The organism is Staphylococcus sp. HMSC071G07 (assembly GCF_001811435.1).
In the GTDB taxonomy this organism is placed as follows: domain Bacteria; phylum Bacillota; class Bacilli; order Staphylococcales; family Staphylococcaceae; genus Staphylococcus; species Staphylococcus pettenkoferi.
Genome location: NZ_KV804768.1, coordinates 319,423 through 375,917 on the forward strand (window position 1 = coordinate 319,423; position 56,495 = coordinate 375,917).

Here is a 56,495-nt window from a genome sequence, read left to right on the forward strand (position 1 = left end):
AAATCAACTAATAAGTTGGTAAAGCGAGGTGCTATATATGTCAAAAAGAAAAATTATCCTTTACATATCACTAGTTGTTATCGTCGCCCTTTTAATCACTGGCTACGTTATGCATAAACACAAAAAAGATAAATATATTGAAACTCAAAAAGCGAGAATAGATCTGTATTTTAAGCATAATCTTAAAAATTACAAATCCTTACAAATAACTAAGGTATATAAAAGTCCTATGGGAGGGTATTTTATATCTGGTTACATTAATAATGATAAACAATATTATTTTGATGCTCATATTTCATCAATCGAATCATATCAATTTAATGGCAATTTAGGTTTTAATCCAAAAACTTTAGAAAAGTTATTTTATCATCCCGATCCATCCAAGCAATTAAACCCAAACGAAATTATTAAACGTGAACACATGAACAAACAAGATTATGAAGCTGATCCCCCTATCATTTGGGGTTTTTAATTATTTAAAGCAAATAAGCATAAATAATCAGTGAATCTGTTTTAACTAAACCAATACTTTTAACAACTGAGTTAAATGAAAGTCATAAAGTGAGACTAGAAAATAAATGTTTATTTACTTCCTAGTCTACTTTATTAAGACACCTAATATCCTTGTAAAGCGAGGTACTACACATGTCAAAAAGAAAACTTTTCCTTTACATATCATTAGTTGTTATCGTCGCCCTTTTAATCACAGGCTACGTTATGCATAAACATAAAAAAGATAAATATATTGAGACACAAAAGGCTAGAATAGATCTGTATTTTAAGCATAATCTTAAAAATTATAAGTCCATACAAATAACTAAAGTAGATAAAGACCCTATGGGAGGGTATTTTATATATGGTCACATCAATAATGATAAGCGATATTATTTTAATGCTAACATCTCATCAGTCGGATCATATCAATATAAGGGTAATTTAAGCTACAGTCCTAAGACTTTAGGAAAATTATTTTATCACTCTAATCCTAAAGACAAAATAAAACCAAATGAAATTATTAAACGTGAACACTTGAATAAAGAAGATTATGAAGCTGATCCGCCTATCATATGGGGATATCAATCGGTGAAATAATTAGCTAATTGAACCTTTGATAAGTTGGATGAACGCCGTTCCTGTCTCACGCAATCATTCAAAACGCTCCACACCTGCGATAGATGTGGAGCGCTAGTACGAAATTTATCATTTATCAGTTGGAATTACTGCACCGTCATATTTTTTGTTAATAAAGTCTTTAACTTCTTTAGATTGTAGAGCTTTAACGAGTTCTTGCACTTTTTTATCGTCTTTGTGTCCTTTTTGTACAGCAACTAAGTTAGCATATGGATTATCTTCAGCTTTTTCTAAAGCAATAGAATCTTTTTTCGGACTTATTTTTTGATCAATTGCATAGTTTGAATTAATGATGACTGCATCTGCATCTTGATTTTGATAAATTTTTGGAAGATACTCTGCTGATTGTTGGTAGTTAAATTTTAAATTCTTTTTGTTCTCAGTGATATCTTTGAAAGTTGCATCTTGAATTTTAACGCCATCTTTCAATTTAATTAGTCCTTCGTCAACAAAAAATTTTAAGAATCGACCTTGTTCTGCTGGGTTGTTTGAAACGTAGATAGTGGCACCTTTAGGTAATTCTTTTAAGCTTTTATACTTTTTAGAGTACACAGCCATTGGTTCTAAAAGAACGTTACCTGCTGATTCGATTTTATAACCTTTATCTTTACTTTCTTTTTTCAAATATGGTGTGTGTTGGAAGAAGTTCGCATCAATTTCGCCCTTATCCAATAGCTTATTCGGCGTTGTATAGTCATTAATTTCTTTAACTTTAAGTTTGTAGCCCTTTTTCTCTAAAATGGGTTGTGCTTTTTTAAGTACTTCAGCATGTGGCGCAGGAGATGCTCCTACTGAAATTGTCTTATCATCTGACTTCCCACACGCAGCAAGCGCAAGTGTTAATACTGCGATCAATGTAAATGTTAATAATTTTTTCATGTTGATTTCCCCTTTTTATATTATCTTTTATCAATTCTGTTAGTGAAAAAGTCACCGATGTATTGAATGATAAATACTATGATTAAAATAAATACTGTTGAAACGAGAATGACATCGTTCTGATTTCGCGTGAAGCCTGTGAGATAGGCTAAGTTACCTAAACCACCAGCACCGATTACACCAGCAATCGCTGTCGAACCGACGAGTGCAATCGCCGTCACCGTGATACCAGATACCAATGCTGGCATCGCTTCAGGTAAGAGCACTTTACGTATCACTGTCGTCGTGCTCGCACCCATGGACCAAGCCGCTTCGATAACCCCTTTATCAATCTCTTTAAAAGCAATCTCGACAAGTCGTGCATAGAATGGCGCTGCTCCAATAATTAGCGCAGGCAATGCACCTGTTGGACCACTAATTGTGCCTAATACCAAACTTGTAAATGGTATCAAGATCAGAATGAGTATGATAAACGGTATCGCTCGGAACAAGTTAACAATAAACGAGATCACACTATAAAATACACGCGCGAATGGTGATTTACTTCTAGCTGAAATAAAGAGCAACACCCCAAGTACCAAGCCGAAAATAAAGGCAAAGATTGTTGAAACGATTGTCATATAAAGCGTTTCATAGGTTGCAACCCAAACTTCAGACCAGTCGACATTCGGCATCGTAATCATCTCGTGGAGAATTTCATTCAGTGACTTACCCATGTCGAATCACCTCCACTGCTACATGTTGTCGACTCAAGCCGTCTTTAAATTGTTCAAACTGAGCGTCTGAAACTTCTGTTAGGTGTAAGACGAGATAACCAAGCGCCCCTGATTTCGTTTGTTTCACATTACCTTCAAGAATATTGATATCAATGTCCAATGTGCGTGTAATATATGACACGATAGGCTCTGTCGTATTATCACCTGTAAAGTTTAAGCGAACGACGTAATCATCCGGAGCAATATGTATATATCGATCCACGGATTCATCGATTTCATCACTTAAGTCGTCTTTTACAAATCTGCGTGTGACTGCATGTTGCGGATTCTCAAAGACTTCAGTGACTTTACCTTGTTCGATGACTTTACCATTTTCCATTACAGCCACCTCATCACAAACACGACGAATGACCTGCATCTCGTGTGTAATAATCACGATAGTCAAATTTCTCTTCTTCTTGATTTCCAACAGTAAATCAAGAATTTCATCTGTCGTTTGCGGATCGAGCGCACTCGTCGCTTCGTCACACAACAGTACTGACGGTTCATTAGCTAACGCACGAGCAATCCCTACACGCTGTTTCTGTCCCCCTGATAGCTCTGATGGATAAGCGTTACCTCGGCCTTCCAATCCCACAAGTTCGACGAGCTCACGTGCATGATGACGTGCTTGTACTTTGCCCATTCCTGCTATCTCGAGAGGAAACATAATATTCTCTATTACCGTACGTGACCATAATAAATTGAAATGTTGGAAGACCATGCTGACATCTTGACGTTTACGTCGTAACATTGTCTTTGAAAGCTGCCCCATATTATCTCCATCGATAATCACGTCGCCCGATGTAGGTGTCTCTAAGTAATTGAGTAAGCGCACGAGCGTACTTTTACCTGCACCTGAGAAACCAATGACGCCAAAGATCGTGCCGGATGGAATCGTCAAATCAACGTGATCGACTGCCGTAACATCGTGTTTCTTAGTCTTATACCGCTTCACGAGCTGTTTAATTTCAATCACTGTAGTCCCTCCTCTAATATTCTTAATGATGTAGATTAATGTTGCGTTGCTAGTTATCATCGTTGTTTCAATGGACTACTTCTTTCAGTTAGTAAAATGAGTTCGTTCAAGCCTACCACTTATAAATAAGTTAGATATTTCAAATTATTAAAAATATTGTGTTATTTATTAAGCATATTATCTGATATCTCAAATTCTGCTCATCTTATACAACTCAAAGGAGTGTAGAATGTTAACCAATAAAAAAACTTTCTCTTATTAAGAAAAAAAAGAAAGCATCCTACCTTCTCTCATCTTCAAAAGCCGTTAAGCTTTATGTGAATTGGCACCATTTCTGTAACAGACGGTTGCCGAGTTTCGTAGGGCACATCCCTCCACCACTCTTGATAAGAGCAATCGCAATATTAAGTTGTATTAATCCTACCACTATTCACAATCCCCGTCAACTACTATTTTAAATTTTCTAACAAGTAGGGAACAGACTGGAATGCGTATATGCGCTTAAGTTCTTGATCTTTTGACATAATCAATAATACAGGAACAGATTGAATTTCAAATTCTTGAGCGAAATCTGGATGTAAATTCAAATCAATCTTCGTTATCGGTAGTTGTACCATCTCATTCGCCACATCTAGCATTCGTTCTGATACTTTACACGTACCACATGTAGGTGTGTAGCCGAATATGAGATGTTTATCTTGATGAACATTTTGTTTCGGATCGATAATTTCTTCTTTCTTCTGTATCATGTTAATAAACTTACCCTTTCAAACATTTGATCTATTTCTTCTTGAATCGTTTCATCTTCGTCTTTCACCTCAAAACCGTGACGTTCCAACACACGCGCTAAATAATCTTTCGGACAACGCGCAACTTCGCGATATTGGCGGTCAATGTATATATGGTGACTTTCACTTAAATAATGTTTAAACCAACTTCTAATCTTACGTCCTTCGTCATCTGCATCTGCTAAGACGTAAATCGTTTGCCCTTCGTAGTCGTCAATAATTTGGTCGACTTTATCTACACTCATCGTTCCATGTGTACAAATAATATGCAGAGGTTCATCGATGACTTCCTGCACACGCCGCTTATCCGTCTTACCTTCTACAATCATTACTTTGTTTACTACAGCCACATCGGTCACCTTCTTTAACAATGTTTGGGAAACGCTACTTAGTTTTTAACATATCTTGCGCAAAGTAAACATTATTACAGCTCATGACACTTACGAGTGAGACAGTTATAGAAAAAGAGTAGAACGTCATCCACCATTCTCTCAAGAATTTGAATCGACATTCTACTCTCACATCTACTCATTGAGTTGTTGTCCCCACTAAATCGTTGAACATCAGCAAAGATACAATATGATATGCGTAAAACATAATGCTATATCCACGTTCAACTCAGGACGCAACAACTTAACATAGTTACTTTATAAGTAATTATGTACGTAACTCAACTTTCGTCGTATTATTCACCAATCATTTCTGAATAGTCGTCAGCTGACATTAAGTCGTCTAATTGGCTTTCATCGCTGATTTCAACTTTAACCATCCAAGCTTTTTCGTATGGAGATTCATTAACGAATTCTGGGCTGTCTTCTAACTCGTCATTTGTTTCTGTTACTTTACCAGCAACTGGAGCGTATAATTCTGAAACTGTCTTAACAGATTCAACACTACCAAATGTGTCGCCTACTTCGATTTCGTCATCGACTTCTGGTAACTCAACAAAGACGATATCTCCTAATTCGTTCTGTGCATATTCAGTAATACCAATAGTAACTGTGTTTCCTTCAACCTTTACCCATTCATGGTCTTTAGAATACTTTAATTCACTCGGTACTGCCACGAGATCCCCTCCTATAAACTTTATTGTACATATTTATGATGCCATATAGATGCTTCACAAGCAAGATTTTCTATTAATCTTGTGAATATTTCCAAGGCCATGACATCGCATGAAATAAGTAATGAGACGCATGGTTATCGTCTCAGAAAGCGATTTCAAATCATCGTTTAATTATCTCTATTTGATTAACGATTAGTTAACCCATACATCTTGATATTGTTGTTCGTTAAATCCAACTGTGACTTTATCATCCATGACTGCGAGCGGACGTTTAATCAACATGCCGTCTGATGCTAATAGTTCGAGTTTCTCGTCATAGGACAAGTCTTGTAATTTGTCTTTCAAATTAAGTTCACGGTATTTCGCACCGTGCGTGTTAAAGAATTTATTGACATCTAGATCTGATGATTCCACAATTTCTTTAAGTTCAGAATATGTAGGTGTATGTTGTACAATATCAATAGGTTCGAAACTTACGCCATAATCCTGTAAGAACTTTGCAGCTTTTTTACAAGTTGTACAGTTTGAGTATTGGTAAAATCTAATCATGTATGAACCTCCTATTTTTATAATCTTTATTCCAATATATCAAATTTAAATGAGAAATGCTTTAATTTATAAGCCTAATTTTTTCTTTATAACCTCGATTCAGTTATAATATAATCACGATTTCAAGTAAAAGGAGAGCATAGACATGAAAGCAATTCATTCTACAGATGCATTTAACCAAGCGATTAATAGTGACAATCCTGTCATCGTGAAATTCGAGGCAGGTTGGTGCCCAGATTGTAAAGCAATGGATATGTGGATTGACCCTATCGTTGAGAAATACAACGATTACGAATGGTACGTCGTTAACCGTGACGAACTTGAAGATGTAGTTACTGCTAACGATGTCATGGGTATTCCTAGTATTCTCGTATTCAAGAACGGCGAGAAGTTGAGTCACTTACATTCAGCGAATGCGAAATCTCCAGAACAAGTTGAAGATTTCTTAGCTGACACATTCAAATAAAATGTGTATCACATATATCTTTACCTAAAGTGACACTATATAAACAATGGCGAGTGAAAAGATGGGGTAACACCCACTTTCACTCGCCATTTTATGATATCGTTTAATATTCAGTGATTAAGTTCTTCATATGACGTTTACGGTGTGACACTCTGTCTTCCATATCAGTAAGATAAAGGAAACCTACTAAGTCTTCGCTATCTTTCACGCCTAATGTGTCTCTCACTTCAGGCATAAAGATGTACTGTGGAGACTTCCAGCAAGTACCAATACCCGCTTCATGAAGCAATAACATTAAGTTTTGAGCGAAAGCACCAAACGCCATATAGTTCTCTAAATTCTGTTTCTGACGTGGATCTTTCTGAACGATTAATGCGAGCATACCACCTAAGTTAGTCACATTATCATAGTGGTCTTTCTTCTTATCATCGTCGCCTTTAAATGCATATTGACCAATATCTTGACTCATTTGACCGAGTCGATCTTTCGAAATATGCACAACTCTCCAAGGCTCTCTCATCTTATGGTTAGGTGCGTCTGTCGCACGCTCAATCGCTTGATATAAAGCATCGTCATCTATATGCATGTCACGTTTAAATTTCTTTCTACTTCTTCTATTTGCAATAGCTTCTTGTAGTTCCATAATTGATCGCCCTTCCGTAAGTGATAATCTTTTTCAATTATAGTGCAAGATATTTTTATTTTCAACTTATCGATAATCTCTCAGTGCACGTCGTAAATCTTTGACCTGAACTTGACCAGGGGCTTGTGGCTCTTCTAAACAACCGTAAGAAATACTTCCGCCAAATACACCCGTAGCTAATCGTGAAACTTTACCTAACTCGCCCATCGCGATACCTATCACTTGTTCAGGAGTAGTCACACTCGTTTGATGCATCGCGGACATAAGCGTTAACACATCTTCTGGAGTTCGAGGCATCACTGCCACTTTAAGCATATCTCCGCCACATTGATGCATTTTATAATACAGGAAGCGTAGCGTCTCAAGATTCGGTGTTTCAGTAAAGTTGTGATGTGAAATAATGACCTTCACTTGATCCTTATGCGCCTCATTCACCAATGCCCGCACGTCTGTTGGAGAAGCATGCTCGTCAAACTCAATATCAATATAGATTGGTTGTTCCTTAGCAATTGCACGGATAATCTGACCGTATTCTGCCTCTGATGCGTTGCCCTTTCCGCCTTGTTGAGTTGTGCGATATGTCACGAGCACTTCCTTCTCCGGCACTGCCTCACGCAACGTCTCTAACGTTTGTTGATAGGCTTCTTCATTGAATTCTGGCCACTGATCAACGCGTAACTCAACAATATCAAAGTTTGCCTGTTCGTGTTGTAATCGTTGAGTCAACTTTCGGTCTAGTTGATAGTCAGGTGCTATCGTTACGGCAATTTGAACCTCTTGCATAACGCCACGTCCTTATCATTTGAATTACGCTTATTATAACGCATCTACGTTTGTACACCAACGCGTAAACTTGTCAGCTCCACTATGGCTAGGCGTTTGCTTATTTTAAAAAAGTTGAGCGAACAGAAGCGTTTACCATACTTAGGCGTTTGCTTATTTTAAAAAACTGAGCGAAAAGAGGACTTCTCAAACGATTATGTGAATCGATCAATGATTAACGATTGAACATTCAGGGTAGAAGATAACTATAATCAATTGAGGAGGTTATACAACATGGCAGTTAAATATGAAACAAAAGCAACAAACACTGGTGGACGTAATGGACACGTTCAAACAGATGATAAAGCAATAGATGTAGCGGTAATTCCTCCAGATCAAGCAGATGCTGAAAAAGGTACAAATCCTGAACAATTATTCGCAGCAGGTTATGCTTCATGCTTTAATGGTGCATTCGATTTAATCTTGAAACAAAACAAAGTAAGAGATGCGAAACCAGAAGTAACATTAACAGTACGTTTAGAAGATGACCCAGATGCTGAAAGTCCTAAATTAGGCGTAGACATTGATGCTAAAGTTAAGAATGTCTTATCACAAGAAGACGCTGAAAAATATTTACAAGAAGCACATGACTTCTGTCCATATTCTAAAGCAACACATGGTAATATCGACGTGAACTTAAACGTGACAGTAGAAGACTAATCTCATAGAACGTTAATACCCTGTTCTTCACCTTTCGAAGGGAAGAACAGGGCTTTTTTCATTTCCTCATCTTATGCTGGTTGTCTTGATGCACAATCTTACCGTTTATTCGTCTTCATCTTTCCGAGAAAGAATACTTAAACTCACACATAAGATTGTAAACGCAATAAGGACAAGCAGTATAAGCGAAACAATAATCAACATTAGTGCTTCCACTATACGCGCACCCCTCTTTAATATGTGAGCAACCTTTCTCATTATAGCACACTTTAATTGCGTTTTAATCCGCCCATTCAGAGTCTTTTACCACTACAGGAAGTGTTAATAGTCGACGTTGCTTTGTCATATAAGTTAATCTTGAAGTAAGTGGATTCTTATTTTAAAAGTACATTTTTTCGATTATGTTACAAATTAACATTGCTACGCTAAATAAGTTGAATTATTATTAAACGTAGATACAATAGAGTTTAACACTAGATTTATTTCTTGTGAGGCGAGAACAATGAGTACGATTCATGAACTAAACCTTAATGATTTGGCTGACTATCAGCGCTTAGTTACTGAAGCAATACATAATGAACATTTCGTATATGCGTGGGGATTGTACGACGAGTCACACATCCCTCCCGAGTATCTTGACCATCTGCTTTCTCAAGATAGCCCAGTAGAAAAGGTCATTGGCCTGCACGTGGACGATGAGCTTGTAGGTGTAGCAACACTTATCAATTCTCATGTCTATGGTTTAAGACATAAAGCTATCTTGCAGAATATGTGTGTAAAAATGATTGATCACTACGCATCCCAAGAACTTGCAGATGACTTAATGAAGTACATCATTCAATACTGCCAAGAGAGAGACATTGAAATTCTGATGACTTCGATTGCCTCAAATAATATCAGCGCTAAAATTTTCTATAGAAATTATAATTTTGAAACGTTAGGCGTCGAAAAACATGCGCGTAAACTTGGTACACGTTATATTGATGAACACTGGCTAGTGAGTGATATTAAAAAATAATGTTATATAATTTAGCCTCACTTAAATTATAAAGTATAACGTTCCTTGCAATTAAGCGAGCGAAACCTTATGATTTGAGTATATTTAAACGTGCAGATTATGAGAAATACGAGCACAGAGAGGACAACATTATGACGAACAAGACCACAATCTTTTCTTTATTTCTATCCTTATTAGCCCTTGTTTTTCCATTTTTAATCTTTGATGAAATCGTGACGACGCCGTTTCAAATTATCATGGCTATATTGATATTAATTGCGATTTTTGCCATTAACTTTTATAGCGCACTGCGCGGAGACAGAGCGATTAATGTCTTTGCAGCTATCGTCACATTAATCGCTCTATTCTTATTTACTATTCCTTTGTGGCGTTACATTTTCTAGTTTTTTACAAAGAGAAATTACCTATCGCAATAGGCACTTTCTCGATATTAAAATGTCGGAAAATTATTAATACTCACAACATAAATGTCCGTCACTGTTTAATACATTTATCAATGGGTATAACTAATTGACTAAGTCACAATTCCGAGGAGTGTAAATTAAGAATGAGAGAAGAAAAATGTTGTTACGTCAACCCTGAGAAAGTATCTCTCGATTGGGAATGCTTAGTCGTTAGCAGACGTGACATGATCTTAGATGGTTTACCTATCGAGCTCATTAATGCTTGGATGAACCGTCATTTACTTGAACCTTTTTCAATCCGTAATAATGAAATTAACTTTAAAACGCAAGATATCCGACATGCACTCGAAGTACAGAATTGGTATTACGAGTAATTGTTAAGCACAATTAATATCATCATAAATACTAATCGCACGTTTGGCATATTCTAACATATCATGCTCTACATACTTCGCACTAAAGTAGTTAAATAGAGAATGTGCACAAGTTTCTTCAATAGGAAACTCGCTATCAGTGTGGACGTGATGTGCGATATAACCTAATGGGGTATCATCTTCCAGAAATCTATAAATAAATTCATAAAATGTCATAGTCATGCCCCTTTCTTGTACAAAGAATCAACTAGTGTATATTTATCTTATCATCTATCATATCAGAGTTTCTGAAATTGTCTATACGAGAATCAGCGGGCTGAAAGTACAGGAATGCTATACCCCTATTCATGATGCGATTAGTTAAGACTTTAAAATTTTGTGAATATTTCATTAAATTTAGTTTTACTTTAGTTATTTAGTTAAAATGAATGGAGAATTTTATTATTCAACTTAAAAAAACACGTCTTCCCTAACTATGCATTAGCATAATTAAGGAAGACGTGTATTTGTATTACTTCATATTTTATAAGCGGTCTAAACTAAAACATTACCGTGTTCATCTGCAGGTTTAAGTAACGTAATAATAGCGCCAATAATCGCTAAGATGTGTGGCACTCCTGTCCAGAAGAATGCTGCGAAAAGTAAGCCAACTACAGGTTTACCTGCGTAGAATTTATGAATTCCAAACGAACCTAATAACACAGCAAGTAAAATATAAAGCCATTTGTTTACTTCGTTCATCTTTCGCACCTCTTTTATATCTTTATTATACTTTTAGTATACACACCTATCACCTTTACGGCCACGGACTTAAGACCTATATATGCGACCTACTTTCTGAGGATAGATCATCAGTTAGTATGGACACTCATCTTTTACAAAAGCTCAAAAATATTCATGAAACTGCCACATCTCATATAAGTGTCGACTCTATTGTGAAGAACGATTAAGTGGTACAATGTATTAATGTATTTCAAGTTACGTTACGTAGAATGAGTTGGAGGTGGAAGTATGTCCATTCACTATATATTTTTACTCACTGTATCAATTATCTTCCTTATTGCAGGAATTATCACTTTATCATTATATAAAGCTAAACACAGTCAAGAATCGAAAGAATCTCTATTAGGCATCACTGTTATGTTATTCATCTTCGGTGTTGTCGGCACACTGTTCGCATTAATCTTCGGCTGGCTCATTTAACAAGCCTCCTAATGATTAATCATTAGGAGGCACGCACTATGAAATTACGTTTCTATCCTAATTGGGAAGTGGATAATCTAAGTAAAAAAGAGATTGCTATTCAAGAAGACGATACTTCAGTATCTGTTATCAGTCCGATTAATAATTACGCTTTTGGTATCTTAGCTGAAGCACATTTCGTCGTGCAGAATCAGCAAATTATCGATGTCAATATCGAACATCATAGTGAAGAAATTGAAATGACAGCAAATCAAGAAAGTCATATTATTATGATCAGAGATATAACATAACTCTAGCGTATAAAAATTTTAACAGTTAAGATTCCTAACTGTTAGTCCACTTTCTTGTAAAGCGCACTTAAGCACTCTAACTGCCGATGTAAGAAATATTCACCTACGCCAGGTTATCTCGCGTTACACTTTAGTTAAGATAAAACAAAGGAGGTAATTCAAATGGCAGTAGCAAACATCATCGGTGGTATCATCAAATTAATCAAAACTTTAGTTGACACTTTCGCTAAAAAATAATTTGATACCTTAATACTTAGCACCCCTTCAATTCAAAGGGGTGTTTTTTACTGCTAACAGAGTGGAAAGCTTTGTTAGCAGTTTTTCGCATATAAAAAGACCCCTAATTAAAGGGGCCTTATACTATAACGGGAGTAATGAATCTTCTACATGCTCCGGGGCATGTAGAAAATTCATCTCCGTTATTTTCACATGCCCAAGAGCATGCAAAGCAATTATAAAATTTGCTTTCTTAAATTGCAAATACTTTTAAAAATACAAAGAATTTATTCACAATCCGAATTGTAAACCGAATCGATTTACAGTTACGCAAAAAAATCAAACAGCTTGGAAAAGATTTTTAAGAAATTGGAGCACCCTGACTATTGAAATATTTGCCCTAATTTAAATATAATCCATGAAAAACGGGTAAAATAGTATTAAGGTATCTATTTCAAATTTCAAAGGTGCACGTAAACATCATCAATTTAAATAGAGAACTTCCTTACATCATCACGTAAAGGAGGATGTTTATGATTTATGTAGCTATTATTATTACTATTCTAGGTATTATCTTTCTCAGTATGAGTAAGACGAAACCGAAATCACGTCAGTCCTTTCTTAGTTTAGGTGTCGTGTGCCTCATCATCGGCATCGTATCTTTAATCGGTCTACTCATTAATAAGATCGTCACAGGCGCATAAAGACTTATCTAGCAGTCCCTTACATGAAAGAGGATAAGTCTACGGATTGAGATTTATAGCATTCTCTTTGCATATTAATCTCAATCCTTTTTTATTAACTCATCTGGATATGATTTGGTTTTACAAATATTTAACTTTCATTTAACATATATAACTACTTAATCTGATGTTAATACATTTAAGTTAAAATAATTATCAATATATTAGGAGACGTTATGAAAGAAAGATCATTTTCAAAACCTTTATATATTTTTTTAACCTGTGTGGTATTATTTGGTTTATTACTCACAGTCGTCTTTATTTACGCTTCACAACACAAGGCGAATTCCAGTTCTGATAAATATAAAAACTTTAAAGAACTGAAGAAAGATACGCGTGAGGGTAAAGATTGGAAGATTTCTTCTAAAAATACTTCTAGCGATACAATTGTTACCGCAATTCACGGTGGTGGCATTGAACCTGGCACGTCTGAAGTTGCGAAACAGATTTCTAAAAAAGGCGATTATAAATTATACGCTTTCGAAGCATTAATGAAATCAGGAAATCAAGACTTACACATTACTTCCACACACTTCGACGAACCTACCCTACTGAAATTAATGAAGAAAAGTGATCACGCGGTCTCTATTCACGGAATGGGTGAAAGTAAATCCGTCGTCTATATCGGAGGTAAAGATTTAAAATTACGTAATGCGATTAGAGATAATTTGAAAGATGCAGGCTTTAAAGTTGAAGAAAGTCCTGATTATTTAGAAGGCGATTCAAGTCAGAATGTCACTAATAAGAATGATGGGAATGCAGGCGTTCAGCTCGAACTTTCTTATGGCTTACGTAAAACGTTCTTCAAACACGGTGACTTTGACCGTAATTCCCGTGAACAAACTTCTAACTATCGTGATAATCTATATCGATTCTCAGAAGCTGTAAGTAATGGTATTAAAGATGCGAAACAGAAGTAGAATAAATCAATAACTGCTATCCAACCCGTAGATGACTAATGAAAGCATCTGCGGGTTAACTTTTCGCCTATGAAGATAATCATTCAAACATCCTCATAGCTAGCGCTCATTTTACCTAAAATGCAGTAAGAATCCATACACCAATGCGTACCAGCCTCACTTTCACCAGCAAAAAAGCTGAGCTACCCACACCAAAGTGAGCACTCAGCCTTAAATAACAGTTCAGAAGTGATTTCAACGTAACAGTTCAGAAGTTTAATGAAGTAGAAACTGAAATTAGATCGATTAATCCGTAACAGGATCGCCAATTAGAACATTAACCACATGTCCGTCTTCAACGTTAAACTGAATTGGATATTGACCTTTATCGTAGTAGTATAAGCCATCATCTGGTGTGCTACCACTGTGATAAAGTTGACCTAAATCTTGGCCGTACGCAGCTTTCAATTGTTCAACTGTTACTGATGTGTCCGTCACATTAAAGCTCACACTGCGCGCAGACTTACCTTCCCCTACAGTTTGGATCACTTGATCATGTACTTTATGTTGGTGGTAATCCGGCGTGCTCACATGCGTTGTCATATAGTAACCATTGAACATCATGCCGCCCCCATTTAAACCTTCAATAAATTGAGGGCTTGTAAGAAAGCTTGCATCGTCACCTGCATTTCCTTCAAGCACGAATTTGGCTTGCGTTGCAGATGGTGTCGTCTCTGCGTGTGCGTCTGTTGCGTTAACTGCTACTGTTCCTAAACTTAGTGTCGCAATCGTAGATGCAGCTACCATTGCTTTCGTTAATTTCTTCATAAAATCACTCCTTTAATTTTGAAATAACATTATCAAATGTCATTACACTTTTATTATATAATCATTCAAATTTTTAATAAATATTTTTAACAAAATTTTACTATTTCTTATTATACTCTTAACATTTCTAAATATTCTCGCTCATTTTATCTCAGTCTATAAAAGTAGAAAATTGTGTATTGCTAATGTTGTAAAATTCAGATAATATAGACTCAATTATGATTATAGAAAGGAGAACACAGTTGAGATGACACATTCACCTATTATGAGAACAGCGTTTATACATACGACTCCGATACTCGCTGGATTCAGTTTCCTAGGTATCGCTTACGGAATTTATATGCATTCCCTTGGCTTCGCACCTATCTTCGCTATTGTGATGAGTGCGACTATCTTTGCTGGGTCTATGGAGTTTGTCGCAGGAAGTTTGCTCGTTGCTTCATTTAGCCCACTCAGCGCGTTAATCTTAACTTTGATGATCAACGCACGTCATCTGTTCTACGGCATTTCTATGCTTGAAGAATTTAAAAATATGGGTAAAAAGAAATATTATCTCATCTTTGGTATGTGTGACGAGACGTTCGTCATAAATAAAACAGCGCAAGTTCCTAGTCATATTGATAAAGGTTGGTTTATGTTCTACGTCACATTATTTAATCACTGTTACTGGGTATTTGGCGCTACGATTGGTAGTATCGCTGCGGATTACATACACTTTAATACGCATGGACTCGATTTCGTGATGACGGCACTCTTCGTTGTAATCTTCCTAGATAATTGGCTAAAGGAATCCAGTCATCTTACTTCTATTATTGGCATCGGAGTATCATTATTATGCCTCATCATCTTTGGACCTAAAGCCTTTATCTTACCAGACATGATTGCGATGCTTGTCATCTTTATCTTTATGAGAAAGCCAATTGAAAGAAAGGTAGGGACTACGTCATGACTTTATTTCAACAAATTATCACGATTGCTTTAGTTGTCCTAGGCACGATGATTACACGTTTCCTGCCCTTTTATATCTTTTCACCAAACAAGCCCACACCCTCTTTCGTGAGGTATTTAGGCAAAGCTTTGCCCGCTGCTGTCTTTGGACTGCTCGTCGTTTATTCGTTCAAGGACGTCAATGTCTTGAAGTACAGCTTTGGCTTGCCTGAGCTCATCGCAACAGTTGTGATTATAGGTTTGCATTTGGTTAAAAAAAGTATGTTACTCTCCATCGCTGGCGGTACAATTGTTTACATGCTGCTCGTTCAATTTGTCTTTTAGTTGAGGTGAAATGCGCGGAGTAATTTTACCTAGTCTAAAATGTGAAAAATTACTTGGCCAAAATAAATTTTAGAAAAATCTGCAATCTATCTATACAACAGATTCATTTTATTATAATATATATCATTATAGCCTGAGATATAGACAAGAACGGCAAATGACTATCAAAGAGGAGACTTGATTATGAAGAAAACAGCAGGAATCTTATTAGCAAGCGCCCTACTACTCGGAGCTTGTGGTACAAGCGAGAAAGAACAACATGAAAAATATCAAAAGGCGTTACGTACATTCGTAGATAAGGATATGGATAACTTCCAAAAATTCCAAAAAGACACAAGAACGCTAAAAAATTCAGAATTAGTTGAAGAACTATCTAAAACACGTAAATCTTTTGAAAAAGATCGAGATGAATTCGATAAATCTACAAAAAATATAGAAGGTACCAAAGACCAAGAGAAATTAGCTAAAAACTTTAGACACCTCAATAAAGAAACTGATAAAATGCTAAAAAGCATGAAGAATAAAACACAGGAATTATCTGATGGTGACTTAACAGAACCAGAATACAGTAGAGAGATTATTGATATAACTAAAGATTACCAAGAGAAAGCTAAGCCTAAAGACGAAAATAAAATCGATAGTAAGAGTGTTAAGAAAATTCTAGGTGATGACGTTTATAAAAAAGCGGAAGATCTCGTTGATGAGTCTGAAAAATAAGCGACTCCGAAGTTAAATATAATTCGTACAGTAAGCTCATATTATGATAACAATAAAGTTATTGTAATGTGAGCTTATTTTTATTTTATCTTGCTCTAACTTTCTTCATAATTTCATTTCTTTTCCAAATATTTTTTCACAAATTCATCTAAAACTCTTCTTAACTTTATGTTATTCTACTAATTGTTGTGCGAGTAAAATAAATACATAGTTTTTCAGTTATTTTTTCTAATTCCTAAAAATAAGTTTCAACTCTTACATTTTATTCTTACAACATATTACAAACATCTTTAGGGGGAATTTCCATTGAGAAAATCAATTTCTGTCGTGTTAGCAAGTGCCCTACTACTTGGTGCTTGTGGTAACGATACGCATGATAAACAGACTGATAACAAGGAGCATAGTAAGACTACTGCGTCGGACAAAAAGAAAGATAAAAAGCAGGATAAGAAAGAAGATCATAAAGAATATCTTGATGATTTAAGATATTTCGTTTCAAGCTATGCCGAATCAGCACGTAGTTTCAGTAAGCACGTGTCACGGGTAGATGAAGATACTGATTTAGACTCATTTGCAGAACATTTCGATACGCTATCTGATCAACTCGATGAGAACTTAGATGACTTCAAGGAAGAGAAACATGATTACAAGCCTAATGATAAAGAGAAAAAGGTGGAAAATCACTTCACTGACGTGAGTAAAACATTAAGTAAAGAATCAAAAGATTTATCGCAAACATTGAAAGATTATAATGAAGATAAAGTTTCAGACGACAAAGTGGATGAACAATACGAGACCTTTACCGATAAAGTAAATAAATTGGCAGACAAAGAAGTGGATGAAGATGACTTTAGAGAAGTGCTGGGTGATAAAGTTTACGACTTAGCAGTAGATGAGTAGATATTTAAAATCGTTTATGACACTAGTGTATAAACACTCAATCTCGCCTTTTCAACAACACGGATGATATATCATTCATAAAAAATTGGTTTACTATAGAAAAAATTACCCGTACAATCACCGGCTATATTCCCTATTTACATACGGTAGATTAACTAGTATCATGAATAAGCTGAATACTAATTAGGTGGTTATATATTTGAAAATTTTTGACTATGAAGATATCCAATTAATTCCAAATAAATGTATTGTACAAAGTCGTTCTGAATGTGACACTTCTATTCAATTTGGACCTCGTCGTTTCAAATTGCCAGTAGTGCCTGCGAATATGCAGACGGTTATGAACGAAGAACTCGCGCAATGGTTCGCGGAGAATGATTACTTCTACATCATGCATCGTTTCGACGAAGCTGCGCGTATTCCTTTTATCAAAAAAATGCAAGAAGCGAATCTCTTCGCCTCAATTTCTGTAGGTGTGAAAGATCGTGAATTCGATTTTATCAACACACTCGCTGAACAGAATTTAGTTCCTGAATATATCACGATCGATATCGCGCATGGCCACTCTGACTCAGTGATTAACATGATTCAACACATCAAACGTCACCTACCAGATGCTTTCGTTATCGCTGGTAACGTGGGTACGCCTGAGGGTGTGAGAGAGCTTGAGAATGCTGGCGCTGACGCAACGAAAGTCGGCATTGGTCCAGGTCGTGTATGTATTACGAAGATCAAGACTGGCTTCGGTACTGGCGGTTGGCAACTCGCTGCACTCAATCTTTGTAGTAAAGCTGCGCGTAAACCGTTGATTGCAGACGGTGGTATCCGTACACATGGTGACATCGCCAAGTCAATCCGTTTCGGTGCCTCTATGGTCATGATTGGTTCACTCTTCGCGGCGCATGAAGAATCACCTGGTGAAACTGTTGAAGAGAATGGTAAAATGTACAAAGAATACTTCGGCAGTGCTTCAGAATTCCAAAAAGGTGAGCACAAAAACGTCGAAGGTAAGAAAATGTTTGTTGAACACAAAGGTTCACTGAAAGACACGTTAAACGAAATGCAACAAGATTTACAAAGTTCTATCTCCTATGCTGGAGGCAAAGACTTGAAGTCACTCACAACAGTTGATTACGTTATCGTGCGAAACTCCATCTTTAACGGAGATCAAGATAGATAAATCGAAAAGAACTGCACCTCTCTGTGGGGTGCAGTTCTTTGCATTACTGTGATTAAATTAATCTTTGTGGTGCTATTTTTTCTCTTCCTCCTTTTTCATCTGCGCTTGTCGCATTTTAGCTTTTTTCATTTGTGCTTGTTTTTGTTTCATTTTCTGTTGTTGTGCTTTAAGCTGTTCAGGTGTCATAACTTCCCATTTAGATTCAGGGATGGAAACTACTAATTTCTCAGATTTTAGTTCTTTATTCTTACCATTAAAGCTAAATAATATACGGTACATATCATTTTTCCATGTCCAATACACTTTTTCTGTTTTTGCTACGGCTTTTCCTTTCTCTTTACGATAATATTTTCCTGATTGCTTTATGCTATCTGAAATATGCTTTTTACTCATATCTGGCTTATTATGTGCTTCTGCTTTCTTGTCCGCTTTACGATCTTTATAAATCATGACATAATTCCCACTATTGTTACCAATTTCTTTGATTATGAGAATCGACTTAGGCGAAGTTGAAGGGCCAGCAGAGTATATTTCATGTTGACCTCGTGTTACAGTTTCTTGTTTCATACCCCAGTGATATTTCATATTTCCAATTAAACCAATCACATATGTGAGTAGTAGTAAGATACTAATTGTTCCTAGTAGAATACGCGTCCATTTATGCGGAATAAATAACCATGTTGCAAAGATGAGTAACGCTAGTATGATTGCTATAATCATGATTCATCTTCTCCTTTCTCACCAGTTCTTTTTAAGAATGGAATAATCAGTAAACCGACCACTGCGAACGCTATCCCTATCGCAAACGACATGTTAAAGCCATCGATAGACGCTTGTTGAAGATGCTCGACATATTTCAATGGGTTCGCATCTTTCAGTCCTTGAGAAGGCTCATGATTATTTATCATGTTTTGTGTAATAGACGTTAAGAGTGCCACAGCTATTGCAGACGCTACTTGTCGTGCAGTATTATTGACGGCTGTGCCGTGCGTACCCTCCTCAGTAGGCAAGGCATCCATCGCATTGGTAGTTAACGGCATCATAATGATAGCTACACCAAACATGCGAATAGCGTATAATACTAATATTAATTTAGGAGAAGTAGTGTCTGTTAAAAATGCAAAAGGCATGGTCGCTAAAGCTAATATTGAAAAACCAACGATACATAGACGTTTTATTCCAATTTTATTATATAAACCACCTGAAACTGGTGAGATAATTCCTAACATCAACGCTCCTGCTAATAAGGTTAATCCAGATTCAAATGGTGAAAAGTTATGGATGTTCTGTAAATAAGTTGGTAACATCATCTCTACCCCATACATGGCCATCGTTACAACGATGAGGCCAATTGTCGCCATTGTAAAACCTCTAGATTTAAACACACGAATATCTAGGAACGGATCGTCTGATTTCAACTGTTTCATTCCAAAAATAACTAGGATAAGAACGCTGATAACGAGTGGAATGATTACGTAAACAACGTCTCCCCATCCTTTCGTTGAAACGTTCGTAAAGCCCCAAAGGAAGAGGCCAAAACCGATACACGATAAGATGAGCGAACTTACATCAAAATTAATTTTTCTATTAGGAATAACATCTTTCATAAGAAATAGACTTAAGATGAGCGCTATAGCCGCTATGATGATTGGAAGAACAAATATATTTCTCCATGAATCTGTGATTGTAATTCCTAGTACCACGTGATTTTTATCCAATATCCAACCTGCAAATGTGGGACCCATAGCAGGTGCAAGTCCTACAGCTAAACCGCTTAGCCCCATTGCCACACCTCGCTTGTTAGGCTCAAACATATTGATGATGAGCATTTGCATGAGTGGCATCATTAATCCTACCGCTATTGCCGTCACGATTCTACCTAGTAAAAATACTATCCAGTATTCACTTTCATTCGGTGCAATTATAGTTAACACTAATCCTGCTAAAAGTGTGATATATGAGACAACATGCAACCATTTCGTTGAAAATCGTGTCGCTAGAAAGGCAGAAATGGGCACCATAATCCCGTTAGCAAGTAAGAACCATGTTGTCGCTTCTTGGGCTGTACTTAAATCTATGTCGAAATCCTTCATTAAAGTAGGTAATGCAGTCCCTAACGATGTTTGCATGAGTGCTCCGGCAAAGGTCGCAAGCAACACTATCGCCATGATAATGACTTTATTATAAGGTCTGCCATAATTATCTAAATCAAATTCTTTATTCATGTTTTCACTTCCTCCTTACTTTGATTATGGTAAAACTATAGCAAGGTCAAGAAAGTAAAGACAGAACAAAATAACACATATTGTTCGATTTCGAACTCTTGATATGATATTATTCCATTAATAATTTGAGGAGGAGTTGAATTTCTATGGCTAGCTACCAGCGTAAGACTAATTCCACTCGTCGCCACATTAAAGAAGCAATAGTACGATTACTTAAGAACTACCGCTTTGATGCTTTAACAATTAATCAAATTATTGAAGATGCCGAAATAACACGGAGCACATTTTACAGATATTATGAAGATAAGTATGATTTACTAGAAGAAATTGAAAATGAAGTAATCGAGAAAATTAATGAACAACGGGAGAACCTTCTAACGTCCGTTGAAGATATAGGGTCAATAGACGAACAAAGCATCTTGTCATTATTTAATTCATTACAAGATTATGCTGAAATTATCCAAATACTGTTAAGCGAGCATGGTGATAGTAGTTTCGAAATGAAATTAAGAAACGAAATAGGTAAACGAGTAAAGATGATGGAATCTCACTTATCCATTAGTCCAGTGAGGAAAGCCTTTATGTTGGATATTCAACTTTCGATCCTCATTCGCACATTTCAATTCTGGACGGATAATCAAACAGAGAATGAAGAAATTGCTAAGATTGTCAGAGATATTCTATTACATGGTATGCGTCATACGTTGCTGAGTGAAGAGTAAAGAAGAATAATTGATGGTCTAGACTTAACGCATCAATTATTCTCCTTTTTAATACCATTACATATCATGTCAGTTTGCAACTCAGTAGCTAATTCACCCAAGCTTGGTATATAGTTTGTCGCAAATCCAATGATAATTTTGTTTTTCATAAAATCACTGATTTCGTGATTACTTTCATTATATTTATCTATAAGTACTTTTAAATCTTCAGCATTCATATCATCACTATGCCGTTCACTCGTATAACGTAAAAACGCTGTAAAAATTTTATCAAATGACTCCAAGCCATATTCCATCTCTAGAAATAATAAACTAACTGAGTATGTTTCTAATTGATTGTTACCCATCTTCGCAGCTAATTCAGTGATAGATTGTTTCAGTAATCTAAATTCTTCCTCACTAACCACGCTTGAAATCCCCTTTCAATATTTCTTTCTTATTCATTTCATACCTGATAAAAAGCTACTCTCATTATTAGGGTGATGTTACTCTAATAACAATAAGTATTTCAGCTTATCCTTACAAAAGTGTAAGCGCACTCGTCTTTCAAATACGTTATAATTAACCCTGAGGTGATAATTATGGATAAACAAACTGAAAAGATTCTCGCATCGCTAAGTTATTTCAGTGTATTCTTTGCACCGTTTTTATTTCCATTAATTATTTGGATCGGGTTAGATAGACCTGTCTCTACTCATGGTAAACGTGCAATCCTATATCACATCGCACCTTATTTATTTTTAATATTAGTTGTTATAGCAGTAGCACTTATGGGACTATATGCGAAAGTCTCTCTAATCATTGCAATTATACTTCTCATCATCGGTATTATTGGAATGGTATATTTCTTCATATATAACTTATATTGTGGCATCAAAGTACTACTAATGGATCAATTAAGAGAATAAAAGAGTATCCTTCATCATAATCGTAGAAAAGGTACAAACGCACTAAGTAACTTTATTCGTTGCTTGGTGCGTTTTTCATACATTTAATGGGCTAACTTAATAATAAAATCTATCGAATATTTTTTGTCTTAAATTCTTCTAAACTAAATTTATCTTAAAAAAGAGCTTAAACGAAATTATATCGTTCAAGCTCTTATATAGGTTTACCAGTCCAGTTTGATAAATGTCCAAAATCATTTCAATTAATATACTATATATAAATGTCTTAGTTTCTATTTTACTTTATTTGTTTTATAGCTAGTTTGAGTTTATTTGGAGAAACAAAATCAGGAATTTCAACAAATCCATACTCTTTATATAAGCTTCTTAATTTTTCATTATTTTCATATTCCACCCAAACAAATGAACCGCCGACTATTCTTTTAGCATTTAGAACTATATTTAATGCTGCATCTAAGGTATCTGCACCATTTATATTACAAGCTCTTAATGCTTCAGTAGTATAATTTTTACCTAATTGGCCTATTAAAAAAGCACTTATTTTATAAACAGAGGTTTCTTCGACAAATATTGCTCGTTGTTTAACTTTTTTCTGTAAAGTTTTCGATAGTCTTTGTAAGCTCTTTTTTGGAATACATAACTCTTTATTCGCAATCGTAAAATATGCAACAAGTATTGGCTTTTTCTTATAACTACTAAATATTAAATGTGTACTAGCAATACCTGTCCTGTTAAATAAAATAGCGTTCTTCTTAATAAAACTTTCTATATCATGAGCTTCATCACTACCAGTAACACGAATTGATTGAAAAGAATCTAAGATTTTTTGAACCAATAAATTATTGGTATTTTCGCTTTCAAGAAGATCTGTTAATGCAATAATTTCTAAAGTCATTATTTATAGCTTTCTAATATTGCATCTATTCTCTTTTTGTTAGTAGTAACAATAAATTTATTGTTACTCTTTCTTTTAATTGAGGACATCGGATTTTCTTGCTTCTCTATTGCCTTGAGTAGTTTAGGCACAGATTTAGATGTAAATTTATACTCTGTTGTAAAACTTTTAGTTGCCATTCTTATCACATCTTTTCTTATAGTTTAAAAGTATAACTAAGTTTACTAGTTCTCCATCTTTCATAGTACTCTAATTATAAGTCTCTCCTTCCGTATACTCAAGCATTTTTTTATATAAATTAAATCGCCCTTTATTAAAGATTATCTTATACCTACTTCAAATGACGTTGAATGAGCCGTGCTAGCGTTTCGGTTAGTTTTGAAGGACGACCACAACGCCTCTTATTCACTTTATATTGGGTTTGTGCTATAGGTGCAGAATAAACTTCTTCCGTCATATTCAAAACTTCCCTCCTCCCATCTCCATCTACTCTCCCAAAACAAAAAACGACGTCGTAACGGCATTCTCAATCATAAGCGGTTAGCCAATTTTACATTAAAAAAGCAAGGTCATCGTGTCAGAGAATTATTCTCTTGACACTTTTTTGACACTTGCTATCTTAAAACCGCATAAAAATAGGCTTTATGTATGGAGGCGGCGGGATTTGAACCCGCGTCCAGAGGTCCTGATACAAATCTTTCTACGTGTGTAGTCTATTCGAGAATTTCACATCATGCTAGGGAACAGACAACCAACATGATGCTAGTTTGATTGAATCTCTTCTAGGCAGACTTCAAACGGCAGTGCCCAGCGTATCCTATTAGGGTTGAATCGCGTTAACAGCACATAGGAAATGCTGTTAGGCGATGCAGTGGCTATTATGCAGCTACTGCTAAATTATCGTTTGATTTGCCAGTTATTATTAACTGAATGTGTTGATGACGGAGACAGCCCTCCGACACGCTTAATAAGCTCGGGGGACCCCTGTCGAATCCAAGAACGCCCCCGTAATATTAAATTGGAAGACATGTACTTTCTGTTATTTCAGAGATATATGGTCATCACGCCGCTTCTCCGCGCCTCTATTCAACGCTACTATGCAACATTTCACCTACTCCCCTAAACAGAAAGCACATATTATCATATCAAACCACAATCGGTTTGGCAACAACTCTGATTGTGGTTCGTGCGCTTAGTAACGCGCTTTCAGTGCTCTATCAACGTCACGTTTCATCGCTTTCTCTTTCAACGCTTGACGCTTATCATATTTCTTCTTACCTCGGGCGATACCGAGCAGCACTTTACAGTTACCGCGCTTCAAATAGAGCTTTAACGGAACGATAGAGTAGCCGACTTCGCGCGTTTGTTCACCGATCTTATTAATTTCACGTTGGTGCAACAAGAGCTTACGCGAACGACGTGGATCATGGTTAAATTGGTTTCCTTCCTCATAAGGAGCGATATGCATGTTCTGTAACCACATTTCACCTTTCTTCACTTGCGCATAACTATCTTTCAAGTTTGCACTTCCACGTCGAATCGATTTAATTTCAGTACCTTTTAATACAATGCCCGCTTCAATCGTACTTTCGATATTGAAATCGTGACGCGCTTTACGATTGACCGCTAGCGTACCGGGAGATGTTTTCTTCTTTTTCGCCATACTGTTTCACCTCTTCATTGCATTACTTTTTCTTCTTACGTGCTTTTTTCTTCACTTTCTTCGCTTTGTAAAAGGGTTTGTGGTTTGTGTTGCCCTTACCTTGTTTCTCTCTTCGACGTGCATTCTTACCTTTGCGTTGCTTATGCTTTTTCTTTTTACCCTTATTATCTTTACCTTGATCTAATGACTTGCCTCTCGTCTTGGCTTGAATCGTCTTACCTCTCGCAGGTCTCTGAGTCGTTTGAGACTTCGGCAACGGCATACCGATGATTTGGAAATCAATCATGCGCTCATCGACATCGACGTTAATCACTTTCACTTTGACTGGATCACCAATTCTGAAGACTTTCGCTTGGCGTTCACCAATCAGTGCCATTTGACGTTCGTCAAAGTTATAGTAATCGTCCGTCATGTTCGCGATGTGTACCATACCTTCAACTGTGTTTGGCAATTCGACAAACATACCAAAGTTGGCCACAGAGCTAATGATACCTTCGAATTCTTCGCCAATGTGTTGCACCATAAATTCGGCTTTCTTCAACTCATCAGTATCGCGTTCAGCTTCAATTGCGCGGCGTTCACGATCTGACGTATGCTCAGCAATTTCTGGCAAACGCTCTTTCCAATCGCGTAACTCCTCATCATCCATAGACTGCTCAATCAAATATTTGCGTATTAAGCGATGGACAATCAAGTCTGGGTAACGACGGATTGGAGATGTGAAATGCGTATAGTATTCGGCTGATAAACCGAAGTGTCCAAGGTTCGCATCATCATAACGTGCTTGTTGCATAGAACGTAACATCATCGTTGAAATGACCATTTGTTCTGGCTTACCTTCCACTTCTTCTTGAATATCTTGAAGTGTTGAAGGATGGATATCTTCGCCAGTACCTCGAATCATAATACCGAAATTAGTGATAAAATCAAAGAATTGACGTAAACGATCTGATTTCGGTTGTTCGTGAACACGGTAAATAAATGGTAGATTCTGACGATCAAAGTGTTCTGCAATCGTTTCGTTCGCCGCTAACATGAATGATTCAATCAGACGTTCACCATCGCCACGATGACGCACTTGAATATCTTTAGGAACACCATCTTCATCTACGAAGACTTTCGCTTCATCGATATCGAAGTCGATTTCACCACGGCGTTTTCTCATCGCAATTAGTCGTTGAGACAAGTCTTTTGCCAAGTCTAACATTGGAACGAGTTCACGATATTGTTCACGTGTTTCTGGGTCATGGTCTGTAATGATTTTATTCACATCGTCATAAGTCATACGGTAATCAGAATGGATGACACTATCAAAGATCTCATGTTTCACAACATCGCCACGCTCATCGATTTCCATACGACAACTTAACGTCAGACGGTCGACATTAGGATTCAACGAACAAATGCCGTTACTCAAACGGTGTGGAATCATCGGAATTACGCGGTCTACGAGATACACACTCGTCGCGCGATCATATGCCTCAGCGTCGAGCTCAGAGCCTTCTGTCACGTAATAACTTACGTCGGCAATGCTGACTGTGAGCTGCGTATGACCGTTATCCAATTTCTTCACGGCAATCGCGTCGTCCAAGTCTTTCGCATCTGCGCCGTCAATCGTAATCGTGAGTTCATCACGTAAATCACGACGGCCTTTCATCTCATCGGCATCAATCTCTTCCGGAACATGTTTCGCTTCCTCAAGCACTTCGTCAGGGAAGTCGATTTCGATTCCGTGTTGATAGATAATGGATAAGATATCTACGCCAGGGTCGTTCTTATGCCCTAGAATCGCCGAAATTTGACCTTCTGGATTATCCGTACTATCCGCATATTTCGTGATTTGTACGAGCACTTTATGACCATCTACGGCGCCTAGATGTGCACCTTTCGGGATAAAAATGTCTTGAGTGATACGTTTATCATCAGGAATGACGAACCCGAAATGACGCGCTTCGCTAAACGTACCAACGACTTGAGTCACATTGTGTTTCTCGATAGATTTCACTTCACCTTCGAGTTTGCCACGATGCTCCCCTTTCGAATTGTGCAGTTCTACAAGCACAGTATCGCCGTCCAACGCGTAATTTATCTTAGTCGGTGGAATAAAGATATCGTCCATATCCTTATCCTCAGGGCGCAGGAATGCAAACCCTCGTCTATTCTGACTTAACTTCCCTCTAATCAATTCGCCTTGTTTCGGCGTAGAGGCTTCTTTACGTTTATAGCGGTCAGTTCGTGTTCTTTCAACTAAACCTGATTGTTCTAATTCGACTAGAATCTTGATTAAATCTCTGAAAGATTCAGCTGTATCTAGTCCGAGTTCGTCTTGAAAGTCTGACACGGACATCGGTTCATAGTCCGGTCGTTGAATAATATCTTCAATGGATTGCTTTAAATTCATCATGCCCCTCCTTTCTTATATTGTTATAAAATTAAATTCTCGTTATTCAGTCCAATCTAAAGATTCTAAGAAACGATAGACTTCTTCAAAGACCGCTTCTTTCTCTTTATCGATTGTAATGACATGACCTGAATTCGCATACCATTTTATATCTTTTTCATCTTCATCTGTATCTGTTTCGTTGTATATAATGTTTGCGGAATCCGGATTGATCATCTCGTCTTGTTCAGCCTGAATGACAAGTAACGGGTCTAATACTTCATCTACGTGCTCACGTATATCTTGAATTTGACCTTGAAGTTCTTTCAACGTAGAAGTTGGTTTGAAAGACTGCATCTCTTGGTCAATTGTCTGCTCGTCTTTACCTTCGTATTGTTTAAATTGGCGTGCGTATTTTAACACACCATCAAACATAGATCCTTCTGTCTTAATATACATAGGAGAACACATGGTTACAATACCCTTTACATCTCTATTTAAGCTTAATTTAAGCGCATAGCAACCTCCGAGTGACAATCCAGCGACTGCGATTTCATCGTAGCCTTTATCAACGAGTTCGTCATAAGCGTCTAGGACATCTTTAAACCATACATGTGGACTTGATTTCAGAATTTCTTCAGGTGGCGCACCATGGCCTTCGTATTGCGGTGCATAGCACGTATAGCCTTTCTTCTGAAGCATACGTCCAAGTTGTCTGACGTCTGCAGAACTTCCCGTGAAACCGTGAAGTAAGAGTACAGCTCTCTTTCCTTCCTCAAAGAAGAAAGGTTGCGGTAATTTAATATTCATGATTGATCTTTCCCTTCGTTTAAAAACGTCGTAAGCAAGCGTTATCTCTGCCCGGTGCGATATGTGCAACACGCTAACACTTACTCTCTATTGTAAAATAAAAAAGCCCGACTTTCACATCGTCGGACTCGGCCTCTCTATAAGGCTATACTCCTATAAGTACGCAATCCATCTGTCGTATTACTTATAGGCCAAAGTAACTAATTGCAATCATAATCAAGAAGAATATGACTGATAGTATAATCGTTAATCTATGCAAGAATAAATCGACACCGCGTTGCTTTTGTTTACCAAATAACTGCTCAGCACCACCACTAATCGCGCCTGAAAGTCCATTACTTTTACCTTCTTGGAGTAACACAACAGTTACTAATGCAATACAATCTACAATTAATAGAACTATCATTAATGTATGCATACAAATTGTCCTCCGATCATTATATACGCAATGCATTATAGCACATGCGCTCTGATAATATCAATCCTCTAGCGATTAAAAGTACTTTTACGCTTAATAGATACGACAAGCATATAAATCGCCAGCACAAGTGAAACAATCATCACAATTGTGAGTGGCACAGTGGCAATCCATGACTTCGTTTCGTTAATCGCGTGATAGACTGCCCCGATATTGACTAACGTGTATAAAATGTTTGAGATATAAACTGCGAACATAAACCACCACAGATAAGGATGACGGTACCAAATCGCTACGACACCTGCCAAGTAAGCAAGCACGTACATCACGCCAGTGAAACGAAAGCTATTTAAGATAGTTCCGATACCGTTGTCGCCTGGCTTATGACCTTGGTCTAACCACATTTGTTTCACGACACTCTCATCTAAGACGACAAATAGATGGATGGCGTATAAGATAGCCAGAATGACTGAGCTATAAGCTATTAACTTACCGGTCTTTATTTCCTTTAGACTAGGGTTATCATTCATTTGGGTATCTATCCTCTCTATTATTATCATCGCTTATTATAACATTTTTGTGGACTGGGCGGTATCGTTACCTGGGTTATTGTTAGTGCTAGGGATTAGCCTAAATAAAATTACTTAATTTTCAATGTTTTGACTTTCGCTTGCATATAAAAAGCCGGGGTTGATAACAACCCCGGCTAAACTAAGCGCGTGAACTCATAACATGTGAGTTAAATTATTTTTCTAAGTTATAGAATGATTTAATACCATCAAATTTAGCAGTTTCGTAAAGTTCATCTTCGATACGTAATAATTGATTGTATTTTGCAATACGATCTGTTCTTGAAAGAGAACCTGTCTTGATTTGGCCAGCGTTTGTAGCAACTGCAATGTCAGCAATTGTAGTATCTTCAGTTTCACCAGAACGGTGAGATACAACTGCAGTGTAGCCTGCTTTTTGAGCCATTTCAATCGCATCAAATGTTTCAGTTAACGTACCGATTTGGTTTACTTTGATTAAGATTGAGTTACCGATACCTTTTTCGATACCTTCAGCCAATTTCACTGTGTTAGTAACGAATAAGTCGTCACCTACTAATTGAACACGGTCACCGATGCGGTCAGTCAATACTTTCCAACCGTCCCAGTCATTTTCATCCATACCATCTTCAATAGAGATGATTGGATATTTGTTGATTAATTCTTCAAGATAATCTACTTGTTCTTCTGCAGAACGTTTCGCACCATTTTCTCCTTCGAATTTAGTGTAGTCATATACACCGTTTTCGTAGAATTCAGATGATGCACAGTCAAAGCCTAAGTACACATCTTTACCTGGTTCTAAGTTAACAGCTTTGATTGCTTCCATGATTGTTTCAACTGCATCTTCAGTTCCTTTGAATTTCGGAGCGAAACCACCTTCGTCACCTACTGCAGTTTCTAAACCGCGGTCTTTAAGAATCGCTTTAAGTTGGTGGAAGATTTCAGCACCCCAACGTAAAGATTCTTTAAATGATTCAGCACCTACAGGTAAAATCATAAATTCTTGGAAAGCAACCGGTGCGTCTGAGTGAGAACCACCGTTAACAATGTTCATCATAGGTACTGGTAATTGTTTACCGTTAAATCCACCTAAGTATTTGTAAAGTGGTTGATCAGTGTATTCCGCTGCTGCACGTGCAACTGCGATAGATACACCAAGAATTGCGTTCGCACCGAGTTTACCTTTGTTATCAGTGCCGTCTAATTGAATCATCATTTTATCGATAGATACTTGATCGATAACTGAGAATTCACCTTCAACAATTTCAGGTGCGATGACTTCGTTCACGTTCTCTACTGCTTTTTGAACACCTTTACCTGAGTAACGATTTTTGTCGCCATCACGTAATTCAACTGCTTCGTGTTCACCTGTAGAAGCACCTGAAGGTACGAGTGCACGACCAAATGCGCCACTCTCAGTAAGAACTTCGACTTCAACAGTTGGGTTGCCGCGTGAGTCTAAGACTTCGCGAGCATATACATCAGTAATAATTGGCATGTGTATAATCTCCTTTGTCAGTGGTTTTCTAATTGTTCACTTACATTATAATCTCTATCTGCAGATTTATAAAATGTTTTAATCATTGCATAAGCACGGGCAAAAGGCACGTAAGGCTAAGATAAAAACGCACCTTTTACCACCTTGCAAATTTAATGATTAATCAGTGATTCACCCGTCATTTCTTCTGGCTGTTTCACATTGAGTAAATCTAATAAAGTAGGTGCCAAGTCACCAAGACGACCTGTCTCTCTTAAAGTGACACCTTCTTTAGTAACAATGACTGGTACTGGGTTCGTCGTATGTGTTGTCATCGGTTCATCATCGTCGGTTAAGACCATATCAGAGTTACCGTGGTCAGCTGTGATAATTGCGTGACCACCCATGTCAATGATCTTATCAACGACTTCGCCGAGACATTCGTCGACCGCTTCAATCGCTTTAATTGTCGGTTCTAACATACCACTGTGCCCTACCATGTCAGGGTTAGCAAAGTTGAGTAGGATTAAATCTAAATCACCTTGATCCAACTCTTCTAGCAGCGCGTCTTTAACTTCGTACGCACTCATTTCTGGTTTCAAGTCGTACGTTGCGACTTTCGGTGAATCGATGAGACGACGACGTTCACCTTCGAATTCGTCATTACGTCCACCACTCATGAAGTACGTCACATGAGGATATTTCTCAGTTTCAGCAATACGTAACTGCTTCAAACCGTTATTTTGAGCAACTTCACCAATTGTGTTGTGTAAATCAACCTTTTCAAACACAATTTCAGCATCAACATTATCGTTGTACTTAGTAAAAGTCGCGTAGTACAGATCTTTAACTTGTTCAACTTTAAAGCCATCAAATGCTTTGTCAGTGAAGATTTCAGATAGTTGCGCTGCTCTGTCAGGACGGAAGTTATAGAAGATGACCGCATCGCCATCATTCACACCATTGTTCTGACCTTCAACGATAAATGGCTCAACGAATTCGTCTGTAACGTCATTCGCATAATTCGCTTCTACACCTTCTTTAGCAGAAGCAAACGTTGGTCCGTCAAAGTTGCGAATCGCATTGTACGCTTTCTCTTCACGATCCCAACGTTTATCGCGATCCATCGCATAATAACGACCAGAAACAGAAGCAAATTGACCTACGCCAATCTCTTTAAATTGACGCTCTGTCTCGTCGATATAAGTGAGGGCTGATTTCTGATCTACGTCACGACCATCTAGGAAAGCGTGAACATAAACTTTGTCGACACCTTGTTGTTGAGCTAATTTAAGAATCGCAAATAAGTGTTTGTAGTGACTGTGTACACCACCATCAGACAGCAAACCAAACACGTGTAAAGCTGAGTCGTTCTTCTTCACATGGTCGACTGCTTCGTTTAACACTTTATTGTCGTAGAAATCGCCATCTTCAATAGATTTATTGATACGCGTTAAACTTTGATAAACAATACGTCCGGCACCAATGTTCATGTGGCCGACTTCAGAGTTACCCATTTGACCTTCAGGCAAGCCGACATCTAAACCGCTTGCCTCAATTTGTGTCGTTGGATATTGATTGTAGTAACGATCAAAGTTTGGTTTATGTGCTTGTTTCACCGCATTACCGTGTTCACTTTCACGGTTAGCGAAACCATCTAAGATGATGAGAGCTGTAGGTTGCTTAGCCATATTACTTTGCACCTTCTAACAATTTCATAAAGTCGTCTACTTTAAGTGACGCACCGCCAACTAAAGCGCCGTCGATGTCACTTTTACCCATATATTCTTCAATGTTATGCGGTTTAACACTACCGCCGTATTGAATACGAACTGCTTCAGCAACATCTTTGCTAGAAAGATCTGCAAGTGTTTGACGCACGTGCGCGCACATTTCATTGGCATCATCAGCATTTGAAGATTTACCTGTACCGATTGCCCATACAGGTTCATAAGCGATAACAACTTCACGTAATTGGTCGTCAGATAAGCCTTCAACTGCTTTTTTCACTTGGTTTCCTACAACTTCGTTCGCTTTACCACTTTCACGTTGTTCATCTGATTCACCTACACAGATGATTGGCGTCATACCGTGGTTGAATACCGCATGTGCTTTCTTGTTCACTTCTTCGTCTGTCTCATGGAAGATGTCACGGCGTTCTGAGTGACCGATGACAACGTATTGCACACCTAAGTCTGCTAATGCGACAGGAGATGTTTCGCCTGTGAACGCACCGCTATCTTCGTAGTAAGCGTTTTGCGCACCGATCTTCAATCCTTCAGCTTTGCCTTCCTTAACTAAAGTGATTAAAGCGTCGAGTTGGATCGTTGGTGCACAAATCACAGATTCAACTTTGTCAGTATCTGGTAATGTAGGTAGTTCATTAACGAAATCTTTCGCTTCTTGAACTGTCTTATTCATCTTCCAGTTACCTGCTATGATTGGTTTTCTCATTATTATCACTCCATTTAATCATTATCTTATTGGTAAAATGAGTTCAAATTAATATCTTATTTATCGTTAATTGCATCAATACCTGGTAAATCTTTACCCTCTAAGTATTCTAATGATGCACCGCCACCAGTTGAGATGTGGCTGAATTTGTCTCCATAGCCTAAAGAACTAGCTGCTGCAGCTGAGTCACCGCCACCGATAATTGTGTTCGCATCTTTCAACTCAGCAATCGCTTCGCAAACACCAATCGTACCTTTAGCAAAGTTGCTCAATTCGAATACACCCATAGGTCCGTTCCATACTACTGTATGCGCACCTTCGAGTTGTTGTTTGAATAACTCTACTGTCTTAGGTCCGATATCAAGTGCTTCTCTGTCTGCTGGAATATCATCTACAGAAACTTCTTGAATATCTGCATCGTTAGAGAATTCAGAAGCTGCTTTAACATCTACAGGTAGCACGATTTGGTCACCTGATTTGTCGAGCAATTCTTTAGCGAAATCAATCTTATCTTCTTCAAGAAGTGATTGGCCGATTTCTTTACCTTGTGCTTTTAAGAATGTGTAAGCCATACCGCCGCCGATAAGTACCTTTTCAGCTATATTTAAAAGGTTTGTAATCACGTTGATCTTATCAGACACTTTAGCTCCACCGAGAATAGCCACTACAGGTTTGTCAGGGTTCTCAACTACCCCACCAATGTATTGGATTTCTTTGTCCATAAGGAAACCTGCAGCTGTTTCTAAGTTGGATGCGATACCTACGTTGGAAGCATGTTTACGGTGAGCTGTACCGAATGCGTCATTAACAAATACATCGCCTAAAGAAGCCCAGTATTTACCGAGTTCTGGATCATTCTTAGACTCTTTCTTACCATCTAAATCTTCGAAACGTGTATTTTGAACGAGCAATACATCGCCTTCGTTAAGGTCTTTGATAGCTTGTTCAAGTTTCTCTCCACGTGTTTCAGGTACGAAAGTCACGTCTTGATCGAGTTTAGAAGATAAATCTTTAGCGATAGGTGCAAGCGTTAAACTTTCTTTGTCACTTTCTTCTTTCACTTTACCTAAATGAGAGAAGAGTACGACTTTACCGCCTTCTTTGATGATGTGTTTAATTGTTGGCAACGCTTGAACGATACGGTTATCATCCGTAATTTCCCCATCTTTCATAGGTACGTTGAAATCAGCACGTACAAGTACAGTTTTGCCTTTCAAATCTAAGTCAGAAACAATTTTCTTTGCCATATGAACTTCCTCCTCTTAATGGAACATAAAGTAAAAATAAGCGGAGAAGCGCTTGTGCTCCCCGCTTACTCCTAAGCCTATTGCAATTCTATGATAGCACAAAGGCACGGCCTATTGTTGGTATTCTAGCAATTATTTACTTTGGCTTGCTAAGTGTTCTAAAGTACGTACTAATTGTGCAGTGTAAGACATTTCGTTGTCGTACCAAGCTGCAACTTTAACTAATTGACGGTCACCTACTGTCATTACACGAGTTTGAGTTGCATCGAATAATGAACCGTAAGTCATACCTACTACGTCTGAAGAAACGATTTCGTCTTCAGTGTAACCGAATGATTCAGTTGAAGCGTCTTTCATTGCTTGGTTAACGTCTTCGATAGTTACGTCTTTGTCTAATACTACTGTAAGTTCAGTTAATGAACCTGTAGCTACTGGTACACGTTGCGCACCACCGTCTAATTTACCGTCGATTTCAGGAATAACTAAACCGATTGCTTTCGCAGCACCTGTTGAGTTAGGGATGATGTTTTGAGCTGCTGCACGAGCACGGCGTTTGTCACCTTTTTTGTGTGGTGAGTCTTGAGTGTTTTGGTCACCAGTGTATGCGTGGATAGTAGTCATGAAACCTTCTACTAAACCGAATTCGTCGTTGAATACTTTCGCAACTGGTGCTAATGAGTTTGTAGTACATGAAGCACCTGAAACGATTTCTTCAGAACCATCTAAGATATCGTGGTTTGTGTTATAAACGATTGTTTTCATGTCACCTTTACCAGGTGCAGAAATTAATACTTTTTTAGCACCAGCGTCGATGTGAGCGTGTGCTTTTTCTTTTTCAGTGAATAAACCTGTACATTCAAGTACAACGTCGATATCTAAGTCTTTCCAAGGTAATTTGCTTGGATCAGCTTCAGATAATGATTTCACTTCTTTACCATTTACGCGGAAACCACCATCAATTACTTCAACTTCGCTTGTGAAACGACCTTGCATAGTGTCGTATTTTAGAAGATGAGCAAGCATTTCGTCGTCAGTTAAATCGTTAACTGCAACAACATCGATGCCTTCTACATCTTGAATTCTTCTAAATGCTAAACGTCCGATTCTTCCAAAACCATTGATTGCTACTTTAACTGCCATAAATAATGGCCTCCTTTAAAATGATATTTTCAAAAAAGTGAATGTCACTTTGTTGTAACCTTAATCATGAGCGTGTAATCATTTGGGCTGCACTTTCGTCAGTAATTAACACTGTGTTCTTCGGCGCGATTTCAAGATAAGCTTTAATCGCTTCACCTTTCGATTCGCCGCCTGCTACAGCGTAGATATGCGATTTGGATTTCAAGTCTTCCAACTGTAATCCAATTGTCTTCACACGATGAACGACTTCTCCGTGTTCATCGAAGTAATACCCAAATGCTTCGCCTACAGCATTGTGATGTTGAAGTTTATTCACTACATCTTGAGAAGATTGGCGTCGTTCAGCCATCTTCAGCGCATCACCAATGCCGTGTATCGTAATGTCTGACTGCTTAATCTTGTCTAACGTTTGGATAACTGAAGGCTCTTCCATCAGCAAGTGATATGTTGACTCGCTCACGTTATCCGGGACGTACAACGTCGTGTAGTCCCCTTTCGTTTGTTGCGCCATACTTGCTGCGATGGTATTAGCTTGATAGCCTACATTCTCTCCTAAACCGCCTCGAGCTGGCACGAAGAAGACTTTGTAATCTTGTTCGTGCATGGCATTACTGACATAAGCCATCGTTGAACCACCTGTAACGGAAACAACTGCACCGTCGTATAGAATCGATTCAACCATCTCACCAGCTTGTTTAGACATCTCAATCTTCACGGATTGTTCTTTATCCGAATTGCCCGGAATTACAAAGACGTCTTGTATGTCGTACTGTTCTTTGATGAGTTGGGCGAGCTGGTGATTATCCGAGTAAGCATTGAAGTAATTACTCAATTGGCGAACCGTTTCTTCACCTTTCATCGTAATCTCCATGCCTGTCGGTTTAACTTTAATCAACTCTTGCTGTTTCAAAGCGTTAGTTTCCGAACGTAAGACACGTTCTGTAATACCCATGGCTTCACTCAAGCTACGTCTTCCAACTGGTTGTTTATGAGCAATAGTAGTGAGAATTGAGAATCGTCGGTACATCTTATCAACAAGTTCAGGAACAAGTCTTTGTTGCACTTTAATCAAATCTTGCACTACTATCCTCCTCCAATCATTCGACGTAGGTCAAAGTTTAACCCTAGGTTGACTTATTACGTCCCTCGTGGGACAAAAAAATATTATCTTTACAGTTAGTATACTACTCCTGACATTTATAAAATGCAAGGAAAAGAATTATCTCGATTGCTTTAAAATTTCTTCTATCCTTTAAATACCCCAAAAGGTTATAAATAATCATATTTTACACATAAAAAAGGGTTTCTAATACGCAAAAAAGGTTAGTAATGAAGTAAACTAATAAATGAGAAGGAAGTGAGCATATGGCTAACGATAATAAACACTATCAGGACCAGGAAGTGATTGAACCTGGAGATCGTCGCTATAAAGACGACGATTATTTCAAAAATCAACACGACCGAGACACACGTGACCCCTATTACAATGACGATATGGATGGTGGACGTCGTATTTACGTTCAACGCTACGGCGGTTGCGGGGGTACAGGATGCATGAGTGGATGTTTATTCTCAATCATCATTTCAATTCTATTAACCTTTATACTCAATTTCTTCTTACATTTTATCTAAAAGGGCTGATAAAATGTTGATAAAAGAATGTATTTAAAAGGAGAGTTACTGATGAAGAAATTGATGACACTTGTATTAGGAAGTTTAATCATACTTACAGCATGTGGCTCGCACCAAGATAGTAAACATGACGACAAGTCTGAAAATAAGAAAGAAGAACATTCTAAGAAAAACGATAAGAAAGATAGCAAAACTAAAGAAAAACAGAAAAAGAAAACAGACGACAAGTCTCAGTCAAAAGATAGCAATCAAGACGACAAAGACTATAATCAGGAACCAAAGCAACAAGACAACGCACAAGCTGAACAACAACAAAATCAAGATCAACAAACAGAGCAAAATGAGCAAGCTCAACAAGTTAATCAGAATCAACAAGCAGCACAAAATCAGCAACAAACTAACCAAGAAAACCAAACTCAACAGCAACAACAAGCTAATCAACCAAATCAAGCACAACAACAGCAACAACCTGACGGACAAGAATGGACTGAAGCAGACCAACAACGTGCGATGGAAGAATATAAAGCTTATGCGAAAAAACATGGTCTCACAGGTATTCCAAACGGCGACGCAATGTTCCCTATGCCTGGGACAGAAAACGACAATAACCAAACTCAATCAGAATCACCGTATGAAGAACAGTAAGCTAAAAGTAAAACAATTGGTCTAAATCGCAAGGATAAGAATAATCGCTTATATTATCTTTAATCTTATCAATACTTTCTGTAGCATAGTAGATGTAGAGAGATGGAGGTAGAACTATGAACAAATATCCAAATCAACAACCTCAGCCACCACGAAATCTAGTGGCTATTACTTTAGCGTTAACGCCCGTGTGGCTTTATTTCTACTACCAAGTTATTCACGTACTTTTATTCAAAGAATCTATAGTAGCTAAAATATTAGCAGGAGCTAGTGGAATTCTAATTACTGGTATGCTCGTCGTATATGCTATCGCTATAAGAAAGAAATTATATGAAGAGAGACAGCAGAATAAAGCCAAAAAATAGTGCCGACTCGAGAGTCGGCACTTTATTTATACTTTACTATTCTTCTGGTTGCATAACTTCGTCGATTAAGCCATAGTCTTTCGCTTCATCTGCAGATAAGAAGTTATCACGATCAGTATCTTTTTCGATTTGATCAATAGATTGACCTGTACGTTCTGCTAAGATTTTGTTTAATTTAGCACGTGTCTTCAAGATATGGTTAGCAGCGATTTCGATTTCAGTCGCTTGACCTTGCGCACCGCCAAGTGGTTGGTGAATCATTACTTCAGCATTTGGTAATGCGTAACGTTTACCTTTTGCACCAGCTGCAAGTAAGAATGAGCCCATTGAAGCTGCCATACCTACACAGATAGTTTGAACATCTGGTTTGATATGTTGAATTGTGTCATAAATTGCGAAACCAGCCGACACACTTCCACCTGGTGAGTTGATATATAAGTAGATATCTTTATCCGCATCTTGTGCTTGTAAGAATAATAATTGTGAAACGATTGAGTTTGCTACGTTATCGTCAATCGCAGAACCTAACATGATGATACGGTCTTTTAACAGACGTGAATAAATGTCATACGCACGTTCGCCACGGTTTGTTGTTTCTATAACTGTAGGAATTAAATTCATTCGTAATTGCCTCCTTGATTCTAAATACTGTAATCATTTTAACCTAAAAGTCAAACATGGTCAAAAGTAATACACCTGCATGATTTAAGTTACTATTATTATATTGACCTATTCTCTCAACATTTGTAAACTAAGAGTGTCGCAAATTTAACTGACTCCTCGTAGTGTAATGGATAACACGTAAGATTCCGGTTCTTAAGATAGGGGTTCGATTCCCTTCGAGGAGATTTATTGGCTTAAATTGAATACTTTTCAAAATTAAGAATCCCGTCATTACGGGGTTCTTTTATGTTTCTGTATCAACTACACACCATATAAAACTAATTTTCAGGGACTTTTTAGGGACCCAAGTCCCTCACATAAAAAACCACGTTCTTTATGAGCGTGGTTTGTGTTTTCGAAAATTACGCATAAAAAATAACCGTACCTATTAAGATACGGTACGGCTTAGGCATTATTATTTTTATTGTGCTTGATAAGTTCATCGGTAGAACTAAATATATACTTGAAAAGAAAATAAATTATTGTAAAAGTATGGACAAAGGTCAAAGACATAAATAAAATAATGATCTTTACATCAATTTTCTGTGAAAAACCATACACAAGCACTAATAAATTTATTAAAAGAACGATTGTTAGAATAATAAAACCCCAAATAGCTCTCTTTCTCCATTTATCTTTAAAACGTAATTGAGTAATAACTGAATTTCTTATTTCTTTTTGATAAGTTTGACTATCTTTAAAACTATCGAATATATTTTTTGAATCTAAATTAACTTTGTCTATTTCATTTTCAGAGTATTCTTCTACATTTTCTTTGGTATTTTTACTAAGTTCACTCTTCAATTTATTTATAAACTCTTCATCACTCATTAGCTTACCTTCCTTAATTTTTCCAATTGTCTTCTAGCGAATGGCTTTGTTACATTAAAATTTTTAGATACATTGGCTATCAAATTTCTAAACTCAATATCGTTATATTGATCAATTGGTTTAGGTAATGCTTTTTCGATTATATTTAATGGTAAAAGTAATTGCGCTGCAAATTCGTTGGCTTCTTGCTCGACTATATTATCACTTTGTTCACTGTTTTCATTTCTATATAAAATGCTGACTTCATTTTTATTCAACTTTTTTTTAGGCCAATTCCAATGGAATAATATGTGTCCTAATTCATGAGCCATTGTAAATCTTCTTCTACCTTCAACATGGTTAGAATTCACTACGATTTCAGGTTCATTATTATCATTTACTCTAGTATAACCACTTACAGAATCAGGATAATCAAATGCAGACATATCGCTATAAAAGACTTTAATTCCAATAGATTCAATGCAATACTCCAAGTTTTTAACTATATTTTTCATATTAAAGATTCGGTTTTCTTCTCTGAACTCATCTGCTAATTGTCTAATATCTTTCTCTCCCATAATTATCCCTCCTCTAAATTTATTATATACTACTTTTTATTCTTCTTGTAAATTTAATGAATATGCCCTTTCCAATTCCAAGTAGTGTTTTTAGGCTTACTTTGTTTTGCATCGAAGGGACTTTTTAGGGACCCAAAACATAATAATACCCACCTATTCATTTAGGTGGGCTTTTGCGTATTCATATAGCTTTTCAGTAGTGTTTAAAGTTAAATTATCAACTTTACGCTTACCCTGTCTTAATTGTGATAGTACGTATTGGGCGACGCCAGTTTCTTTATAAATCTGATACCCTGTTATATCACTTTCGATCAATTCAATTATTTTTAATTTGTATTCACTCATGTTATCTACGTCCATTCTTTTTATCTAAATAATAAAAATGCGTTTTTCTTCCTATGAATAGTAATAATGGTAGGCTTAATATAAACAACGATAAATACATTTGCCACGTCATATTTGAAAACCTCCAAATAATGTTATAATATATAAGTGTAAGGAGGAGCCCTAAGGCTCCAAACATAATTTCAATCTTTGCTGTTTGGCTTTCGGTCTAGATAACCGAGATGCCATTTTCTGAGTTGTTTTATGACTCCTGGAATTATCAGTACTGCCAATACTGGATATTCTAGGAGTGTTTTTATTATGTCTAGCATGAGGCTTTCACCTCCTTACACATAATTTGTAAGTCATTAACTAACTTACAAATATAATTATACTAAACAATTGTTCATTATACAAGTGTTTTATTTAAAATATTACATAAAAAATAGGGCAAGCACATTAGCGCCTGCCCTAATTAAGATGCGGATAAAGCTATCAAATCTATTACATCAAAATTCCTCGTATGATTACATAGTGGAAAGAAATTTTAGTGTTTTATAATTCAAATATACTTATATTATAACATAGATTAGCTTATAGTTCCCCATAAACTTCCAACTGAATGTGAAGGAGGAGGCGTTCCATCCCATTTTCTAATAGGAAGATAATAACGTTTACCTTTCCAATCATAGCCAATCCATACATGTTTATCTTGCAACATTACCTCGTCATAATCACAATATCCACCAGGTTGGAAGTCATAAGCATATGGACAACTTCTGAAAGGTCCAGTTGTACGTGCGATGATTGGTTGATTACCATTCACAAATCTCGCTTTTTCCTTCATATAATAAGTACCATAGTTATTCTTTTTCCATGCGCCTGCAACAGTCGATTTAGTATTACTAGCCGAGCTAGTAGATTTTTTAACTGTAGCAACTGGCACTTTACCGTCCATGTATGATCTAATCTGCTTGATAAAGTAATCTTTAAGTTGTACTTGTTTAGCTTTAGGTAATAATCCTTGTGTTACAGGGTCATAGCCTGTGTGTAACTTAGCAGAACGGTGTGGACAACTTGTGGATGAAAATTCAACATGTAATCTAACCGTATTACGATTAGCAGGTAATCCCCATTTTTTGAGCATTCTCGCAGATTCTTGGAAAGCAGATTGTTCGTTAGCTAAAAATACCTTGTCGCTAGCGCCAATTGACTGACATATCTCAATGCCATAATAATCTTTATTACCTACCGCATTTGCCGTATGCCAACCAATACGCGACTCTGGTAACGCTTGCCATACTGTATTACCACTAATATAACTATGTGCTATCCCTGCTTCCAAACGAGATTCAGGTGCATTGACTAGTCCATTATGATAACTTTCTGCAGTAGCATAAACACTACCTGCATCGTTGTGTAAAACTATACCTTTAGGCTTGTAACCACGATTAGGTAAGCGATACCCTTTCACTTCATCTCTGATGTATTTCAAAGATTTCATCTTACGTTTCTTAGGTGTTGTCTTTTTCTTCGTAACTGTCGGTGATTGAACACTTTTTGTAATATTAGCTTTCTTATAGAATGGGCGAATGAACCACATTGGAAATTCATAGTTATGAGTACGACGAGTAGCTACTTCAGTCTTACTAAGACCGCCTCCAACCCAATTCTGTTCGATGACAGTAATCGCGTTTAAAGTTGCAGATATAACAATAGCGACATGACCATACCCCCCACCAAACGTTCTAGGGAATACAACTACGTCGCCAGGTTTTGCTAAAAAGCTTTGCGTATTGTTGTAAACATGTGCTTCATTTGTAAAGTCGTTTTGGAAAGGAATATCAGCCGCTCCTGTGCCTCTTAATCCATGTCCGAATAGTTTAGCCCAATAGACATTGGCTAAATCAAAACACTGCCCGTAATATATTTTATTTAATGCCTTTCCATGCACTCATTTCTTAATGCACTTGTATAACATTAAATAGTTTCTATAAAAAGAAACCTCATGCTTTCACATGAGACTAGACTATATCATCATTTTCAAAGCATAATAAATAGACGTATGGGCATTCGATTTATAAACCAAACACGCCATACGTCTCAAATGGTAAGGGCTAAGATACCAATCTAAAAACTCAACAAACTATATATATCAGGGGTGGGGAGTTATATATGTTTCAATATACTAACTATCCGCATTTAATATATCATATTCTATCCTTAAACATCAATACCTTAAAAATGTCTTGCGCTGTCCGTCAATTGACGATACTTAGTCGTTGAACGTTCCTACACTGTTACCATGTAGGCTTCGCTGCTGATTGCCATATGCGATAGCACTTAGGTTTCCCAGCAATTCACAAGATTTTATATGGGCTATGCAGTTGTTAACCCATAAGCACCGTCGAAGTCCCAACCTCGACCTTCAAGTGTCTTAATAAAATCAATCGCTTGTTGTTTCGTTAGATTTGCTACCATCTTCTTCACTCTCCTTCAACACTTCATCGTCGTGGTAACGACTTGCACCACGTTTCAATTCTTCATCATAATCATAATCAGCGACATCAAACTCAACTTCGTCAGTGTCGTCAGTGAACGGTTCAGATGTATCAAACTCTGTAGGCGTCAATTCTTTTCGTTCTGGTGTAACGCTATCATCGTCAACTGTTTTCTGATACTCAACTGGGTCAACATTTTCATCACGCGGATTTGTATAAGTCTGTACAATACCACTGTCTTTTATTCCTTTGGTCGTATGGTCTTGTATCACTCCAAATGTGACTAATACAGTTAATAATCCATTGACGCCATCACTAAATTGTTCCAGTTGTTCTGTATAGTTTAATCCTAATGCTTGCGTTATATTGTTAACAAAAAGGATTATCGCCGAAACGATAGCCACCCAAAACGATTTCTTCTTACAACGTACTTTCCAATTTATACCTTTCATTTAAGAACCTCCAAACAAAATAAAAAGCCGACACATATGTGCCGACTTATTTAAAGAAGATGTGTCCTACTAAAGAGATAAGTGGGACTAATACAACCCCTGCAAATCCCAACCAGTAACCGATAACTTCTCTATTTCCTTTTGCTTCTGCTTCTACAGTTCCTCGTAGATCTTTAATTTCTTTTTCATGATCTTTTGTTGCGTATTCTAAATCAGTAACTCTAGTTCCTACCGTTGATAATGATTCACTCATTTTTTCTAAGTGTTTTTCTGACCTAGCTTGTGACTCGAACGATTTTTCTTGCAACAATGTCTGTCTATCTACTTTATTCAGCAAACTGTTAAAGTTGTCTGTGTGTTTCTTATCCACTTCGTTTATGCGTTCGTTTATCTTACCTCTTGATCTTTCCCACTCGTGTCTTAATACGTATTTATTTTCGTCCATAAATACCTAAACCACCTAAAAAACCGACAAAGCCAAGCCATGCTGTGATAGCGATCAATTGTGCCGGCGTTATCCAATTAATCGCATTATATACAGCTGCCGATGACATTAAGAAGTGTATGATAGAGCTCCCTAGGCCACCTATTAACATAAAATAATTCGAAATATTATTCACAGATCGTTTGCCGAAAAATAAACTTGAGAAAACTAGACAAGTGCCGAAAATAAGCAGTAACAAACCCCAAATCCAAATAGGCATAACGTCGTTTAACGCTTGGTAAAAAGCACTTTCTTCGATTACTCTTTCGGGGCTTATGAACCAGTAGAAGCCTCGTATATCTACAAAAACGCCTAACCCAATTAAAGATAATGTGGCTAGTTTATCGCGTATTGTAAACTGTTCATTCATGTGTTCACCTACTTCCGTCTAAATGAAAAAACACAAGCCTAAGCCTGTGGTTCTTCCGGATATTCTTCTCCTGTAATCTCCGTATATTGCTCTTTAGTAATACATTCTAACTCTACAAATCTTTTAACTTGTGAATTTGTGTAGCACTTTCTATCGTAAAAATATTTGATATTATCGAATCCTGGAAACATATTATTCTCCTCCTTTAATTTCAGCTAACTCTAATAATACTTGTGCTTGCTGTTGTTCTAATTTTTTAATTTTTTTATCTTTCTCGGCATTATCTAACATAGTTGAAGCTAACTTCTTTTGTGTGTCTCGTAATTGGTAAGCACTTTCTGCGACTTGCATTTGTGTTTGTGCCATTTGTAATATGGATTGGCTTGGTGGTTGAGGTTCTTCATCTTCAGACGAACTCTCTAACCATTCTTCATGAGTAGCACCTATCCACTCATTACCGTTAAAATAAAAAGGACTATAAATGCCTTCGGGTGGCGGCGTTTCAGTCCATTCATCATCGGGATAATCATACTCTCCATCTTCACTTCTGAAAGCTAAATAAGGTGTTCCATCGTATAAAAATACTTGTTTAAACATTTATATCAACCTCCTATTCTACCCAACTGATTGTTCCATAAATATATTTTTCATCAGATTTTTCCCATTGATCTTCGTTAGCTATATACAACTTAACTGAACCGTCATTCTCTACAATTATACTTGTACCATTATGAGCTAATGGTGCTCTGATATATCCGACTTGAGGGCTCTTAGTGATATTAGCAGGCAATTGAGCTATATATTGGTTATGAACAACGTTGTTAGCATTTACTCTTACAAATTTTTGTGTCATAGAACCAATTGTGATAACTCTATAAGAACAGCCGTAACCATTACGAGATTCACCATAACCATAATCAGTATTAGTTCGACCGCCATTAATAATTGTGAATGGTATCCAACCAGTGTCGCTTTGGTTGTTGCTTATTTTCTGCCACCCAGAGTCTTTAGTGCCGTCTGTGTGAATCAATCTGAAATATTTTTCAGAGTTGAAAGTAGAAGTGAGTTCTATTTCTTTGCGCCCTCTTCCTGCCTCCCATACTTTAATTTGTACATAACTGTTATCTAATGGAATTCCTTGGTCTGTTGCATCATCATCTGAAACTGTTTCATATAATCCTGCAGGGAGTTCTGTTACATCTTCTATAGTTCCTTTTGGATAATATTTTATAGTCCCGTCATCTTCGGTGAGTTTATACTTCTGCCAGTCTAAATTCCCTAATTCTTCATCCAACATTTGAGGAGAAAGGAACTCATTATCTTCTACTGTTTGATTAAACTCAGTAACCTTTGCATCTACATGCTCAGTGGCTTCAGTAGATGCAGAATTTATTTTATTAACTGCACTATCAGCAGTATCTTGAACACTTGTTTTAGCATTGTTAGCTGTAGTAGTTATATCTTCTGTAGCATCATCTCTAACTTTAGTTAAATCAGTTTTAGCTTGAGCAATGTATGTTTGAATATCTGATTTACCATCAGCAACTATTTCGTTAAGCGTTTCAATACCTTCTTGTAATACTGACTTCATTTCCGCTACATAATCTTCACCATTAGCTATAGCTTCTTCAATGTCTTTTACTCTTTGTTCAACATGCATTTTTAATTGGTCAAACATGCGGATGTTTTCAATTTTAGTGAATGAAGAAATTTTATTAATTAATGCATCTGCAACTTCAAAAGTAAATTCTCTAAATACAGCAACTTCATTATATTCAGGATTTCCCTCTACGTTATTAACTCCGATATAAACTTGCCCTTTAACTTTTGTAGATGTGCTAGCTTGTAGAAAATCTTTATCTAAAGTAACTGTTACAATACCGTTAAACGGGTCTTCAACTTCTAGTTCGATTACATCTGACGCACTACCATTACTTGACTCAAAATAAGCATATGCTGTTAGGTTGTTTTCATGGATTAATAAAGGTCCTTTTGAATTGCTTAATTGAAATCTTAATATCGCTGTGTTTTCATCTAAATTATAAAAACCAACCCCTAAATCAGAGATTGGTTTTAAATAAGGCTCAGATTTTAATTTAAATAAGGCTTTTTTATCTATTCCGTTATTCACGCTATCACTCCTTATTTTATTAATACGACTGCAACGCCGTACCCTTTTTCGATGTCATACGGTGTAGTAATCTCCAAAACTCTATAAGAACCGTTCTGATTATCTTTTGTACCGATACCTTTATCAGCTTTGATATAGTCGTTAGCCTGTACTGATGAATCAATTCTAGTAAACACTTGCCCCATTAGACCTACTACGTTCCATTCAGGACGACTAGCACGATCAAGATACTCACCATCTGATTCTTCCCAATCAGGATTAGAAATAGGAACTTCTACTTCTTCTGAATACCAATTGCCCTCATCGTCTTGCCATTCTTTAGTTTCAGTCTGAGTAAGTGTTACACCAAACTCATCTTTTAAGAATTTATCTTTATGATGGAACATTGCATCCCCTAAAATTACTCCTGCTGTACCTGAGATAACTCCAATTGGAACATCATTACTGTTAGCTTTTCTGATATATCTACCATCTAATGTAACTAGATAACCATTAGGTATTTCTTGCCCTGACTGAGACTCAAAATACTCAGCATAGTCACCAAAATCATTACCTGCTGTAATAGTGCCTTTTGCTTTTACTGTCCCTGATGTACCTTTAACTTGGAATTTAGTATTCTCATATTTAGCACCATCAGTACCATAACCCATTGCAAACATATAATTATCTTTCGTTTTTACACCGCGAGAGTTGACAATCGTTTGTGCATAGTAGCCTTGAGACGTTTCTGATTCCAAAGAGTTCATAACTGAACTACGAGAGCCATATGCTTTAGAACCTGCACCTACGCCTGCTAGCCAAGAACGGTCGCTATTTGCAAAAGAACCGCCAGATGAAGCGATTACTGCTGAACGTTGTGCAATTGCAGCTGAACCAGTCGAACCACCACTGAATCCACCTTTAACTACGGTAGGTACAACTCTATAAGTTTTATTAGTGATATATGCAGCATTATTATAATTCTCTGCATTGACTCCAACAATCTCTGCTGTGTTGTTGTATAACTCTAGCCCGTTACCAGTTCCTTGTCCTTGTAGGTTGGCATTGATAATACGTAAATCATAAATACCACCACCACCTGCAATACCTCTGTTTTGAGAAGAGTCCCAAATATTAACGTTACTAATGGTAATCTTCTTACCTCTATTACCTCCACCAAACACTTTAATGTCAGCTTGTGAGTTCTTGAATCCTGTAACGTTAATACCGTTTAACATGATGTTTTCACTCATGAATTGAACAGCTATAGCAGGCATCCCTGCTGTGAATTTACCATCACCAACTGCACTGAAGTTATTAACTTGTACATTTCTATATGCTGATATAACTAAAGCACGTGGTGATGTGTTTGGATAAACTTTATTGTCGTAAGGCTCAATTGCTGTACAGTTGTTTAATACTAAGCTGTGAGCTGTTTTAGATTTAGGGTCTCCAGCTCTGTGATGCCCGATATGTCTTAAGTTATAAGCACGTGAATCATGTATACTCATGTGGTTACTGATTAAAACGTTATTAGGAGCTGATGCAGGAGCATGAGCTTTAACCTCTATACCGCCATAGTTCATTTCAGTAATGTTATTATCTAGCATTACATGTTGTGAACCGTCATCAATTTCAATACCGTTATTATTACCGCCACCTGTAGCATGATGTGAATAGTTGTTTGTAAGTAATAAATATCTTGAATGGTGGGTAGTAATACCATCATCACCAAAGCCACTCGTTTCACAATTATCAATGTGAATGTATTTACTTTCCAATTCTTCATTTACTCTTATGCCATCACCTTCATAAAAATAAGCATCACTAGCGTAAGTTACGTCAAAACCATGTAGTAATGCATCTACTGATTTTACATTACTTGCAAATCCGTGCTTAACCCCTGCAAACCTAACATTAGAAGATAATGATCCTCCTGAAGCTTTAAGTGTTTTGTCTTGTCTCCACTTATTACCATTAACTGTAAAATCTTTAATGCCGATGTTGTGAGCATTGCCTGACATATCTTCATTAGTAATTACAATGTTCTCAGCAGGTGTTTCATCCGCGAATTTAATTGTAGTAATATCTTTACCTTCACCTGATAATACAGTGTTGTTAGGTAGTTTAATTCCAGTTACTTTATACGTGCCTGCTGTCATGTGAACATGGACATTCCCATCTCTTGCAGCATCTTTAAAAGCTTGAGTAGAATCTTGCTCGCCCGTTGGGTCTGCACCGTAATCATTCACGTTTACAATGCGTTCAATCTTCTTGTTGAGAAAATTGAAGTTTTCTTCTATTTTGTTTTTGATGATTTCGAAGTCGTATTTTAAACGTTTAGATAGTAAAGGGTGGTTAGTACCATCTATCGCCGTTCTGCTATCTTTAAGTTCTTCTATGCCGTTACCGTTATGACCGACCACCAAGCCCTCAATACGACCGTCTTGATAAGTTAATTCATCGTGAACGTTTGTAAGTTTGTAATCGATTTGTTTAGCGTTGTGTGCATGTTTTTCATTTGTTTTGTGACGCTCTAATATATCTATAATATTTTGATAAACGTTTTCAATTGTTTTAAAATTAAAGATTGTTTTATAACGCCACTCTTGCCCTATATCAATTGGATAATCCTTTTTTAACTTCATTTTGTCACTCCCTTTTATTCTAACCAAGTATACTCTTGATAAATCCAATTATTTTTGGATTGGTCGTTAGGGTGGATATAAGCCATGACCTTACCATCTTTTAAACATTCAACTGTTACTGGAGACCTGTTGCCATTTTGTCTAGCCAAGAAAGATTGGTTATCAGTAACAAATCCTGTAGGTAGTTGAGCTATTTGCATACTAGAGCCTGTAATATTAGATACATTCAATCTAATTGAACGTATTATAAAATAATGTGCCATTGAACGGTTACCTACGCTAACCTCTCTAATACTTGATTTAAAACCAGTACTCACCGCATTGTTTTTCATATTAGTAGGTATAGAAATATCCACCCAGCCACTATCGCCTACCATATCTTTCATCGCTGTATCTAACAACTCTAAGCTTGTTTTTTGTTTTTCTATCATCTTATTTAGTTGTTCTACTTTTTCAGCAATGTTGATAAACGGATTGTTTTCTCCTTCTACTTCCAACCCTTCTATTGCATCTATATGTGTTACCGGGAAATAGGTATCCCCATTTCTATCTTTTAAATACCGATGGCTTATCTCTCTACTCATCTAATAATGTCACCCCCACAACTTCTGAATAGTTATCTGTTTCAGAAAGCGCTTTATCGCTAAGCGAACTACCTTTAACTAAATTATTTACTTTCTTTATGTTGCTGTTTATATTCTGTTGAATTTTAATGATGTCTGTCGGTGAATTGCTAAAGTCCACTTCTACTGGTTTATTTAAATAAGGGTGAGATTCAGTTATTTTCACTACTTTTAAATCAAGGTTATATCCTAATGGTTGGTGAATAAATCGTATTGTGTTGTTCTCCTTAATATCACCGTTATTGATATAATGTTTGTTTTCGGTACTACCTAAATAATTGGTAGAAACTTCAACTGTAGGTTCATCGTTCAATTCCGACTTTAATTTTTTCAATAATTCTTCTTTGTTTAACACATTATCATCAAAGACAGTAGGAGCTTCCGAAAAGCCGAAAGTATCGTAGTTCGGAGATTTATATTCAGCGTACGCATGATAGACATCAGACCCCTTTAATATAGCGGTTAAATTTAGCACTGTTGATTTCTCAGTACCTACGTACATACAAGGTTTAGATTTTTTGTAATCTACACCTTTTTTTGCACCTCTAAAAATAGCTTTGAATGTATGAGTGCCTTTCGTTAACCCACGTCTTATTATGATCTTTTCAGATGTTGCAGTTTTGCTATAACATTCATATCTGCCTATGTGTTCATTATCTAAATAAACATCTAATACGCCACCTTTAGCCATTTTCTTCAGCGTCCATTCAAGTGTTTCGTTACCCCACTTACAATTAAATGTTTTTGTATAACTAGCGCCAACACTTTCAGTTCTCCAGGTACCATCTTTGATAAATTCACCTGAATACTGAAGATTTTTAGGTTTTATTGGATTGTAGTTTTTAGTTTCGGATTTTGTTTTTTTCTTTCCGTATCCTTGAATATAAGTTCTAATGTCTGTTGTGGTAGTTGTAGCTTGGACTTCACTTGAATTGTATTTATAAATTAATGGCAAATCAGATTGTTTATAAAATGATTTTTCGTCATAAATATAAATCTTTTTATTGTCAGCAAAATAGATATAGTTAAATAGTTCAGCGCCTTCTGTTAAAAATTCCATTCCATTTTTATCTCCAAGTTCATCGATAGTTACACGTTCTGGAAACTTACCGATAATTTCATAGCTGAAACCAATTTTATTACCTTTAAAACCAAATTCTAAATATTGTCCTAACGTCATGGTTGGCTTGTTCTCTTCGTTTGTTGTTTCTTCGTTGTTTAATTCCTCATTCTCTAAATCCTTGTGAATATAATGATTTTGGAATTCCATGAATATATGTTTTGCAGTAATTTCATTTGTTACCATTGCCCCGTCATATTTAATTGCTGTGGATTTGATTATATACTCTTGACCTTGCCAAAGTATCACCATTTCATTTAATAATGCATCAAAAATATCAGCATTAGAAGTTGTCTTATATATTGTAAAACTAATGGAACGTTCGTTATTTTTTTCATATTCGTATTTGAATGAACCGAAATCATAGTCGCTAATAATTTCGCCAAATGTGCCTTTTCTATTTTTTATTATCAAGTCTTTCAATTCATTCACCTACCTATATATGAACGGGAATATCCATTGTGTTTTAACTTCTTCTATACCTTCTCCGGTTATCTCTATATCGTTAAACCCTTTCGCTAATGTGAGCCATTGCCAATTAGTTTCAATACCAACACGTTTTTTGTTGATAAAAGGGTGGACTCCGTTTATAACTAATTGCCTATTTTTTTTGATACCTTTCTTATATTCGAAAACATCACCTGTTGTCTTATTAGTTATTTTAAAACCTTTAGGCGCATCAATATTTATTAACAACTTAAATTGGTGTCTGAACAACGGATTAATTGTATCTGATGAACCGTTATAAATTTGAAAGCCTGTTGTGTCGTGAGTATATTTAATTTCATCATTGTCCAGTATGCCAGTTTCAAATTGCCAATCACCACTTGATAAACTGAACTCACTAGTGTCTTTCAATGACTCTGAATACCCTTTAAACACTATAAAAGTAATTTTGAATGTAGCGAATGAATTTGTTAAATCTTCATTTTCACTACTATCACAATAAACTGCATATTTCTTACCAGGAGCATCACTATGCCAAACGTAATAAGGTTCTCGTTTATAAAGAATGTTTCTTAATTTTTGCTTATATAACCTTAAATCTCTAGTATCTAAACCTTTGAAAGAAAAATTTAAAACCAAATTAAAAGGACCGAACGTAGTCGGTCCCATCAGCACACCATCAATACCATTGATTTCAATTGTATTTGCGTTCACTTCCACATCTTCTTCTATATGGTCTAAAAATAGCAAATTGGGTGTGTCAGTCAATTTAATATCAAAGTTATCATTAAATATCCTAACTTCCTTTTTCAAACTAGAAAGCACCTCCCATATTGTATGCCATCATTCGCGCACGTTTACCTTGTGCTTTACTTACTTCACGTTCATTAAATCCTTTAGGTTGCTCTTCGATACGTCTTGAGCTTGCTACGAGTTGTGTGAGTAGGTCAACTTGTTGTTGTGTAGCTTCTAATTGTCGTGCAAGCATATTAACCACTTCTTGATCGTCGCTACCGCCTAAATTGTTAGGGCTACGTAGTTGTTTAGGACGCTTATTACCTGCAGTGTCGCCACCGATTTGTTCTGCCGCAATAGCAAGTAATTTCATAGCATCAGATTGTCGAGCAGGGTCAGTAGGAATTACAAATTCTGGGTAACCGTCTTCTGCGAGGTTGTATAGCCCTTTATTTGTAACCATTCCACCTGTTTTATATGCGTAGTCACCTGCACGTTTAAAAGCACTTCTCCAACTACCCATGATTGGCACCCATTTACCAACGATATAGCGCATTGCAGAAATTGCTTGGTCAGTTGGGTTTAAAATGTTGCCGTGTCCTGCTTTAGCATACGCTTTAAATGACGGTTCAATCATTTGGAACATACCTTTAGATGGTGTCCCTGCTTTAGCGTTACTATCCCAGTTGTTGACTGCACCAGCTTGGAAGTTAGATTCACGTTTAGCAACTCTCATCATTTGTTCTGTGATATAAGATGACTTGTAGCGACCGCCTAAGATTGCCTGTGCTTTCTTAATAGCCTTACGTGCGTTCGCTGATCCACTACCTCCAACTTTGCCACCACCTTTTAAGCTTTTAAGCCACTTGAGCGGGTCTTTAGCTGTATCGTTACCTGCATGACTTCCTTTCATTAATTGGAAGTGCAAGTGGGCACCACGTACGAAATTACCAGTATCACCAGACTTACCGATTAACTGACCTGGTTTGATTCGTTGACCTTGCTTGGCGATTTGTTTGGACAAGTGCATATACCAGTTCCATTCGCCTTGACCTGTTTTAATTTGTACGGATTTACCGCCACCATAGTCAGTCCATACTTTGTCTGCTTTACCACCTTTAACAGCGTATACATTAGTTCCGATCGGCATACCGAAGTCTACACCGTAGTGACGTCCACCGTTGAAGTTTAAGCCGCCGGTATAAGAGCCGAATTTTTGCCAGATAGGATGTTTGAATAACCAAGCGGCATCTCCATCGCCACCTTCGGCTTCTTCCATCCAATTTTTAATCATATCAATAGCTGCCGTTTTAAGTTTACCGAACATACCTTTCATCATATCAAAAGGTAAGCTAGCTTTTTTGGGTATTCCGAAGGATTCTATGTTAATCCCGAATGCATCTGCAATCTTTTCAAATAGTTTCCCCGGTTTTCCGACCCATTCCATCACATCGCCAATTTTATCTTCTAACCAACTTTTACCTTTGCCAATGGCATTCGCTGATTTTTCTAACGCTTTTTGTGTTCCTTGTTTAATACCATGAGCGGCTTGAGATGCCTTTTCGCCAAATTTACCTTTGATGTAGTTTCCGAAGTCACCAAGATTTCTTTTTTTCTTAGAAGTACCTTTTGAGAATTTAGGCAGATTATTTAAGATGCTATGTGTTTGTTTACCATTAATGACTGATGAACCTTTAGGCAAGAATGTTGTTGTGTCTCTGTTTGGTGTAAGTGTTGTCTTACCATTAGGGTATCGTATCATTTCATGTCTAAATCCACCTGGGCCATTGCCTCGTCCTTTATCTCCTACAGTGGCGAATGTATCACGGTTTACTTTACCATTTGTCACTATATTTTGTGTGTGAGTGGACTCTGTACCAGTGTGTAATTTGACTTTAGGTAAGGCATCCATACCGAGTTTTTTACCAACCCAGTTTACACCTTTGATTAATCCGTTTAATCCTTTTTCTACTCCACTGATCATGCCTTTGAAGAAACCTTTGATTTTTCCTGTAACTGATTTGATAACGTTACCCATTTTGTCCATGACGCCAGTTACTTTATTCTTCATTCCAGTAACTAAATTTACTGTACTGTTTTTAATACCTTTCCATTTCTTACTCATGAAACTGCCGACGGAATTCATCGTTTTATGTGTTCCTTTAGACAAAGAACCCCAAGCGCCTTTGACACCAGACCACGTGCCTTTAGCTTTTTTCACTGTGTCAGATTTGATGCTCGACCACTTAGAACTCATGAAACTACCTACTGCTTTGAATGTTTTAGTAGTGCCTTTTTTAAGGTTGTTCCATGCATTTTTAACGCCGGACCATAAAGCTTTAGCTCGTTTTACGACGCCGTTTTTAATGTTGGTCCATACTTTCAGCGCAAAGTTTTTAACCGCATTGAATATCGCAGTTGTACCTTTTTTAAGCGCGTTGAACGCAGCTTTAACTCCGTTCCAAAGTCCTTTAGCTCGTTTTATAACACCGTTTTTAATAGCATTCCAAACTTTGAAAGAGAAATTCTTAACAGCGTTAAATATAGTGGTTACGGTATTTTTTATTCCTTTGAATATATTAGCAATGCCATTTCTTAACCCTCTGACAATGTTGAGTATACCGTTTTTAATTGCATTCCAAACTTTTATAGAGAAAGATTTGATAGCATTGAATACAGCCAATACAATTCTTTTCACTAAATTAAAATTGGCTCTGATTTGCGCTACATAGGCTTTAATTATTGCGATTACGCCATTTTTAAGTAACGCCCATATTTTAATAGCTGCATTCTTCATGCCGTTCCATAAAACTGATAAGACAGCTTTTAACACTTGTATAGGGTGCTGTATAGATAATTTAATAGCGTTCCATATGATTGCAGCGCTTCCTTTTATAGCATTCCATATGATTATCGTAGATACTTTTACAGCAGTCCAAATACCAACAATGTAATTTTTCAAAAATCCGAATATGGCTATCGCAGCATTTTTAATTGAATTCCAAATACCGATAACCGCATTTCTGAATGTACTGTTTGTTTTCCAAAGGTAAACAATAACTCCTACCAGTGCAGTGATTACAGTGATAACTATTCCAACCGGTCCTGTCATAAATCTGATTGCTAGTCCTAAACCTTTAGTTGCTAATGCTGCCGCTTTAGTTACACCAGTCCAAACAGTCATGGCAGTTGCTGCAATTTTAGTTTTAATCGCTTGTATTGTTTGAGACGTAGTCAATGCAGCTACCGCATATCTATAACCATTTGCTATGCCACGAGCAGTGGCGGTAACGCCATTCCAAATGCCGGTCGCTGCTGCGCTGGTTTTAGATAAAAACGATAATGTTCTCATACTCGTCATTAAAGAACCTAATACTGTTATAGCAGTACCGATTGTCGAGGCCATAACGCCAAAGATCATTAGTAGTGGTCCAATAGCTGCGGCTAATAATCCTACAATCGCTATTGTTTTTTGTATGCCTTTTGGTAAATTAGTAAACTTATTCGCTAATGATGTAATCCATTTAGCAATTTTATATAACATTGGGGCTAATGCATCACCTAATGAAATCGCTAAACTTTCAATAGCTGATTTCATCTTACGCATTGCACCACCAATGCCACCTTCCATTTCATTGGCCATTCTTTTAGAAGCACCATTAGAGCCATCTATAGATTTAGTTAGCTTTTTATAATCTTCGTCTGATGCATTGATAACTGCTAATGCACCACTCATGGCTTCTTTACCGAATATTGTACTTGCTGCGGCTGCTTGTTGGTCTTTGGATAAACCGCCCATCTTATTTCTAAGCTGGTCCATGACATCTCTCATAGGTAACATTTCGCCGTTGCTATCAGTAATGGAGATGCCTAGTTTATCCATTTCTTCTTTCATTGCTTTTGTTGGTTTAGCAAGGTTAGTGAACATCGTTCTTAATGCTGTACCGGCTTTTTCACCTTTTATCCCAGCATTAGACATCAGACCAATAGCTATTGATGTATCTTCTACGGTGTAACCTAATGCACCAGCAACTGGAGCAGCATATTTAAACGCCTCACCTAAACCACGCACATCAGTATTAGCTTTCGAACTTGTTTGAGCTAAAACATCTGCAAAGTGGGTACTATCTTTAGCTTTCATACCAAACGCAGTTAAGTTGTCGGTTACAATATCAGATACGCTTGCTAAATCTTCGCCAGATGCAGCAGCTAAATTCATTACACCGCCAACACCTTTTAGCATATCTTTGGTGTCCCAACCAGCAAGTGCCATATAGTTCATCGCTTCAGCAGATTCCGAAGCAGTAAACTTAGTA

General features: G+C 36.9%; 66 protein-coding genes, 1 tRNA gene, 1 other RNA gene, 1 pseudogene and 1 riboswitch (1 of these 70 running past the window's edge). Of the genes and pseudogenes, 22 read left to right on the plus strand and 47 right to left on the minus strand.

Annotated elements, in window-relative coordinates:
* Positions 1-37: 37 nt before the first annotated feature.
* A complete protein-coding gene (locus HMPREF2802_RS05785) occupies positions 38-472 on the plus strand; it encodes a DUF1433 domain-containing protein (RefSeq protein ID WP_070503063.1) in 435 nt (144 codons plus the stop codon).
* A 173-nt stretch (positions 473-645) separates the two neighbouring features.
* Positions 646-1,092, plus strand: a complete 447-nt coding sequence (locus HMPREF2802_RS05790) for a DUF1433 domain-containing protein (RefSeq protein WP_070503064.1) — start codon at positions 646-648, stop codon at positions 1,090-1,092.
* Between the two features lie 108 nt (positions 1,093-1,200).
* Here the strand turns inward: HMPREF2802_RS05790 and HMPREF2802_RS05795 are convergent, their stop codons facing one another.
* The 7 genes from HMPREF2802_RS05795 to HMPREF2802_RS05825 form a co-directional block, all read right to left on the minus strand.
* The gene (locus tag HMPREF2802_RS05795) at positions 1,201-2,010 is read right to left on the minus strand and encodes a MetQ/NlpA family ABC transporter substrate-binding protein (protein ID WP_070503065.1); all 810 of its coding nucleotides are present in this window, start codon (positions 2,008-2,010) and stop codon (positions 1,201-1,203) included.
* Between the two features lie 20 nt (positions 2,011-2,030).
* On the minus strand, positions 2,031-2,726 hold the full coding sequence (locus HMPREF2802_RS05800; RefSeq protein WP_049412137.1) for a methionine ABC transporter permease: 696 nt from the start codon (positions 2,724-2,726) through the stop codon (positions 2,031-2,033).
* A complete protein-coding gene (locus HMPREF2802_RS05805; RefSeq protein ID WP_070503066.1) occupies positions 2,719-3,744 on the minus strand; it encodes a methionine ABC transporter ATP-binding protein in 1,026 nt (341 codons plus the stop codon). The genes HMPREF2802_RS05800 and HMPREF2802_RS05805 overlap by 8 nt, the downstream gene beginning before the upstream one ends.
* A gap of 287 nt (positions 3,745-4,031) precedes the next feature.
* Positions 4,032-4,137, minus strand: a riboswitch (SAM riboswitch).
* Between the two features lie 56 nt (positions 4,138-4,193).
* Complete coding sequence (locus HMPREF2802_RS05810) at positions 4,194-4,493, minus strand: thioredoxin family protein (protein WP_002472289.1); 300 nt, start codon at positions 4,491-4,493, stop codon at positions 4,194-4,196.
* Positions 4,490-4,882, minus strand: coding sequence for a toprim domain-containing protein (locus HMPREF2802_RS05815; RefSeq protein ID WP_002472284.1), 393 nt, complete (start codon positions 4,880-4,882; stop codon positions 4,490-4,492). The genes HMPREF2802_RS05810 and HMPREF2802_RS05815 overlap by 4 nt, the downstream gene beginning before the upstream one ends.
* A gap of 335 nt (positions 4,883-5,217) precedes the next feature.
* Positions 5,218-5,598, minus strand: coding sequence for a glycine cleavage system protein GcvH (gene gcvH / locus HMPREF2802_RS05820; protein WP_002472285.1), 381 nt, complete (start codon positions 5,596-5,598; stop codon positions 5,218-5,220).
* A gap of 192 nt (positions 5,599-5,790) precedes the next feature.
* Positions 5,791-6,147: an arsenate reductase family protein gene (locus HMPREF2802_RS05825; protein WP_002472298.1), complete on the minus strand. Its 357-nt coding sequence runs from the start codon at positions 6,145-6,147 to the stop codon at positions 5,791-5,793.
* Positions 6,148-6,292: 145 nt separating this feature from the next.
* Here HMPREF2802_RS05825 and HMPREF2802_RS05830 point away from each other — a divergent pair, with 145 nt between their 5' ends.
* Positions 6,293-6,613 (plus strand): thioredoxin family protein, encoded by a 321-nt coding sequence (locus HMPREF2802_RS05830; RefSeq protein WP_070503067.1) that lies wholly within the window; start codon positions 6,293-6,295, stop codon positions 6,611-6,613.
* A 103-nt stretch (positions 6,614-6,716) separates the two neighbouring features.
* Here HMPREF2802_RS05830 and HMPREF2802_RS05835 read toward each other — a convergent pair whose 3' ends face one another.
* A complete protein-coding gene (locus HMPREF2802_RS05835) occupies positions 6,717-7,256 on the minus strand; it encodes a nitroreductase family protein (RefSeq protein WP_070503068.1) in 540 nt (179 codons plus the stop codon).
* Positions 7,257-7,322: 66 nt separating this feature from the next.
* The gene (gene aroD / locus HMPREF2802_RS05840) at positions 7,323-8,039 is read right to left on the minus strand and encodes a type I 3-dehydroquinate dehydratase (protein WP_070503069.1); all 717 of its coding nucleotides are present in this window, start codon (positions 8,037-8,039) and stop codon (positions 7,323-7,325) included.
* A gap of 273 nt (positions 8,040-8,312) precedes the next feature.
* On the opposite strand from aroD, the gene HMPREF2802_RS05845 reads away from it, so the two are divergent.
* From HMPREF2802_RS05845 to HMPREF2802_RS05860, 4 genes are all read left to right on the plus strand, one after another.
* A complete protein-coding gene (locus tag HMPREF2802_RS05845) occupies positions 8,313-8,738 on the plus strand; it encodes an organic hydroperoxide resistance protein (RefSeq protein WP_070503070.1) in 426 nt (141 codons plus the stop codon).
* Positions 8,739-9,240: 502 nt separating this feature from the next.
* A complete protein-coding gene (locus tag HMPREF2802_RS05850) occupies positions 9,241-9,756 on the plus strand; it encodes a GNAT family N-acetyltransferase (protein WP_070503071.1) in 516 nt (171 codons plus the stop codon).
* Positions 9,757-9,887: 131 nt separating this feature from the next.
* A complete protein-coding gene (locus HMPREF2802_RS05855) occupies positions 9,888-10,139 on the plus strand; it encodes a hypothetical protein (protein ID WP_002472304.1) in 252 nt (83 codons plus the stop codon).
* Positions 10,140-10,303: 164 nt separating this feature from the next.
* Positions 10,304-10,534: a hypothetical protein gene (locus HMPREF2802_RS05860; RefSeq protein ID WP_049406523.1), complete on the plus strand. Its 231-nt coding sequence runs from the start codon at positions 10,304-10,306 to the stop codon at positions 10,532-10,534.
* A 3-nt stretch (positions 10,535-10,537) separates the two neighbouring features.
* Here HMPREF2802_RS05860 and HMPREF2802_RS05865 read toward each other — a convergent pair whose 3' ends face one another.
* Both HMPREF2802_RS05865 and HMPREF2802_RS05870 read right to left on the minus strand, forming a co-directional pair.
* Entirely contained in the window at positions 10,538-10,750 is a 213-nt protein-coding gene (locus tag HMPREF2802_RS05865; protein ID WP_070503072.1) for a YozE family protein, read from the minus strand.
* 318 nt (positions 10,751-11,068) lie between these two features.
* Positions 11,069-11,275 carry a TM2 domain-containing protein gene (locus tag HMPREF2802_RS05870; protein WP_070503073.1) on the minus strand — a complete coding sequence of 69 codons (207 nt, stop codon included), beginning with the start codon at positions 11,273-11,275 and terminating at the stop codon, positions 11,069-11,071.
* Positions 11,276-11,545: 270 nt separating this feature from the next.
* Between HMPREF2802_RS05870 and tsaT the strand changes: the two genes are divergently transcribed.
* The 4 genes from tsaT (at position 11,546) to HMPREF2802_RS05885 (ending at position 13,906) form a co-directional block, all read left to right on the plus strand.
* A complete protein-coding gene (gene tsaT / locus HMPREF2802_RS05875) occupies positions 11,546-11,737 on the plus strand; it encodes a type II toxin-antitoxin system toxin TsaT (protein WP_070503074.1) in 192 nt (63 codons plus the stop codon).
* Positions 11,738-11,775: 38 nt separating this feature from the next.
* Positions 11,776-12,027, plus strand: a complete 252-nt coding sequence (locus HMPREF2802_RS05880; RefSeq protein ID WP_070503075.1) for a hypothetical protein — start codon at positions 11,776-11,778, stop codon at positions 12,025-12,027.
* A 749-nt stretch (positions 12,028-12,776) separates the two neighbouring features.
* Positions 12,777-12,947 (plus strand): hypothetical protein, encoded by a 171-nt coding sequence (locus tag HMPREF2802_RS12125; RefSeq protein WP_002472296.1) that lies wholly within the window; start codon positions 12,777-12,779, stop codon positions 12,945-12,947.
* Between the two features lie 215 nt (positions 12,948-13,162).
* Entirely contained in the window at positions 13,163-13,906 is a 744-nt protein-coding gene (locus tag HMPREF2802_RS05885) for a poly-gamma-glutamate hydrolase family protein (RefSeq protein WP_070503076.1), read from the plus strand.
* Between the two features lie 285 nt (positions 13,907-14,191).
* Here HMPREF2802_RS05885 and HMPREF2802_RS05890 read toward each other — a convergent pair whose 3' ends face one another.
* On the minus strand, positions 14,192-14,713 hold the full coding sequence (locus tag HMPREF2802_RS05890) for an immunodominant staphylococcal antigen IsaB family protein (protein WP_070503077.1): 522 nt from the start codon (positions 14,711-14,713) through the stop codon (positions 14,192-14,194).
* 247 nt (positions 14,714-14,960) lie between these two features.
* Here HMPREF2802_RS05890 and HMPREF2802_RS05895 point away from each other — a divergent pair, with 247 nt between their 5' ends.
* The 5 genes from HMPREF2802_RS05895 to guaC all read left to right on the plus strand — a co-directional run bounded on the left by HMPREF2802_RS05895 (position 14,961) and on the right by guaC (position 18,782).
* The gene (locus tag HMPREF2802_RS05895) at positions 14,961-15,662 is read left to right on the plus strand and encodes an AzlC family ABC transporter permease (RefSeq protein ID WP_070503078.1); all 702 of its coding nucleotides are present in this window, start codon (positions 14,961-14,963) and stop codon (positions 15,660-15,662) included.
* Positions 15,659-15,985 carry a branched-chain amino acid transporter permease gene (locus HMPREF2802_RS05900; protein WP_002472286.1) on the plus strand — a complete coding sequence of 109 codons (327 nt, stop codon included), beginning with the start codon at positions 15,659-15,661 and terminating at the stop codon, positions 15,983-15,985. The genes HMPREF2802_RS05895 and HMPREF2802_RS05900 overlap by 4 nt, the downstream gene beginning before the upstream one ends.
* Before the next feature lie 183 nt (positions 15,986-16,168).
* Complete coding sequence (locus HMPREF2802_RS05905; RefSeq protein ID WP_070503079.1) at positions 16,169-16,702, plus strand: hypothetical protein; 534 nt, start codon at positions 16,169-16,171, stop codon at positions 16,700-16,702.
* A gap of 306 nt (positions 16,703-17,008) precedes the next feature.
* Complete coding sequence (locus tag HMPREF2802_RS05910; RefSeq protein WP_070503080.1) at positions 17,009-17,602, plus strand: hypothetical protein; 594 nt, start codon at positions 17,009-17,011, stop codon at positions 17,600-17,602.
* A 199-nt stretch (positions 17,603-17,801) separates the two neighbouring features.
* On the plus strand, positions 17,802-18,782 hold the full coding sequence (gene guaC / locus HMPREF2802_RS05915) for a GMP reductase (protein WP_070503081.1): 981 nt from the start codon (positions 17,802-17,804) through the stop codon (positions 18,780-18,782).
* A gap of 72 nt (positions 18,783-18,854) precedes the next feature.
* Here guaC and HMPREF2802_RS05920 read toward each other — a convergent pair whose 3' ends face one another.
* Together HMPREF2802_RS05920 and HMPREF2802_RS05925 are read right to left on the minus strand one after the other, a co-directional pair.
* Positions 18,855-19,502 carry a DUF4811 domain-containing protein gene (locus HMPREF2802_RS05920; RefSeq protein ID WP_070503082.1) on the minus strand — a complete coding sequence of 216 codons (648 nt, stop codon included), beginning with the start codon at positions 19,500-19,502 and terminating at the stop codon, positions 18,855-18,857.
* Complete coding sequence (locus tag HMPREF2802_RS05925) at positions 19,499-21,007, minus strand: MDR family MFS transporter (protein WP_070503083.1); 1,509 nt, start codon at positions 21,005-21,007, stop codon at positions 19,499-19,501. Before HMPREF2802_RS05925 ends, HMPREF2802_RS05920 begins: the two co-directional genes overlap by 4 nt.
* Positions 21,008-21,153: 146 nt before the next feature.
* Between HMPREF2802_RS05925 and HMPREF2802_RS05930 the strand changes: the two genes are divergently transcribed.
* Positions 21,154-21,729 carry a TetR/AcrR family transcriptional regulator gene (locus tag HMPREF2802_RS05930; protein ID WP_070503084.1) on the plus strand — a complete coding sequence of 192 codons (576 nt, stop codon included), beginning with the start codon at positions 21,154-21,156 and terminating at the stop codon, positions 21,727-21,729.
* Positions 21,730-21,761: 32 nt separating this feature from the next.
* On the opposite strand, the gene HMPREF2802_RS05935 is transcribed toward HMPREF2802_RS05930, so the two are convergent.
* Positions 21,762-22,136: a hypothetical protein gene (locus tag HMPREF2802_RS05935; protein ID WP_070503085.1), complete on the minus strand. Its 375-nt coding sequence runs from the start codon at positions 22,134-22,136 to the stop codon at positions 21,762-21,764.
* Between the two features lie 174 nt (positions 22,137-22,310).
* Between HMPREF2802_RS05935 and HMPREF2802_RS05940 the strand changes: the two genes are divergently transcribed.
* A complete protein-coding gene (locus HMPREF2802_RS05940; protein ID WP_070503086.1) occupies positions 22,311-22,637 on the plus strand; it encodes a magnetosome magnetite crystal formation protein family in 327 nt (108 codons plus the stop codon).
* A 277-nt stretch (positions 22,638-22,914) separates the two neighbouring features.
* Here the strand turns inward: HMPREF2802_RS05940 and HMPREF2802_RS05945 are convergent, their stop codons facing one another.
* The 14 genes from HMPREF2802_RS05945 to HMPREF2802_RS06010 form a co-directional block, all read right to left on the minus strand.
* A complete protein-coding gene (locus HMPREF2802_RS05945; protein WP_070503087.1) occupies positions 22,915-23,532 on the minus strand; it encodes a hypothetical protein in 618 nt (205 codons plus the stop codon).
* A 331-nt stretch (positions 23,533-23,863) separates the two neighbouring features.
* Positions 23,864-23,989: a hypothetical protein gene (locus HMPREF2802_RS12320; protein ID WP_256277928.1), complete on the minus strand. Its 126-nt coding sequence runs from the start codon at positions 23,987-23,989 to the stop codon at positions 23,864-23,866.
* Between the two features lie 189 nt (positions 23,990-24,178).
* Positions 24,179-24,539, minus strand: a transfer-messenger RNA (tmRNA) gene (gene ssrA, locus HMPREF2802_RS05955).
* A 185-nt stretch (positions 24,540-24,724) separates the two neighbouring features.
* The gene (smpB, locus tag HMPREF2802_RS05960; RefSeq protein WP_002472927.1) at positions 24,725-25,195 is read right to left on the minus strand and encodes an SsrA-binding protein SmpB; all 471 of its coding nucleotides are present in this window, start codon (positions 25,193-25,195) and stop codon (positions 24,725-24,727) included.
* 22 nt (positions 25,196-25,217) lie between these two features.
* Positions 25,218-27,596, minus strand: coding sequence for a ribonuclease R (gene rnr / locus HMPREF2802_RS05965; RefSeq protein WP_070503089.1), 2,379 nt, complete (start codon positions 27,594-27,596; stop codon positions 25,218-25,220).
* A 42-nt stretch (positions 27,597-27,638) separates the two neighbouring features.
* The gene (locus tag HMPREF2802_RS05970) at positions 27,639-28,385 is read right to left on the minus strand and encodes an alpha/beta hydrolase (RefSeq protein WP_070503090.1); all 747 of its coding nucleotides are present in this window, start codon (positions 28,383-28,385) and stop codon (positions 27,639-27,641) included.
* 184 nt (positions 28,386-28,569) lie between these two features.
* Positions 28,570-28,803 carry a preprotein translocase subunit SecG gene (gene secG, locus HMPREF2802_RS05975; RefSeq protein WP_002472922.1) on the minus strand — a complete coding sequence of 78 codons (234 nt, stop codon included), beginning with the start codon at positions 28,801-28,803 and terminating at the stop codon, positions 28,570-28,572.
* Between the two features lie 68 nt (positions 28,804-28,871).
* Positions 28,872-29,333, minus strand: coding sequence for a hypothetical protein (locus HMPREF2802_RS05980; RefSeq protein WP_070503091.1), 462 nt, complete (start codon positions 29,331-29,333; stop codon positions 28,872-28,874).
* 214 nt (positions 29,334-29,547) lie between these two features.
* Positions 29,548-30,852 carry a surface-displayed alpha-enolase gene (eno, locus tag HMPREF2802_RS05985; protein ID WP_070503092.1) on the minus strand — a complete coding sequence of 435 codons (1,305 nt, stop codon included), beginning with the start codon at positions 30,850-30,852 and terminating at the stop codon, positions 29,548-29,550.
* Positions 30,853-31,004: 152 nt separating this feature from the next.
* Entirely contained in the window at positions 31,005-32,522 is a 1,518-nt protein-coding gene (gene gpmI, locus HMPREF2802_RS05990) for a 2,3-bisphosphoglycerate-independent phosphoglycerate mutase (protein ID WP_070503093.1), read from the minus strand.
* Between the two features lies 1 nt (position 32,523).
* Complete coding sequence (tpiA, locus tag HMPREF2802_RS05995) at positions 32,524-33,285, minus strand: triose-phosphate isomerase (protein ID WP_070503094.1); 762 nt, start codon at positions 33,283-33,285, stop codon at positions 32,524-32,526.
* A 56-nt stretch (positions 33,286-33,341) separates the two neighbouring features.
* Positions 33,342-34,532, minus strand: a complete 1,191-nt coding sequence (gene pgk / locus HMPREF2802_RS06000; protein ID WP_070503095.1) for a phosphoglycerate kinase — start codon at positions 34,530-34,532, stop codon at positions 33,342-33,344.
* A 132-nt stretch (positions 34,533-34,664) separates the two neighbouring features.
* On the minus strand, positions 34,665-35,672 hold the full coding sequence (gap, locus tag HMPREF2802_RS06005) for a type I glyceraldehyde-3-phosphate dehydrogenase (protein ID WP_002472917.1): 1,008 nt from the start codon (positions 35,670-35,672) through the stop codon (positions 34,665-34,667).
* Between the two features lie 64 nt (positions 35,673-35,736).
* The gene (locus tag HMPREF2802_RS06010) at positions 35,737-36,753 is read right to left on the minus strand and encodes a sugar-binding transcriptional regulator (protein ID WP_070503096.1); all 1,017 of its coding nucleotides are present in this window, start codon (positions 36,751-36,753) and stop codon (positions 35,737-35,739) included.
* A gap of 284 nt (positions 36,754-37,037) precedes the next feature.
* Here HMPREF2802_RS06010 and HMPREF2802_RS06015 point away from each other — a divergent pair, with 284 nt between their 5' ends.
* The 3 genes from HMPREF2802_RS06015 to HMPREF2802_RS06025 all read left to right on the plus strand — a co-directional run bounded on the left by HMPREF2802_RS06015 (position 37,038) and on the right by HMPREF2802_RS06025 (position 38,314).
* Complete coding sequence (locus tag HMPREF2802_RS06015) at positions 37,038-37,304, plus strand: hypothetical protein (protein ID WP_070503097.1); 267 nt, start codon at positions 37,038-37,040, stop codon at positions 37,302-37,304.
* Between the two features lie 51 nt (positions 37,305-37,355).
* The gene (locus tag HMPREF2802_RS06020) at positions 37,356-37,949 is read left to right on the plus strand and encodes a hypothetical protein (RefSeq protein ID WP_070503098.1); all 594 of its coding nucleotides are present in this window, start codon (positions 37,356-37,358) and stop codon (positions 37,947-37,949) included.
* 116 nt (positions 37,950-38,065) lie between these two features.
* Positions 38,066-38,314: a hypothetical protein gene (locus tag HMPREF2802_RS06025; protein ID WP_070503099.1), complete on the plus strand. Its 249-nt coding sequence runs from the start codon at positions 38,066-38,068 to the stop codon at positions 38,312-38,314.
* A gap of 36 nt (positions 38,315-38,350) precedes the next feature.
* On the opposite strand, the gene clpP is transcribed toward HMPREF2802_RS06025, so the two are convergent.
* Complete coding sequence (gene clpP / locus HMPREF2802_RS06030; protein WP_002472926.1) at positions 38,351-38,935, minus strand: ATP-dependent Clp endopeptidase proteolytic subunit ClpP; 585 nt, start codon at positions 38,933-38,935, stop codon at positions 38,351-38,353.
* Between the two features lie 155 nt (positions 38,936-39,090).
* Between clpP and HMPREF2802_RS06035 the strand changes: the two genes are divergently transcribed.
* Positions 39,091-39,162, plus strand: a tRNA-Arg gene (locus HMPREF2802_RS06035).
* Positions 39,163-39,382: 220 nt separating this feature from the next.
* On the opposite strand, the gene HMPREF2802_RS06040 is transcribed toward HMPREF2802_RS06035, so the two are convergent.
* The 17 genes and pseudogenes from HMPREF2802_RS06040 to HMPREF2802_RS06105 all read right to left on the minus strand — a co-directional run.
* Positions 39,383-39,808 carry a hypothetical protein gene (locus HMPREF2802_RS06040; RefSeq protein ID WP_070503100.1) on the minus strand — a complete coding sequence of 142 codons (426 nt, stop codon included), beginning with the start codon at positions 39,806-39,808 and terminating at the stop codon, positions 39,383-39,385.
* The gene (locus HMPREF2802_RS06045; protein ID WP_070503101.1) at positions 39,808-40,365 is read right to left on the minus strand and encodes an ImmA/IrrE family metallo-endopeptidase; all 558 of its coding nucleotides are present in this window, start codon (positions 40,363-40,365) and stop codon (positions 39,808-39,810) included. The genes HMPREF2802_RS06040 and HMPREF2802_RS06045 overlap by 1 nt, the downstream gene beginning before the upstream one ends.
* 153 nt (positions 40,366-40,518) lie before the next feature.
* Positions 40,519-40,710: a hypothetical protein gene (locus HMPREF2802_RS06050; protein WP_070503414.1), complete on the minus strand. Its 192-nt coding sequence runs from the start codon at positions 40,708-40,710 to the stop codon at positions 40,519-40,521.
* Position 40,711: 1 nt separating this feature from the next.
* Positions 40,712-40,822, minus strand: a complete 111-nt coding sequence (locus HMPREF2802_RS11995; RefSeq protein WP_088606624.1) for a hypothetical protein — start codon at positions 40,820-40,822, stop codon at positions 40,712-40,714.
* Between the two features lie 70 nt (positions 40,823-40,892).
* Positions 40,893-41,044: pseudogene (locus tag HMPREF2802_RS12000) on the minus strand (hypothetical protein).
* Positions 41,045-41,278: 234 nt separating this feature from the next.
* Positions 41,279-42,643 carry an SH3 domain-containing protein gene (locus HMPREF2802_RS06055; protein WP_070503102.1) on the minus strand — a complete coding sequence of 455 codons (1,365 nt, stop codon included), beginning with the start codon at positions 42,641-42,643 and terminating at the stop codon, positions 41,279-41,281.
* A gap of 492 nt (positions 42,644-43,135) precedes the next feature.
* Positions 43,136-43,642, minus strand: a complete 507-nt coding sequence (locus tag HMPREF2802_RS06060) for a phage holin (protein WP_083307596.1) — start codon at positions 43,640-43,642, stop codon at positions 43,136-43,138.
* A gap of 46 nt (positions 43,643-43,688) precedes the next feature.
* The gene (locus tag HMPREF2802_RS06065; protein ID WP_070503103.1) at positions 43,689-44,087 is read right to left on the minus strand and encodes a hypothetical protein; all 399 of its coding nucleotides are present in this window, start codon (positions 44,085-44,087) and stop codon (positions 43,689-43,691) included.
* Positions 44,074-44,496, minus strand: a complete 423-nt coding sequence (locus HMPREF2802_RS06070; protein WP_070503104.1) for a hypothetical protein — start codon at positions 44,494-44,496, stop codon at positions 44,074-44,076. The genes HMPREF2802_RS06065 and HMPREF2802_RS06070 overlap by 14 nt, the downstream gene beginning before the upstream one ends.
* A 38-nt stretch (positions 44,497-44,534) precedes the next feature.
* The gene (locus HMPREF2802_RS11835; protein WP_083307597.1) at positions 44,535-44,687 is read right to left on the minus strand and encodes an XkdX family protein; all 153 of its coding nucleotides are present in this window, start codon (positions 44,685-44,687) and stop codon (positions 44,535-44,537) included.
* A gap of 1 nt (position 44,688) precedes the next feature.
* A complete protein-coding gene (locus HMPREF2802_RS06075) occupies positions 44,689-45,093 on the minus strand; it encodes a hypothetical protein (protein ID WP_070503105.1) in 405 nt (134 codons plus the stop codon).
* 13 nt (positions 45,094-45,106) lie between these two features.
* Positions 45,107-46,627: a BppU family phage baseplate upper protein gene (locus HMPREF2802_RS06080; RefSeq protein WP_070503106.1), complete on the minus strand. Its 1,521-nt coding sequence runs from the start codon at positions 46,625-46,627 to the stop codon at positions 45,107-45,109.
* Positions 46,628-46,638: 11 nt separating this feature from the next.
* Entirely contained in the window at positions 46,639-49,254 is a 2,616-nt protein-coding gene (locus tag HMPREF2802_RS06085) for a peptidase G2 autoproteolytic cleavage domain-containing protein (RefSeq protein WP_070503107.1), read from the minus strand.
* A 14-nt stretch (positions 49,255-49,268) separates the two neighbouring features.
* Positions 49,269-49,838, minus strand: a complete 570-nt coding sequence (locus HMPREF2802_RS06090) for a hypothetical protein (protein WP_070503108.1) — start codon at positions 49,836-49,838, stop codon at positions 49,269-49,271.
* Positions 49,831-51,420 carry a prophage endopeptidase tail family protein gene (locus HMPREF2802_RS06095; RefSeq protein WP_070503109.1) on the minus strand — a complete coding sequence of 530 codons (1,590 nt, stop codon included), beginning with the start codon at positions 51,418-51,420 and terminating at the stop codon, positions 49,831-49,833. Before HMPREF2802_RS06095 ends, HMPREF2802_RS06090 begins: the two co-directional genes overlap by 8 nt.
* 9 nt (positions 51,421-51,429) lie before the next feature.
* Positions 51,430-52,257 carry a distal tail protein Dit gene (locus HMPREF2802_RS06100; protein ID WP_070503110.1) on the minus strand — a complete coding sequence of 276 codons (828 nt, stop codon included), beginning with the start codon at positions 52,255-52,257 and terminating at the stop codon, positions 51,430-51,432.
* A gap of 1 nt (position 52,258) precedes the next feature.
* Positions 52,259-56,495, minus strand: partial view of a phage tail tape measure protein gene (locus tag HMPREF2802_RS06105; protein WP_070503111.1) — the 3' portion only. It continues 638 nt past the right edge of the window; 4,237 of the gene's 4,875 nt are visible here — the last part of the coding sequence; its start codon lies beyond the right edge, outside the window; its stop codon occupies positions 52,259-52,261.

What these genes read in the sequence shown, in the direction of transcription:
- tsaT (WP_070503074.1), top strand. Translation starts at nt 11,546, where the DNA reads ATGTCCATTCACTATATATTTTTACTCACTGTATCAATTATCTTCCTT.
- HMPREF2802_RS05895 (WP_070503078.1), top strand. Translation starts at nt 14,961, where the DNA reads ATGACACATTCACCTATTATGAGAACAGCGTTTATACATACGACTCCG.
- HMPREF2802_RS05900 (WP_002472286.1), top strand. Translation starts at nt 15,659, where the DNA reads ATGACTTTATTTCAACAAATTATCACGATTGCTTTAGTTGTCCTAGGC.
- clpP (WP_002472926.1), bottom strand. Translation starts at nt 38,935, where the DNA reads ATGAATTTAATTCCTACAGTTATAGAAACAACAAACCGTGGCGAACGT.
- HMPREF2802_RS06060 (WP_083307596.1), bottom strand. Translation starts at nt 43,642, where the DNA reads ATGAAAGGTATAAATTGGAAAGTACGTTGTAAGAAGAAATCGTTTTGG.
- HMPREF2802_RS06045 (WP_070503101.1), bottom strand. Translation starts at nt 40,365, where the DNA reads ATGGGAGAGAAAGATATTAGACAATTAGCAGATGAGTTCAGAGAAGAA.
- HMPREF2802_RS05885 (WP_070503076.1), top strand. Translation starts at nt 13,163, where the DNA reads ATGAAAGAAAGATCATTTTCAAAACCTTTATATATTTTTTTAACCTGT.
- HMPREF2802_RS06015 (WP_070503097.1), top strand. Translation starts at nt 37,038, where the DNA reads ATGGCTAACGATAATAAACACTATCAGGACCAGGAAGTGATTGAACCT.
- HMPREF2802_RS05920 (WP_070503082.1), bottom strand. Translation starts at nt 19,502, where the DNA reads ATGATTATAGCAATCATACTAGCGTTACTCATCTTTGCAACATGGTTA.
- HMPREF2802_RS06025 (WP_070503099.1), top strand. Translation starts at nt 38,066, where the DNA reads ATGAACAAATATCCAAATCAACAACCTCAGCCACCACGAAATCTAGTG.
- HMPREF2802_RS05850 (WP_070503071.1), top strand. Translation starts at nt 9,241, where the DNA reads ATGAGTACGATTCATGAACTAAACCTTAATGATTTGGCTGACTATCAG.
- HMPREF2802_RS05940 (WP_070503086.1), top strand. Translation starts at nt 22,311, where the DNA reads ATGGATAAACAAACTGAAAAGATTCTCGCATCGCTAAGTTATTTCAGT.
- HMPREF2802_RS06090 (WP_070503108.1), bottom strand. Translation starts at nt 49,838, where the DNA reads ATGAGTAGAGAGATAAGCCATCGGTATTTAAAAGATAGAAATGGGGAT.
- HMPREF2802_RS12125 (WP_002472296.1), top strand. Translation starts at nt 12,777, where the DNA reads ATGATTTATGTAGCTATTATTATTACTATTCTAGGTATTATCTTTCTC.
- HMPREF2802_RS06085 (WP_070503107.1), bottom strand. Translation starts at nt 49,254, where the DNA reads ATGAAGTTAAAAAAGGATTATCCAATTGATATAGGGCAAGAGTGGCGT.
- HMPREF2802_RS05825 (WP_002472298.1), bottom strand. Translation starts at nt 6,147, where the DNA reads ATGATTAGATTTTACCAATACTCAAACTGTACAACTTGTAAAAAAGCT.
- HMPREF2802_RS06075 (WP_070503105.1), bottom strand. Translation starts at nt 45,093, where the DNA reads ATGTTTAAACAAGTATTTTTATACGATGGAACACCTTATTTAGCTTTC.
- smpB (WP_002472927.1), bottom strand. Translation starts at nt 25,195, where the DNA reads ATGGCGAAAAAGAAGAAAACATCTCCCGGTACGCTAGCGGTCAATCGT.
- HMPREF2802_RS05810 (WP_002472289.1), bottom strand. Translation starts at nt 4,493, where the DNA reads ATGATACAGAAGAAAGAAGAAATTATCGATCCGAAACAAAATGTTCAT.
- aroD (WP_070503069.1), bottom strand. Translation starts at nt 8,039, where the DNA reads ATGCAAGAGGTTCAAATTGCCGTAACGATAGCACCTGACTATCAACTA.
- HMPREF2802_RS05830 (WP_070503067.1), top strand. Translation starts at nt 6,293, where the DNA reads ATGAAAGCAATTCATTCTACAGATGCATTTAACCAAGCGATTAATAGT.
- HMPREF2802_RS05785 (WP_070503063.1), top strand. Translation starts at nt 38, where the DNA reads ATGTCAAAAAGAAAAATTATCCTTTACATATCACTAGTTGTTATCGTC.
- HMPREF2802_RS05855 (WP_002472304.1), top strand. Translation starts at nt 9,888, where the DNA reads ATGACGAACAAGACCACAATCTTTTCTTTATTTCTATCCTTATTAGCC.
- HMPREF2802_RS05890 (WP_070503077.1), bottom strand. Translation starts at nt 14,713, where the DNA reads ATGAAGAAATTAACGAAAGCAATGGTAGCTGCATCTACGATTGCGACA.
- rnr (WP_070503089.1), bottom strand. Translation starts at nt 27,596, where the DNA reads ATGAATTTAAAGCAATCCATTGAAGATATTATTCAACGACCGGACTAT.
- HMPREF2802_RS06020 (WP_070503098.1), top strand. Translation starts at nt 37,356, where the DNA reads ATGAAGAAATTGATGACACTTGTATTAGGAAGTTTAATCATACTTACA.
- HMPREF2802_RS06040 (WP_070503100.1), bottom strand. Translation starts at nt 39,808, where the DNA reads ATGAGTGATGAAGAGTTTATAAATAAATTGAAGAGTGAACTTAGTAAA.
- HMPREF2802_RS05865 (WP_070503072.1), bottom strand. Translation starts at nt 10,750, where the DNA reads ATGACATTTTATGAATTTATTTATAGATTTCTGGAAGATGATACCCCA.
- HMPREF2802_RS05790 (WP_070503064.1), top strand. Translation starts at nt 646, where the DNA reads ATGTCAAAAAGAAAACTTTTCCTTTACATATCATTAGTTGTTATCGTC.
- HMPREF2802_RS05800 (WP_049412137.1), bottom strand. Translation starts at nt 2,726, where the DNA reads ATGGGTAAGTCACTGAATGAAATTCTCCACGAGATGATTACGATGCCG.
- eno (WP_070503092.1), bottom strand. Translation starts at nt 30,852, where the DNA reads ATGCCAATTATTACTGATGTATATGCTCGCGAAGTCTTAGACTCACGC.
- HMPREF2802_RS05980 (WP_070503091.1), bottom strand. Translation starts at nt 29,333, where the DNA reads ATGAATGATAACCCTAGTCTAAAGGAAATAAAGACCGGTAAGTTAATA.
- HMPREF2802_RS05870 (WP_070503073.1), bottom strand. Translation starts at nt 11,275, where the DNA reads ATGAACGAAGTAAACAAATGGCTTTATATTTTACTTGCTGTGTTATTA.
- HMPREF2802_RS05905 (WP_070503079.1), top strand. Translation starts at nt 16,169, where the DNA reads ATGAAGAAAACAGCAGGAATCTTATTAGCAAGCGCCCTACTACTCGGA.
- HMPREF2802_RS11835 (WP_083307597.1), bottom strand. Translation starts at nt 44,687, where the DNA reads ATGTTTCCAGGATTCGATAATATCAAATATTTTTACGATAGAAAGTGC.
- HMPREF2802_RS05925 (WP_070503083.1), bottom strand. Translation starts at nt 21,007, where the DNA reads ATGAATAAAGAATTTGATTTAGATAATTATGGCAGACCTTATAATAAA.
- HMPREF2802_RS05835 (WP_070503068.1), bottom strand. Translation starts at nt 7,256, where the DNA reads ATGGAACTACAAGAAGCTATTGCAAATAGAAGAAGTAGAAAGAAATTT.
- HMPREF2802_RS12320 (WP_256277928.1), bottom strand. Translation starts at nt 23,989, where the DNA reads ATGACGGAAGAAGTTTATTCTGCACCTATAGCACAAACCCAATATAAA.
- secG (WP_002472922.1), bottom strand. Translation starts at nt 28,803, where the DNA reads ATGCATACATTAATGATAGTTCTATTAATTGTAGATTGTATTGCATTA.
- HMPREF2802_RS06065 (WP_070503103.1), bottom strand. Translation starts at nt 44,087, where the DNA reads ATGGACGAAAATAAATACGTATTAAGACACGAGTGGGAAAGATCAAGA.
- HMPREF2802_RS05795 (WP_070503065.1), bottom strand. Translation starts at nt 2,010, where the DNA reads ATGAAAAAATTATTAACATTTACATTGATCGCAGTATTAACACTTGCG.
- HMPREF2802_RS05970 (WP_070503090.1), bottom strand. Translation starts at nt 28,385, where the DNA reads ATGAATATTAAATTACCGCAACCTTTCTTCTTTGAGGAAGGAAAGAGA.
- HMPREF2802_RS11995 (WP_088606624.1), bottom strand. Translation starts at nt 40,822, where the DNA reads ATGACGTGGCAAATGTATTTATCGTTGTTTATATTAAGCCTACCATTA.
- HMPREF2802_RS05880 (WP_070503075.1), top strand. Translation starts at nt 11,776, where the DNA reads ATGAAATTACGTTTCTATCCTAATTGGGAAGTGGATAATCTAAGTAAA.
- HMPREF2802_RS05930 (WP_070503084.1), top strand. Translation starts at nt 21,154, where the DNA reads ATGGCTAGCTACCAGCGTAAGACTAATTCCACTCGTCGCCACATTAAA.
- HMPREF2802_RS06050 (WP_070503414.1), bottom strand. Translation starts at nt 40,710, where the DNA reads ATGAGTGAATACAAATTAAAAATAATTGAATTGATCGAAAGTGATATA.
- HMPREF2802_RS05945 (WP_070503087.1), bottom strand. Translation starts at nt 23,532, where the DNA reads ATGACTTTAGAAATTATTGCATTAACAGATCTTCTTGAAAGCGAAAAT.
- HMPREF2802_RS05860 (WP_049406523.1), top strand. Translation starts at nt 10,304, where the DNA reads ATGAGAGAAGAAAAATGTTGTTACGTCAACCCTGAGAAAGTATCTCTC.
- tpiA (WP_070503094.1), bottom strand. Translation starts at nt 33,285, where the DNA reads ATGAGAAAACCAATCATAGCAGGTAACTGGAAGATGAATAAGACAGTT.
- gpmI (WP_070503093.1), bottom strand. Translation starts at nt 32,522, where the DNA reads ATGGCTAAGCAACCTACAGCTCTCATCATCTTAGATGGTTTCGCTAAC.
- pgk (WP_070503095.1), bottom strand. Translation starts at nt 34,532, where the DNA reads ATGGCAAAGAAAATTGTTTCTGACTTAGATTTGAAAGGCAAAACTGTA.
- HMPREF2802_RS06070 (WP_070503104.1), bottom strand. Translation starts at nt 44,496, where the DNA reads ATGAATGAACAGTTTACAATACGCGATAAACTAGCCACATTATCTTTA.
- HMPREF2802_RS05845 (WP_070503070.1), top strand. Translation starts at nt 8,313, where the DNA reads ATGGCAGTTAAATATGAAACAAAAGCAACAAACACTGGTGGACGTAAT.
- gap (WP_002472917.1), bottom strand. Translation starts at nt 35,672, where the DNA reads ATGGCAGTTAAAGTAGCAATCAATGGTTTTGGAAGAATCGGACGTTTA.